This window comes from Pedobacter sp. R-06, assembly GCF_049913135.1.
In the GTDB taxonomy this organism is placed as follows: domain Bacteria; phylum Bacteroidota; class Bacteroidia; order Sphingobacteriales; family Sphingobacteriaceae; genus Pedobacter.
Genome location: NZ_CP183977.1, coordinates 4,555,847 through 4,613,517, shown reverse-complemented (window position 1 = coordinate 4,613,517; position 57,671 = coordinate 4,555,847). Strand labels below are relative to the sequence as shown.

The 57,671-nt window shown below is 38.8% G+C and carries 42 protein-coding genes (2 of these 42 running past the window's edge); 17 read left to right on the top strand and 25 right to left on the bottom strand.

What is annotated here, in order from left to right:
- The 4 genes from ACN9MR_RS18435 to ACN9MR_RS18420 all read left to right on the top strand — a co-directional run.
- Window positions 1-498, top strand: the end of a protein-coding gene (locus tag ACN9MR_RS18435; protein ID WP_426325858.1) for a 3-keto-disaccharide hydrolase. The gene continues 906 nt to the left of window position 1, outside the view; 498 of the gene's 1,404 nt are visible here — the last part of the coding sequence; its start codon lies off the left edge, out of view; it ends in the stop codon at window positions 496-498.
- An 11-nt stretch (window positions 499-509) separates the two neighbouring features.
- Window positions 510-2,471, top strand: a complete 1,962-nt coding sequence (locus ACN9MR_RS18430; protein WP_426325856.1) for a hypothetical protein — start codon at window positions 510-512, stop codon at window positions 2,469-2,471.
- Between the two features lie 597 nt (window positions 2,472-3,068).
- Entirely contained in the window at window positions 3,069-3,749 is a 681-nt protein-coding gene (gene rpiA, locus ACN9MR_RS18425) for a ribose-5-phosphate isomerase RpiA (protein WP_426325854.1), read from the top strand.
- A gap of 447 nt (window positions 3,750-4,196) precedes the next feature.
- Window positions 4,197-4,586 (top strand): LiaF transmembrane domain-containing protein, encoded by a 390-nt coding sequence (locus ACN9MR_RS18420; protein ID WP_426325852.1) that lies wholly within the window; start codon window positions 4,197-4,199, stop codon window positions 4,584-4,586.
- 530 nt (window positions 4,587-5,116) lie between these two features.
- On the opposite strand, the gene ACN9MR_RS18415 is transcribed toward ACN9MR_RS18420, so the two are convergent.
- The gene (locus ACN9MR_RS18415; protein ID WP_426330234.1) at window positions 5,117-6,103 is read right to left on the bottom strand and encodes a GlxA family transcriptional regulator; all 987 of its coding nucleotides are present in this window, start codon (window positions 6,101-6,103) and stop codon (window positions 5,117-5,119) included.
- 143 nt (window positions 6,104-6,246) lie between these two features.
- Between ACN9MR_RS18415 and ACN9MR_RS18410 the strand changes: the two genes are divergently transcribed.
- From ACN9MR_RS18410 to ACN9MR_RS18390, 5 genes are all read left to right on the top strand, one after another.
- Window positions 6,247-6,657, top strand: a complete 411-nt coding sequence (locus tag ACN9MR_RS18410) for a transcriptional regulator (protein ID WP_426325850.1) — start codon at window positions 6,247-6,249, stop codon at window positions 6,655-6,657.
- A 6-nt stretch (window positions 6,658-6,663) separates the two neighbouring features.
- The gene (locus ACN9MR_RS18405; protein ID WP_057932054.1) at window positions 6,664-7,083 is read left to right on the top strand and encodes a VOC family protein; all 420 of its coding nucleotides are present in this window, start codon (window positions 6,664-6,666) and stop codon (window positions 7,081-7,083) included.
- Window positions 7,080-7,457, top strand: coding sequence for a DoxX family protein (locus ACN9MR_RS18400; RefSeq protein ID WP_426325847.1), 378 nt, complete (start codon window positions 7,080-7,082; stop codon window positions 7,455-7,457). Before ACN9MR_RS18405 ends, ACN9MR_RS18400 begins: the two co-directional genes overlap by 4 nt.
- A 159-nt stretch (window positions 7,458-7,616) precedes the next feature.
- The gene (locus ACN9MR_RS18395; RefSeq protein ID WP_426325845.1) at window positions 7,617-8,936 is read left to right on the top strand and encodes an alpha/beta hydrolase; all 1,320 of its coding nucleotides are present in this window, start codon (window positions 7,617-7,619) and stop codon (window positions 8,934-8,936) included.
- A 160-nt stretch (window positions 8,937-9,096) separates the two neighbouring features.
- Window positions 9,097-10,065 carry a YihY/virulence factor BrkB family protein gene (locus ACN9MR_RS18390; RefSeq protein WP_426325843.1) on the top strand — a complete coding sequence of 323 codons (969 nt, stop codon included), beginning with the start codon at window positions 9,097-9,099 and terminating at the stop codon, window positions 10,063-10,065.
- 6 nt (window positions 10,066-10,071) lie between these two features.
- Here the strand turns inward: ACN9MR_RS18390 and ACN9MR_RS18385 are convergent, their stop codons facing one another.
- The 13 genes from ACN9MR_RS18385 to ACN9MR_RS18325 all read right to left on the bottom strand — a co-directional run bounded on the left by ACN9MR_RS18385 (window position 10,072) and on the right by ACN9MR_RS18325 (window position 21,051).
- A complete protein-coding gene (locus tag ACN9MR_RS18385; RefSeq protein WP_426325841.1) occupies window positions 10,072-10,494 on the bottom strand; it encodes a secondary thiamine-phosphate synthase enzyme YjbQ in 423 nt (140 codons plus the stop codon).
- 5 nt (window positions 10,495-10,499) lie between these two features.
- Window positions 10,500-10,934: a PDDEXK nuclease domain-containing protein gene (locus ACN9MR_RS18380; protein ID WP_426325839.1), complete on the bottom strand. Its 435-nt coding sequence runs from the start codon at window positions 10,932-10,934 to the stop codon at window positions 10,500-10,502.
- 11 nt (window positions 10,935-10,945) lie between these two features.
- Window positions 10,946-11,584 carry a DUF1016 N-terminal domain-containing protein gene (locus tag ACN9MR_RS18375; RefSeq protein ID WP_426325837.1) on the bottom strand — a complete coding sequence of 213 codons (639 nt, stop codon included), beginning with the start codon at window positions 11,582-11,584 and terminating at the stop codon, window positions 10,946-10,948.
- Window positions 11,585-11,653: 69 nt separating this feature from the next.
- Window positions 11,654-12,688, bottom strand: coding sequence for a DUF2157 domain-containing protein (locus ACN9MR_RS18370; RefSeq protein WP_426325835.1), 1,035 nt, complete (start codon window positions 12,686-12,688; stop codon window positions 11,654-11,656).
- A 103-nt stretch (window positions 12,689-12,791) separates the two neighbouring features.
- Window positions 12,792-15,005, bottom strand: a complete 2,214-nt coding sequence (locus ACN9MR_RS18365; protein WP_426325833.1) for a cation:proton antiporter — start codon at window positions 15,003-15,005, stop codon at window positions 12,792-12,794.
- Between the two features lie 691 nt (window positions 15,006-15,696).
- On the bottom strand, window positions 15,697-16,683 hold the full coding sequence (locus ACN9MR_RS18360; protein ID WP_426325831.1) for a bifunctional riboflavin kinase/FAD synthetase: 987 nt from the start codon (window positions 16,681-16,683) through the stop codon (window positions 15,697-15,699).
- A 12-nt stretch (window positions 16,684-16,695) separates the two neighbouring features.
- On the bottom strand, window positions 16,696-17,556 hold the full coding sequence (locus tag ACN9MR_RS18355) for a YitT family protein (protein WP_426325829.1): 861 nt from the start codon (window positions 17,554-17,556) through the stop codon (window positions 16,696-16,698).
- On the bottom strand, window positions 17,553-18,284 hold the full coding sequence (truB, locus tag ACN9MR_RS18350; protein WP_426325828.1) for a tRNA pseudouridine(55) synthase TruB: 732 nt from the start codon (window positions 18,282-18,284) through the stop codon (window positions 17,553-17,555). Before truB ends, ACN9MR_RS18355 begins: the two co-directional genes overlap by 4 nt.
- A 221-nt stretch (window positions 18,285-18,505) precedes the next feature.
- Window positions 18,506-19,300, bottom strand: coding sequence for an undecaprenyl-diphosphate phosphatase (locus ACN9MR_RS18345; RefSeq protein ID WP_426325826.1), 795 nt, complete (start codon window positions 19,298-19,300; stop codon window positions 18,506-18,508).
- Window positions 19,301-19,349: 49 nt separating this feature from the next.
- Entirely contained in the window at window positions 19,350-19,703 is a 354-nt protein-coding gene (locus tag ACN9MR_RS18340; RefSeq protein WP_426325824.1) for a type II toxin-antitoxin system VapC family toxin, read from the bottom strand.
- Window positions 19,703-19,906 (bottom strand): type II toxin-antitoxin system VapB family antitoxin, encoded by a 204-nt coding sequence (gene vapB / locus ACN9MR_RS18335; RefSeq protein WP_029275802.1) that lies wholly within the window; start codon window positions 19,904-19,906, stop codon window positions 19,703-19,705. The genes ACN9MR_RS18340 and vapB overlap by 1 nt, the downstream gene beginning before the upstream one ends.
- 39 nt (window positions 19,907-19,945) lie before the next feature.
- Window positions 19,946-20,173: a DUF3098 domain-containing protein gene (locus ACN9MR_RS18330; protein WP_426325822.1), complete on the bottom strand. Its 228-nt coding sequence runs from the start codon at window positions 20,171-20,173 to the stop codon at window positions 19,946-19,948.
- Window positions 20,173-21,051, bottom strand: a complete 879-nt coding sequence (locus ACN9MR_RS18325; RefSeq protein WP_057932241.1) for a cell division protein FtsX — start codon at window positions 21,049-21,051, stop codon at window positions 20,173-20,175. Before ACN9MR_RS18325 ends, ACN9MR_RS18330 begins: the two co-directional genes overlap by 1 nt.
- A gap of 199 nt (window positions 21,052-21,250) precedes the next feature.
- On the opposite strand from ACN9MR_RS18325, the gene ACN9MR_RS18320 reads away from it, so the two are divergent.
- Both ACN9MR_RS18320 and leuS read left to right on the top strand, forming a co-directional pair.
- Window positions 21,251-21,679, top strand: a complete 429-nt coding sequence (locus ACN9MR_RS18320; protein ID WP_426325819.1) for a lipocalin family protein — start codon at window positions 21,251-21,253, stop codon at window positions 21,677-21,679.
- 312 nt (window positions 21,680-21,991) lie between these two features.
- Complete coding sequence (gene leuS, locus ACN9MR_RS18315; RefSeq protein WP_426325817.1) at window positions 21,992-24,778, top strand: leucine--tRNA ligase; 2,787 nt, start codon at window positions 21,992-21,994, stop codon at window positions 24,776-24,778.
- A 227-nt stretch (window positions 24,779-25,005) separates the two neighbouring features.
- Here leuS and ACN9MR_RS18310 read toward each other — a convergent pair whose 3' ends face one another.
- Window positions 25,006-26,304, bottom strand: a complete 1,299-nt coding sequence (locus ACN9MR_RS18310; protein WP_426325815.1) for a DEAD/DEAH box helicase — start codon at window positions 26,302-26,304, stop codon at window positions 25,006-25,008.
- A gap of 577 nt (window positions 26,305-26,881) precedes the next feature.
- On the opposite strand from ACN9MR_RS18310, the gene ACN9MR_RS18305 reads away from it, so the two are divergent.
- Together ACN9MR_RS18305 and ACN9MR_RS18300 are read left to right on the top strand one after the other, a co-directional pair.
- The gene (locus ACN9MR_RS18305) at window positions 26,882-30,151 is read left to right on the top strand and encodes a SusC/RagA family TonB-linked outer membrane protein (protein ID WP_426325813.1); all 3,270 of its coding nucleotides are present in this window, start codon (window positions 26,882-26,884) and stop codon (window positions 30,149-30,151) included.
- 15 nt (window positions 30,152-30,166) lie between these two features.
- Complete coding sequence (locus ACN9MR_RS18300; protein ID WP_426325811.1) at window positions 30,167-31,879, top strand: RagB/SusD family nutrient uptake outer membrane protein; 1,713 nt, start codon at window positions 30,167-30,169, stop codon at window positions 31,877-31,879.
- A 77-nt stretch (window positions 31,880-31,956) separates the two neighbouring features.
- On the opposite strand, the gene ACN9MR_RS18295 is transcribed toward ACN9MR_RS18300, so the two are convergent.
- Window positions 31,957-33,291, bottom strand: a complete 1,335-nt coding sequence (locus tag ACN9MR_RS18295; protein ID WP_426325808.1) for an MFS transporter — start codon at window positions 33,289-33,291, stop codon at window positions 31,957-31,959.
- Between the two features lie 69 nt (window positions 33,292-33,360).
- Window positions 33,361-34,698, bottom strand: coding sequence for an APC family permease (locus ACN9MR_RS18290; RefSeq protein ID WP_426325807.1), 1,338 nt, complete (start codon window positions 34,696-34,698; stop codon window positions 33,361-33,363).
- A gap of 364 nt (window positions 34,699-35,062) precedes the next feature.
- On the opposite strand from ACN9MR_RS18290, the gene ACN9MR_RS18285 reads away from it, so the two are divergent.
- On the top strand, window positions 35,063-36,934 hold the full coding sequence (locus ACN9MR_RS18285) for a DNA topoisomerase IV subunit B (RefSeq protein ID WP_426325806.1): 1,872 nt from the start codon (window positions 35,063-35,065) through the stop codon (window positions 36,932-36,934).
- A gap of 290 nt (window positions 36,935-37,224) precedes the next feature.
- On the opposite strand, the gene ACN9MR_RS18280 is transcribed toward ACN9MR_RS18285, so the two are convergent.
- The 3 genes from ACN9MR_RS18280 to ACN9MR_RS18270 are packed head-to-tail and all read right to left on the bottom strand — an operon-like array spanning window position 37,225 to window position 45,584.
- On the bottom strand, window positions 37,225-38,247 hold the full coding sequence (locus tag ACN9MR_RS18280; protein WP_426325805.1) for a YihY/virulence factor BrkB family protein: 1,023 nt from the start codon (window positions 38,245-38,247) through the stop codon (window positions 37,225-37,227).
- A gap of 7 nt (window positions 38,248-38,254) precedes the next feature.
- Complete coding sequence (locus ACN9MR_RS18275; RefSeq protein ID WP_426325804.1) at window positions 38,255-40,570, bottom strand: BamA/TamA family outer membrane protein; 2,316 nt, start codon at window positions 40,568-40,570, stop codon at window positions 38,255-38,257.
- Window positions 40,554-45,584, bottom strand: coding sequence for a translocation/assembly module TamB domain-containing protein (locus tag ACN9MR_RS18270; protein ID WP_426325803.1), 5,031 nt, complete (start codon window positions 45,582-45,584; stop codon window positions 40,554-40,556). Before ACN9MR_RS18270 ends, ACN9MR_RS18275 begins: the two co-directional genes overlap by 17 nt.
- A gap of 109 nt (window positions 45,585-45,693) precedes the next feature.
- Here ACN9MR_RS18270 and ACN9MR_RS18265 point away from each other — a divergent pair, with 109 nt between their 5' ends.
- Complete coding sequence (locus ACN9MR_RS18265; RefSeq protein ID WP_426325801.1) at window positions 45,694-46,182, top strand: cytidine deaminase; 489 nt, start codon at window positions 45,694-45,696, stop codon at window positions 46,180-46,182.
- 193 nt (window positions 46,183-46,375) lie between these two features.
- Window positions 46,376-48,061: a PNGase F N-terminal domain-containing protein gene (locus ACN9MR_RS18260; protein ID WP_426325799.1), complete on the top strand. Its 1,686-nt coding sequence runs from the start codon at window positions 46,376-46,378 to the stop codon at window positions 48,059-48,061.
- 188 nt (window positions 48,062-48,249) lie between these two features.
- Here ACN9MR_RS18260 and ACN9MR_RS18255 read toward each other — a convergent pair whose 3' ends face one another.
- A complete protein-coding gene (locus tag ACN9MR_RS18255; RefSeq protein WP_426325144.1) occupies window positions 48,250-49,287 on the bottom strand; it encodes an IS110 family transposase in 1,038 nt (345 codons plus the stop codon).
- A gap of 568 nt (window positions 49,288-49,855) precedes the next feature.
- Here ACN9MR_RS18255 and ACN9MR_RS18250 point away from each other — a divergent pair.
- Window positions 49,856-52,747, top strand: coding sequence for a DNA gyrase/topoisomerase IV subunit A (locus tag ACN9MR_RS18250; RefSeq protein ID WP_426325797.1), 2,892 nt, complete (start codon window positions 49,856-49,858; stop codon window positions 52,745-52,747).
- A 190-nt stretch (window positions 52,748-52,937) separates the two neighbouring features.
- Here ACN9MR_RS18250 and ACN9MR_RS18245 read toward each other — a convergent pair whose 3' ends face one another.
- The 4 genes in view from ACN9MR_RS18245 to ACN9MR_RS18230 are tightly spaced (at most 40 nt apart) and all read right to left on the bottom strand, a layout consistent with a single transcriptional unit that may run on beyond the window.
- Window positions 52,938-55,958: a beta strand repeat-containing protein gene (locus tag ACN9MR_RS18245; protein WP_426325795.1), complete on the bottom strand. Its 3,021-nt coding sequence runs from the start codon at window positions 55,956-55,958 to the stop codon at window positions 52,938-52,940.
- Window positions 55,959-55,998: 40 nt separating this feature from the next.
- Window positions 55,999-56,343, bottom strand: coding sequence for a hypothetical protein (locus ACN9MR_RS18240; RefSeq protein WP_426325793.1), 345 nt, complete (start codon window positions 56,341-56,343; stop codon window positions 55,999-56,001).
- A gap of 29 nt (window positions 56,344-56,372) precedes the next feature.
- On the bottom strand, window positions 56,373-57,515 hold the full coding sequence (porV, locus tag ACN9MR_RS18235; protein ID WP_426325791.1) for a type IX secretion system outer membrane channel protein PorV: 1,143 nt from the start codon (window positions 57,513-57,515) through the stop codon (window positions 56,373-56,375).
- A 29-nt stretch (window positions 57,516-57,544) separates the two neighbouring features.
- Window positions 57,545-57,671, bottom strand: partial view of a T9SS type A sorting domain-containing protein gene (locus ACN9MR_RS18230; protein ID WP_426325789.1) — the 3' end only. It continues 365 nt past the right edge of the window; 127 of the gene's 492 nt are visible here — the last part of the coding sequence; the start codon falls outside the window, past its right edge — the gene reads right to left on this strand; it ends in the stop codon at window positions 57,545-57,547.

Below are 57,671 nucleotides of genomic sequence, written 5' to 3'. Positions count from 1 at the left end.
GGCGATTTTATCGACGCTACACCAATGTGGGATGGCCGTGGAAACGGTACCTCGCGTGCTTTGGGCAGTGTTACGCGTTTCACTAAAATGCCAATTTTGGCCATTGCAAAATTAGCGAACGATCAAGCTAAATGGATTGCTGATACTGCTGGTACTGGTTTTAGAACTAAAGGTTATGTAATGGATAAACAAGACCGTCCGGAGTTTAAGTACATCATTAATGGAACAAATGTTACCGATGCTGTTAAGGTGATGGAAAATGGACAAGGTTTAACGAGAGAGATTGCTGTTGATAAACCATCAAAAGATCTATATTTCCTATTGGCAACCGCTTCTAATATCGAAGAAGTAGCCAAAGGTTTATACCTGATTGATGATAAATCTTACTATATCCAACTTGCTGAAGGAGCTGCTAAACCAGTAATCAGGGAAGTGGATGGCAGGAAAGAAGTTATCGTAGCTATTGGAACTAAGTTAAATTATACCATTTTGTTTTAATTGGAATAACAATGAGAAATACATTTAAAAAATTAGCAATACTGGCATTAAGTTTTAGCTTAACTACAGTTTTTGCACAGGAAACACCGAAAGAAGAAGATTTTTTCAGGATAAATAAAGTACGCGTACCCGAAGGACCTATTTTAGAAGTTGGTGGTCTGATTACTTTGCCAAATGGTGATTTGGGCATTTCTACCCGTAGGGGAGAAGTGTACATTGTTGAAAACCCTACAAGTGCCAAGCCTTACTGGCGCAGATTTGCTTATGGTTTGCACGAAATTTTGGGCATTGCCTATAAAAATGGTGCATTATATGTGGCACAGCGCGGCGAGTTGACCAAATTGGTTGATAAAGACCAGGATGGCAAAGCCGATGTATACGAAACCATTTATGCATGGCCTTTAAGCGGTCATTACCACGAATATAGTTTTGGACCGAAGTTAATGCCCGATGGTACTTTTATGGTTACCGGAAACGTGGCCTTTGGCGATGAAGAATGGTGGAGAGCAGAAAGCCGTGTGCCGATGCGTGGTTGGGCCATGAACATTACCGAAGATGGTAAAATGAGTCCTTATGCTGCGGGTTTCCGTTCGCCAGCAGGTATTGGTAGTATTGATGGACAGTTTTATTATACCGAAAATCAGGGCGACTGGGTAGGTTCAGGTGGTTTATGGAAAGTAAATAAAGGCGATTTTATGGGGCATCCGGCCAGTTTAAGGTGGACCAACCTACCTAACTCTCCGGTTAAACTGCAGTCTGATTTCTTTTACTCGCAAATAGACGAACGCAGAACCAAAAACGAACAAGGAAGATACATTAAACCAGAGAATAGGGTAAACGAAACATTCAAAACCTTATTCGAAATGAAGAAAGTATTCCCTGAATTACGTTTGCCATCAGTTTGGCTGCCTTATGGTATTTTGGGGATCTCTTCTGCAGAACCTGTTAAAGTTCCTGCAAACACGTTTGGCCCGTTCGCTGGTCAGATTTTAGTTGGCGATCAGGGAATGAGTATTATTTCGAGGATTTTTATGGAGACGGTGAAAGGTGAGGAACAAGGTGCTGCTTTCCTTTTCCGTAAAGGTTTCCGTTCAGGAGTATTAAGGTTAGAATGGGGAACTGATGGGTCATTGTTTGTTGGAGAAACCAACCGTGGTTGGGGATCGGCAGGTGATGCCAACGAAGGTTTAGAAAGATTGGTGTACAACAATAAAACCCCATTTGAAATGAAAGCCGTTAGGGCAATGCCTGATGGTTTTGAAGTTGAATTTACCATGCCTGTTGATCGTAAATCGGCTGAAGATTTAGCTTCATATGATGCAGAGAGCTTTATTTACAAATATCACCCTGTATATGGTTCACCTCCCGTAAACACCGAGAAATTAAAAATCTCTGGGGTTAAAGTTTCGGCAGATGGATTAAAAGCCAGGATTATTGTACAAAACCTTCGTCAATATTATATCCATACCTTAACATTAGATGGTTTAAGATCGCAAGATGGTTTTTATTCTTTGGTTCATCCGGTAGCTTATTACACCTTGAACCAGATTCCTGATGGAAATAAACTTTCTACCAGTGAAGTAAGTACCAAAAACTCAGCGGCACCGGTTAATGTTCCTGCTAAGAAAACGGCAATGCCAAAAGGCACCACAGGAAAAGCACCTGAAGCAAAAGGAGCGTCCACTCCGGCTAAGCCTACAACTACGGCTAAAGCACCTACCTTTAAAGAAGTTGAAGGTTTATTAACTAAAAATACTTGCCTGGCCTGTCACAATCAAACCAAAAGACAAATTGGCCCGCCATTCGTAGAAATTGCAAAACGTAAGTATTCAGCAGAGAAAATATTTCAGTTGATCCACAACCCACAACCACAAAACTGGCCGGGTTATTCAACTGAAATGCCTCCAATGCCGCAAGTAACCAAAGCAGAAGCTTTAAAAATTGCAGGATGGATAAATTCTTTAAATAAATAAGTGAGTTTAAATGTTAGGAAACGGCTGGTAGAAATATCAGCCGTTTTTTTGTTGTAAAAGAAATGGGGATTCCACTATTGCAGAATCCCCATCATCTAAATTAACGCTCTCATATACATAAACGCTGTAAATAAGATTTATTGTATTGTGAATGAAATTTTTTCGCTTTGATTTGTATAGGGTAGTTACGTTGTTGCGGGTCGTCGTCATTTCGATCCGATAGCTATCGGATGAAGCGTAGCGAAATGGAGCAATCTGTTCGTTGGCTCATCATTTCGGATTCTACTCTTTCATCGTCCTCGTTTGAAACGAGGATGTAGGAGAGTGGCGATTTTATCGCCATAAAATAGGTTTTGGTCATTGTTTCCCACATTATAAATGTGATTTTCGTTAATCCTCGTTACAAACGAGGACTATATTGATCAGAATTGAAAAACTAAAAAAGAAATGGGGATTCCACTATTGCAGAATCCCCATCATCTAAATTAACGCTCTCATATACATAAACGCTATAAAAACGATTTATTGCATCAGCAGTAATTTTTTTTCGTTTTTGCGATGTTTATCATTTAAACCTATTTTTACTTTATGGCTATTATGGATAAAACGCAACAAGATGCAGAAAAACTAGCGGCAGCCCTGGCTGCAGTAAAATTTGTTAAAGATGGTGATGTAGTAGGCCTGGGTACTGGATCTACCACAACCTTTGCCATTAAAGAATTAGGTAAACGTGTAAAAGAAGGGCTTAAGATAAAAGCTGCTGCAAGTTCCATCCGAACAGAAGAACTCGCAAAATCTCTGGGCATCGAAATTCTTGATCTCGGGCGTTTGAGCAAAATTGATATCAGTATCGATGGGGCCGACGAATTTACAGAATCGCTCGATCTGATTAAAGGTGGTGGCGGGGCACTGTTTAGAGAGAAGATAATTGCCTCACTTAGTAAAAATGCCATCATCATTACCGATGCTTCTAAAAAAGTTAAAAAGCTGGGTGCTTTTACTGTCCCTGTTGAAGTAATACCATTGGCCTATCAATATGTATTCGATCAGATTAATGAACTCGGTGGAAAGGGTGTATTGAGGTCTGTAGATAACAAAACATTTATTACCGACAATGGTAACCTGATTATTGATGCCGATTTCGGTCTTATTGATGATCCTGAAAAACTATCTTCTGATCTCAATCAGATTAACGGATTATTAGCCCATGGCTTATTCATTAACATCACTTCAAAAGTAATTATGAGCGAAGGGACAGATATTATCATTTTCGAATAATAGTTGGTTCACTGGTTCATTAGCCATTGGTTTATTTGCCATTAGTTCATATCCCAATACCTCATTTCAAACTGAAGAGCTTGGTTGGATGGGCGGTGAGGAGCAATCTTTTAATGGTTCATTAGCCATGGTTTCATTTGTATCCCTCATTTTGTCATTGCTTGGGGAATGACGATGCATCCTAATAATTGAGGTTATTTCTCTTAATGGCCTTAATCTCTTAATGGTGAGCAATATTAACCTAAGGGAATTAAGTTCAATTCCGTGTTATTTGTGTTACCGTGGCAAAACTGACATTTTCACCGATAAATTATCCCTTCCTTAAATTCTCATAATTTTTTCACCGACAGTTTTATTTCACTCACCGATAAAAAATCACAGCTAAGGGAAAAGTCATTCTCCAGCATTGGTATTCATGATACATTTGAATCATAAAAACAAACAGTCATGGAAAATTTAATTAAAAAAAATCACGCCGATAAACAATTTGGTTTAGGTGTTTTAATCATAGCAATCGGTTCGGTGTTCTTGTTAAGAAACTCAGGTATAGATGTTCCACACTGGATATTGAAATGGCACACCATTATGTTAGGTATTGGTTTGTGGATGGGTTACCGTAAAAACTTCCAGGGCAGTAGCTGGTTAGCCTTAACAATAATAGGTGGTTTATTTACCCTTAAAGCGATAACCATTTTTGATTTCGACCTGTCAAGAATCAGTACAGCTTTAATATTAATCGGGTTAGGACTTTATGTAATTCTAAAACCTAAAAAAGTGCAAAACTTCGATCGGTATTTTGAAAAGAAACCAGTTGATTTTACTGATAAAGAAAGCTAAAATTCTTAACTCTATCATATATTTTAAAAAGGGACATTTTTTAACAATGCCCCTTTTTTATTTGAAACAAATGTGCCTAAAAATGCATGATAGATTATTTAGCTACTTAATCGTCATTTCGATCCGATAGCTATCGGATGAAGTGAAGCGGAACGGGGAAATCTGTTCAAAAGATCCTTCGACTACGTTACCATTGACGGACCCCAATAGAATGGTCGTCATTCCCGCGTAGGCGGGAATATTAAAGCGCAGGCTAATAGCGAGCGTTGTAAGATTGCTTCGTCGGCTGAAAAAGCCTTCACGCAATGAGGATTCCTCGCACCTTATTACCGGAAAAAGAATCTCCTGCCATTCGTACTGATTTTTATAAAATAAATTATCCCTCAGGATAACGAACAAAAAAGAAACGGGGATTCCACCCTTAGGCAGTATCCCCGTCATCTAAATTAACGCTCTCACATACATAAACGCTGTAAATAGAATATATTGTGTACAGCTTAATTTTTTTTTATTTTTTTCCGCAAATCTATTTATACCTGCAAAACAGGTACGGCTTTATGGTATTTGTTCCGGTACTCAATTGGTGTTAAACCCGTAATTTTTTTGAAAACATCCCTAAACGATTTTGTGTCTGTATAACCTACATCGAACATTACTTCAGTTATATTTTTTCTGCTCGATTCGAAACTCCGCTTGGCCGCCTCAATTTTAACCCTTTGAATGTACTCAATTACTGTATTTTTGGTTGCACTTTTAAATCTCCGCTCAAAACTTCTTCTACCTAATGCCAGCATATCGGCCAGTTGATCTACAGTAATCCGTTCCTGGTAATTGCCATCAATAAATTCCTGTGCCTTTTTAATTTTTGCATCTTCATGCCCTTTCTGCCCTTGAAACATCATAAAAGCCAGCTGACTCTCGCGATCGATATCAATAGCAAAATATTTTGCCGCTAAAATGGCGGTATCTCTATCCGTATATTTTTCAACCAGGTATAAAAGTAAGTTCCAGTAAGAGTTTGCACCACCGCTAGAGTATAAACCCTGCGCATCGGTAATAATACTACCATCTACCAACTCTACTTCAGGGAACATTTCTCTAAATTGGTTGGCAAACAGCCAATGCGTAGAACATTTCCGCCCATCTAACAAACCGGTTGCCGCCAGTAAAAAAGCACCCATACAGAGCGAAGCTACTTCTGCACCTTTAGCGTGTTGTTTTATAATCCACGGGAGTAGATCCTGGTTAGCTTCCATCGCATACCCTATATTGCCGCTAATGGCTGGTACAAATATAAGATCGGTATGCTCAACCTCATGCAGCAGTTTATCAACGTGCACAGAAAAAAGGCTGTTGTTCAATCTCACCTCTTTCGTCATCCCTACAAGCTCAACTTTAAAAAGCGGGGGTTTGCCCGATGCCTGTAAAAATTCGTTAACAGCGGTAAATAGATAGCGGGGATCTGCAATGGCTTCAATCACGGCAGTCTCTGGAATTAAGATAGATACATGTTTCATCATTCAAATATAACGAGGCTATTTGTCGGAAACAACCCCCGCAATTGTCGTTTCTACATATTTAGCTTGTTGATTTCTGCCCGTATGTTTGTGTTGTTAATCGTTTACTTTAAATCTTTAAAGCAGTAATGCCGATAATGACAATGGAAGCGTATATTTTAAATGAGGATATTAAAGTAATGTGCATTACTGCCGAATCTTTCCCAAGCGGAGTTTTAGCGGCGCACCAAAAACTTCATGCCCTGTTTCCCCTTGATAAGCAACGCAGGTATTTTGGAATAAGCAGACCCAACGAAAAGCGTGAGATTATTTATAAGGCTGCCGTTGAAGAAATAACAGATGGCGAAGCTGAGAAATTTGGTATTGAAACCTTTACCATAAGAAAAGGAACATTTATCAGTGAGTTGATCACAGATTTTATGAAGGATGTTAGCCAAATAGGAAAAACTTTCGAAAAACTGCTCAATCAACCCAACATCGATCCAAACGGCTATTGCCTTGAAATGTATATTAACGAAACAGATGTGCGCTTAATGGTAGGCATCGAAAAATAAAATCAATTGGCTAGTATAAATTCATATCTCACTTTTAACGGCAACTGCCGTGAAGCAATGACTTTTTATCAGGATTGTTTGGGAGGAGAACTGACCCTCGAAACCATTGGAGAATCGGTTATTGTTGATAAAATGCCCAATATTATGAAGCGGAGTATTATGCATGCTGTTTTGGCTAAAGATGATTTGGTGATTATGGCAACAGATATGGTAGAAGAACGCGGATTAATTAAGGGAAATTCGATTTCCATGATGCTGAACTGTAATTCGGAAGAAGAGGCTCAGTCTTTTTACCATAAACTTTCAGCAGGAGGGAAAGCGTCACATCCGTTACAGGAAACATTTTGGGGAGCACTTTTCGGAGATTTAACAGATCGCTTTGGAAATAACTGGTTAATTAATTACGATAAAAACAGATCAATATGAAGAAGTTAAAAACATGGTATTGGATTGCCACTATTATTTTTGCATTAATGATGGTTATGGATGGCGTTGGAGGAATTACTCAGCAGGAAGCAGGCAAAGAAGTACTTAAGCACCTTGGTTATCCGATGTACCTGCTCATTATCGTTGGCATTGCTAAACTGCTTGGGGCAGCATCCATCTTGCAAAATAAATTTACAACCATTAAAGAGTGGGCCTATGCAGGTTTTGCCATTAATTTTATTGGCGCCTTTGCCTCTAGGGCATTTGTTGGCGATGGTGTGTCGCTTTTAATTCCGCCACTGGTTGCACTGGTAATTATGTTTATCCCGTATATTTTATGGAAGAAACTGGCATCAAATGTTAAAATTAGTTAAAACTAAACGGCTAGTTTAGTTAGGGGCTTTTCAGAACCAAATATTGTTAACTTTGGGTATTGTAAACAACCAAACACAATACATGAAACCATCATGATTTTTAGATCCAAAAAAGGATGAATCATGAAACCTCATTACCATTAAAACAAAAACATACGGATGAAAAAGAGCCTTTTATTCATAATTGCTTTATTATTTACAACCACAGCATTTTCTCAAAATGTGATCCAGCTCTTCAATGGTGCAAACGACTTTTTTAAGCTATTGCAGGAAGAGAAATTTAAAGATGCCCACGCCTTCTTTGATGATACTTTAAAAACCAAATTAACAGAAGAGAGTTTAAAGAAACTTTGGGGAGATATTGGCGCAAAATATGGAAAAGCAGAATCGTTAGATGCTATTCAAAGTAAAGCCCAGGGCGAGTTTTTCGCTGTAACGGTAGAAGGTAAATTTGCTAACGGCGACCAGAACTTTATTTTAGGATTTAATAAACAACAGAAAATAGTCGGAATCTTCCTGGCACCATCCCGAAAGACGGCCTCTTATCTAAAACCGACTTATGTTGATACCAGTTTATACCAGGAAAAGTCGGTATACATTGGTCCGGCAGGAAAACAATTGGCGGCCATTATCACCACGCCAAAAAATGCTAAAAATTTTCCTGTAGTGGTTTTTGTACATGGCTCTGGTCCGGCCGATATGGATGAAACAGTTGGTGCGAATAAACCCTTTAAAGATTTAGCAGGAGGTTTAGCCTCCAAAGGCATTGCTTCTGTCCGTTATGTAAAACGGACCTTAATCTATCCGAACGAATTTAGCAAGGCTTTTACGGTAAAAGAAGAGGTATTAGATGATGCAACTGCAGCTATCGCACTTGCAAAAACCGTTGCTGGCGCCAATCCCAAAGCTGTTTATGTATTCGGCCATAGCTTAGGCGGGATGCTGGCACCTAAAATGGCTACCATTACACCTGATTTAGCCGGGATTATTTTGGCAGCAACACCTGCAAGAAAACTAACCGATATTATTGTTGATCAGAATAAGTATATGTTCGATCAGGCAAACGATACAACAGCTGCCTTTAAAAAACAACTGGCAGATGCTTACGTGGAAATTGATAAAAGTAGAATTTCACAGTTGGGAACTACCATAAAGCCTGATTCTTTAATTTTAGGACTGCCTGCAAAATATTGGGCAGATTTAAATAGCTACAATCAGGTTGCTGTAGCAAAAAGTCTTTCGAAACCTAAAATATATGTATTGCAGGGCGGTAATGATTTTCAGGTGGGCAAAGTAGATTTTGATTTATGGAATGCTGCCTTGAGTAAAAAGAAAAACGTGGTGCTTAAATTTTATCCAGACTTAAATCACCTGTTAAGTTCTCAAACCGAAAAGGGTACGATGGCCCAATATCAGGCTGCTGTAAGTGTGTCCGAAACTTTAGTTAACGATATTGCCTCATGGATTAAGGCCAAATAATACAAAATCATCTAATCGATAAAGAAAAAGCTCCGACAAAAAATCGGAGCTTTTTTTGTGCATTTGGTTTCTTTGCATTCTGTTTTCATTAACTAATGAACAAACAATTCAAAAAATAAGCGGTTTAAGTTTAGGGCATCTCATCTTAAATAGTTTGTTTATGGCAAAGAATAAAATCACTTTAAAAGGAATATGGGGCATTTTAAAAGCATCGTTTACAGGATTTAATGATCATAAAGTAACGAAGCTTAGCGGCTCATTAGCCTATTATACAGTATTTTCTATGGCGCCACTGCTCGTGGTTATTATTTCTTTGTGCGGTATATTTTTGGGGCGAGAAATAGCCGAAGGACAGGTTTATGCCCAGCTTGAAGGGTTTTTAGGTCGAGAATCAGCTGTTTCCTTACAACAGTTAATCAAGAATGCTTATTTAGATGGAAAAAGTACCATCGCTTTAATTATTGGGGTCATAACCCTATTAATTGGAGCAACTACCGTTTTTGGCGATATCCAGGATTCTATTAATACCATTTGGGGTCTAAAACCTAAACCTAAAAGAGGGTGGGTGAAATTATTACAAAACCGTTTCCTATCATTTTCTGTAATTATCAGCTTAGGCTTTGTACTGCTGGTTTCGTTAGCGGTTACATCTGTACTCGATGCCTTTAGTGACCGTTTACAGGCCCGCTTTGCCGAAATATCAGTTGTTGTATTTTACATCCTTAATCAAATTGTAACCTTAGCTGTTATCTCACTGATATTTGGCGTAATATTTAAGGTATTACCCGATGCAATTATAAAATGGCGTGATGTAATTGCTGGTGCAATAGTTACCGCTTTACTATTTATGATCGGTAAATTTGCCATTTCACTTTACATAGGGCAGAGCAATGTTGGTAGTACTTATGGCGCAACGGGCTCATTAGTGGTTGTGCTTTTATGGACTTATTATTCTTCTATCATCTTATATTTTGGAGCCGAATTTACCAAGGCTTATGCTGTTGCTTTTGGGTCTGAGATTTACCCTTCTCATTACGCGGTCACCACGAAAGAAATTGAGATAGAAACAGGGAGTAAATCCATTCAGGATAATCATCCCGAAATTAAAAAAAAGGTTAAGAAAGCTTAAAATTATTTATTCACCCCAAGCTGTAATAATTAATCTTCTTTGCCCGCCATGGTTGCGGTGTTCGCAAAGATAAATGCTCTGCCAGGTACCAAGTGCCAATCTGCCATTTCTAATCGGGATAGTCACAGAACTACCCAAAAGCGCAGACTTTAAATGCGCTGGCATATCATCCGATCCTTCATAGTCGTGCTCATAATCAGGATCGTTTTCCTTTACGGTTTTATTAAAGAACATTTCAAAATCAACACGAACCGTAGGATCTGCATTCTCGTTGATGGTAAGCGAAGCTGAAGTATGCTGTATAAAAACCTGACAGATACCAATGCTAATCTCTTCAATTTGAGTTAGGGCATCCTCAACCTCATCAGTAATGATATGAAAACCCCTTCTACGTTCTCTCAGTGCTAGGGCTTGCTGGTATATTTTCATTTGAATTAATTCTCAATGATTTTAATGAAATCCTTTTCGCTAGGTAAAACAGTTAAATATTTACTGGCGAAAATTTGTTCGTTATTTTCTGGAAGTGTATATCTTACTACAGATTCACTTTTGTCTTGACAAAGGATAATACCGATGGTTTTGTTTTCATCTTCAAGTTTTACTTCTCTGTCGAAATAGTTCACATACATCTGCATCTGACCAATATCTTGATGTTTTAGTTCTCCGATTTTTAAATCGATAAGTACAAAACACTTTAAAATACGGTTATAGAAGACTAAATCTATTTTGAAATGTTTTTCTTCCAAAGTTATTCTTTTTTGACGTGCTACAAAGGTAAAGCCATTGCCTAATTCTAATAAGAAATGTTCAAGTTTATCTATTAACCTTTGCTCTAAGTCATTTTCTGAATAAAAACTTTTTTCGGGCAAGCCTAAAAACTCTAATACATAAGGATCTTTATTAAGTCCTTACTTTTTTCAATAATCTGTCCCTTTTGTCCAAGTGATATTACCTCTTCTTTATTTTTACTTAGCGCTAAACGTGTATATAGTGCTGAATCGTATTGACGTTGTAGCTCCCGTAAGCTCCAATTATTTTTGATTGCTTCTATTTCGTAAAAATTACGTTCGTTTACATCGGTTATTCTCATTAACTTAAGGTAGTGAGACCATGTAAGTTTGAATTGCGCAGACAGTGTCTGCTGATTTATAGATTTACGAGATACAGTATCAGCAATTTCTTCATTTTTGAATTCGTAAGGGGCTGTCTGGTCTTTTCTCAATTCAGCAGACACTGTCTGCTGAATTGAATAGAGTAAATAAAAATTGCGTATTTGTCTCAAATTTGTTTCAGAAAAACCTTTGCCAAATTCTGCAACAAGTTTTTCCGAGAGTTCTTTTAAAACTCGTTTACCATATTCTGCTTTTTCTTTTCCTTGTTGTTCTTCTTCAACGATCATTCTGCCAATTTCGAAGTAAGCTGTAGCCATCGTATTATTAATGGTTTGGGCTACATTTTGCCTCGCTTGGTTAAGCAGTTCAATAACTTTAGTATATAAATTTTGCTTTTCAACTTGCATTTTTACAACGATGGAATATATTCAATCTTATGAAATTAAGCATTTTATCAAATGAATTAGTTTTTAAGATTACTTCAAAAACTCTACATTCCATATTTTCTCTGCTTTTCTGCCAATCAACCAAAAAGACGCAGCCAGCACCGCAAAAAACAAAGCTTTATGCCAACTGTCCCAGAAGTATTCGAAATAGCGTGTGTAGAGATTAATAAAGAGAAAAGTAATACCGAATTCGCGGGCAATATCATCACGGTATTTTAAACCAAATAACGTACTTGCCACACAAATGGCTCCTGAAATTAATGCCCAATAAAACAAGCTTAGCTGCCTAACCTTATACCATTCTTCCAAACTGGCAAAGTTGCCGAATACGGATAAAGCCCAAAGTGAAACAAACAGATAAACCATTCCTGCGATATAAGTAACCTGGAAGAAGTTTTGTGTTTTGGGGAAAGCTTTCATAATGAACGATGCTGCGGTTAATACCGCACCGAAAACCACAAAGCGCAAAGGATAATTCATGCCAAGGAAGTAATAATTCCAACGGCTTAAATAACCTGTTTCTGTGCCAAACCAGGCACCTAAAGATATCAAAGCAAAAATCCAGATCAAACGCGAATTGAAGATATAACCTAAAGCACCATAAATGAAAACGGATATCAGAATCAGAATAGAGAAATTGCCAGATCCATTGTCCAGCGCCTTCCCGAAATAAGCAATGGCATTCGCGGTAAGTAAAATGGCTGAAAAAACGATAGCTTCATTACTAAATTTTAAATGGGCCAGTTTCTTTTTTCGCTTAAAACCTAAGATATAAAGCCATGCTGCCAATCCGCCGGATACAATAGCAATTACAATGTTTGGTGTATTGTAAACCCGTTTTAGATAGTTTAAAATCGAATTATCAATTAATAAAGATCCAAGTGCAATAAAACCACAGGCTAAAGCTACCCAAAAAGCATATTGTGCTAAACGGAGCCAATCAAAATTTTTAGCCTCATAACTTTTACGGAGTTTATCGCCTGTTTCCTCATTAATTAAGCCGTCACTTTGCCATTGCTCGATCATATCATCAAGAAATTCACTCTTTTCTCTATCGACTTTCATAGGTTAGGTTATATACGAAGATAGGTTTTTTAGTCCTTAGTCAAAAGTCCTTAGTCAGGAGTCTAAATTGACTAAAGACTACCGACTAAAGACTCTGGACTGCTTATATAACCTCTTTAATTTTCTTATTGTTTCCCACAATCCAAATGATATCGCCAGTATCGAAAATGAAATCTGAAGATGGATTCAGTATCCGATCGGTACCTCTTTCTATGCCAACAATTAATGCCTGTGCCTTTTCGCGGATACCTGCATTTCTAATACTTAATCCATAAACCGGCGATTCGGCATGAACAACTACCTTTTGCAAGGTCATTTCTTTATTCGGGAAATTACTTTCTTCGGCTGTTTCTGGAGCATCAACTTCTAAAAGTGCTTTAACAGCAGCCAATTGGTCATCAGCACCAATTAATAGCAGTTTATCGTTTGGATAAAGCCGCTCATCTCTTCCTGGTGTTGGAATGTTATTTCTTCCACGCTCTATTAAGGCAATGTTAACGCCATATTTTTCCCTGATCATTAATTCGGTAAGTGTTTTTCCAACTACTTCCGATTCAGGAGAAACAGTGAGTTCAGTTAAGTGGGTATCCCAGGGTAAAATATTCGGTTTTTGGCTTTCACGGGCATTCAGGTTCAACATGAAACGTCTTTCCAGTTTATCATAAAATGACTGTAGTTTTCGGGAGAAGATGATCATACCGATGACAATTAAACCCAATGCAATTACAGCGGCAATCCAGGTATCAAAAAACTCATACATTAAAAAACCTACAAAGAAAATGCCTAAGGCAATTCTGAAAAATTCAATTGCGATTAACGGGCCCCGGGTATATTTTTTGTTCAGCCAAAGGTGGGAATAAGCTGTTCGCTGAATCCTTCGGATGGATAATGCCCATAAAAATGGCGACATTAAAATAAAGGAAACCACTACACTGATAATAATAGAAGTTAAACTATTGGAAATATTGCGCACAATAAAAGGCTGAACGTACCTGTAGGCTAAAAAGATGATCGCAATAATAATTACGGAGTGGATAATGGTATTAAAAATATAAGACCTCAATAAAACCTTCCAATCGCTTAATGTTGTAATTCCTTCAGTACTGGAGCTGTATCTTTCGATTCCATCTAACCATTTTTTAGGTAAAACACGGTTCAAATACTGATAAAAAGGTTCAGATAGCTTAATCAGGTATGGTGTGGTAAATGTAGTAATTGCTGCTGCTGCTACCGCAATTGGGTAAAGGAAATCGCTTGTTACTTTAAGGGTTAATCCTAACGAGGCAATTATGAATGAAAACTCACCAATCTGCGCCAAACTCATGCCCGATTGTACAGAAGTTTTTAACGGCTGACCAGATAATAACGCGCCTAAAATGGTAAATATAATTTTTCCTAAAATAATCACTAATGTAGCAACGATAATCGGTACAGCGTACTTAACCAGCATAGAAGGATCAATCAACATGCCAACCGAAACAAAAAATACCGCTGCGAATAAATCCTTTACTGATTTAGTTAAATGTTCGATTCTTTCTGCCTGTGTGGTTTCTGCTAAAATGGAACCCATAATAAATGCACCCAGAGCAGGAGAGAAGCCCACCTTATCGGCCAATAACACCATTACCAAACATAAGGCTAACGATACCACCAACATGGTTTCGTCATTCATTAATTTCTTGGTTGCTTTAAGAAATGAAGGAACCAGGAATATTCCGCCCAAAAACCAAAGTACCAGGAAAAAAGCCAGTTTTAAGATGGAATACAGCATTTCTGTACCTGCCGATTGCTGACTGACCGCCAGGGTAGAGAATAATACCAGTAACAAGATGGCTACCAGATCTTCAACAATTAAAACACCGAAAACCAGGCCTGCAAACTTTTTATGCTTTAAACCAAGTTCTTCGAAGGCCTTAATGGTAATCATTGTTGATGAGATGGACAAAATTCCCCCTAGAAATAAACTGTCCATGTCTTTCCAGCCCATCGCTTTACCAACTAAGTAGCCTGCCAGAATGATAAAAAGTACTTTCACAATCGCTGTGATGGAGGCAGAACCGCCAACTTTAACCAGTTTTTTAAAACTGAATTCTAAACCTAAGCTGAATAAAAGGAAAATTACGCCTATCTCGCCCCAAATATTGATGCTTTTTGTATCGGTAACTGAAGGAAAAAAATCTAAATGTGAGCCAACCAGCAAGCCAGCCAGTATATAACCTAAAACCAGGGGTTGTTTAATTCGTTTAAATATGAGGGTAGTTATCCCTGCAGCAGCAAGGATTAATCCTAAATCGGCAATTAAATCGGGTAAGTGCATCTATAAAAAATGGGTATTAATGATTAAATAATTTATTTCCAAGTATTATTACTCGGCATTTTATTGAAAGCCCCACATTTGTGGCTAAAAATGAAATTACTTACCAAAAAACATGTTTTGGGTAGAGCATCTTAAACAAACACCAATAATTATATTTTAATCTCTTGATAACAACTTTTGTATTGATGGTTTTGTTCTTGAAAAAAAGGAACAGCAAAAAAGTGATCAGTACAAACGCACTGGAAGATATTTTTATAATTGGACTGTTAATGAAATCTTTTTGCAGACTTTCACTGTCCTGATTGAAATCCGAATTGGATTTGATATTTTTTTTGCTTGAAATGAAACTTATTTTGGTGTTTTTTAATGGTACATCGTTTCTTTTTTCCTGCGATGCGAAAGCCGCAAAATTAATGGAGATAGAAAGAAAAAAGATGATGTAAAAAAGCCTCATTGCCGCTAATATAACGAAAATGAGGCTTTTTTGAAAGGAAAATTGGATTTAAATTGATCTGATCTTGCTGTTTTAACCTTAATTTCTAAATTGAACTATTATTCAATAATCTCGTCATGCTGAATTTATTCAGTATCTATTAGACCCTGAAATAAATTACCTACGGTGAGCTCACTAAGGATCGGTTCAGGGTGACGACCTCGTTTATTTACATTCTGTAATGGGAGTTAACATTTATTACCCATTAAAATAAGCTAAAGTAGCCTCCTTGTCTTTCTGTAATTGAACTGTTAAAGCTTCTAATCCGGTGAATTTCACATCATGACGCAGGAATTTCAAAAAGTTCATCTTAATATCCTGCCCATAAATTTCCTGGTTGAAATCGAAAATATTTACTTCAATATTTCTGGTCATTCCGTTAATGGTTGGACGCTGCCCAATGTAGGCCATACCCTTGTAAGGTTGGAGGTTTAAGGTTGAGGGTTTAGGGTGTAGGGCTTCGGACTCCGGACTTCTGACTTCGAACTCCATTTCTACAGTTACTGCGTAAATCCCATCGCCCGGAATCAGTTTATAAGTTTCTTCTACAAAGATATTGGCGGTAGGGAAACCAATTGTTCTGCCGATTTTGTCACCTTTAATTACCCTGCCAAAAATAGAAAATGGATAACCCAGATAATCATTGGCCAAACTTACATCGCCTGCCAACAGGGCCTGACGGATTTTAGTAGAACTTACTGCCACATCATGAATATCCTGCTCCATAATTTCCTCCACACTAAAACCATAATGTAAACCTGCCGCTTTTAAGTCGCTTAAATTTCCTGAACGGTCTTTACCAAAGCGGTGGTCGTAACCTATGATAATGTGTTTGGTGCCAATGTTATTCACCAATGTGTTTTTTATATAATCTTCAGGCAGCTGATTAGAGAAATCTCTGGTAAATGGTGTGATGATTAAATGATCTACACCTAAACCTTTTAAAATTTCGGCTTTTTCATTAATGGTATTAATCATTTTTAGCTCCTGGTTTTCAGGATCGATAATCATTCTCGGGTGCGGAAAAAAAGTTAATATTACGCTTTCTCCGTTATCGGCTTTTGCTTTTTGTACCAGTTGTTTAATAATTTTTTGATGTCCGAAATGCACACCGTCAAAAGTGCCAATGGTTACTATGGCGTTATCTAATTTTTTAAAATCCGAAAGGTTATTGTATATCTTCAATGGAATGGAAAATTAATGTAAGGCATGGCGTTTTACTACCCCGCCCTTTAAATCGGCAATTTGTTGTTGTATTACAAAGGCATCCGAATCAATCTGTCGTATAGCGGTTTGTAATTTGCTCATTTCTAGTTTGGTAACTACGGTGAAAATAATATCGATATCTTTCTTTTCTCCGTAACCACCTTCGCCTTTATAAATGGTTACACCTCGTTTCATTTCGTTAATGATGAATCCCTTTATGGCTTCCTGATGTTCTGAAATAATGGTAACACCGGTGTATTGTTCTATGCCGTTTACAATAAAATCGATCGTGCTTGATGCCGATAAATATGTTAGAATGGCATATAGCGCAGTTTCGATATTTAAGAAATAAGCTGCGAAGGCGAAAATAATGATATTTAAAATCAGGATGATATTTCCAACGGTTAAAATGCTGTTTTTACTGATGTAAAGCGCTAAAACCTCAGTTCCGTCTATTACACAGCCACCACGCATGGCCAACCCAATTCCACCGCCTAAAAATAATCCGCCGAAGAATGCAATGAGCAATTTATCGTGGGTAATGGGTTGAAAGGGAAGAAAAATTAAGGCTAACGAGAGTGCAGCAATGGCAATAGCAGTTTTAAGGGCAAAGCCTTTACCAATCTGTCTATAACCTAAAATTACAAAGGGAATGTTGATGATTACAATAAGGTATGATAAATTCCATCCTGTCAAGGTGCTTAGCAAAAGGGAAATACCCGTAACACCGCCATCAATAAAATGGCTGGGCATTAAAAAGCTTTTTAAGCCAAAACATGCCGAAGTTACACCTGCAATAATTAAAAGAATTTCTTTTATAAACCTGATGTTCTTGTTTTTGATGCGGTTCATGCCTCTGCTTCAGTTTTAGCTTCTTCTTTCTTGCTACGAATATAATTAACAAGTTCTAATACCTCAAACGCATCTTTAAGCAAAAAGTTTCCACTACGGGTACGGGTAAGTTTAGATAGATAAGCCCCGCTGTTTAAAGTTTTGCCAAAATCGGATATTAATGAACGGATGTAAGTGCCTTTACTGCATACAATCCTAAAATCGATTTCCGGTAGTTCGATCCGTGTGATTTCAAATTCTGGAACACTTACAAAACGTTTACGTAATTCAACCTCTTCACCCAATCTTGCTTTTACGTATAAACGTTCGCCATTTACCTTTACAGCAGAGTGTGCAGGCGGATATTGCGCTATATCGCCAATAAAAGGTTTGCAGGCTGCGTATATATCTTCTTCGGTAATGTTACTGATATCGAAGGTTTGATCTACCTCAGTCTCCATATCGAATGATGGGGTAGTAGCACCTAAAATCATGGTGCCTGTATATTCTTTCTCTTCAGCCTGAAAAGTGTCTATCTGCTTAGTTAATTTGCCTGTACAGATGATTAGCAAGCCTGTAGCAAGGGGATCTAAAGTGCCGGCATGACCAACCTTTAGTTTTAGCGGTTTTAAAGAATTACGGATTTTGCCCACCACATCAAATGAAGTCCATTTGTATGGTTTATTAATTAAGAGCAATTCGCCTTCAGCAAAATTGAAGTCTTTAAATTTTGAATTTTCGGTACTCACAAATCTTTTTTGCGCAAAGATACGGATTCAATGTCGGTTGCTTAAGTTTTTTTTAACCACAGATACAAAGTATAAGGTTGTGTCATAATTATAGATTTGTCATTCGGAGCTTGTTGAAGGACTTATTTAAATACCTTTTAAGGTGTTTCGACAGGCTCAACAAAGGAATTGTTTTTATGAAACAACTTCATCTGTGCATATCTGTAGTTAATATTCCTGGATTATATAATCTGTAAGTTGTGTCCGCTCAGCAATAAGATGATAATAATTAAACCAGCAGCAATTCTATACCATCCAAAAACCTTAAAACCATTTTTGTTTAAGTATCCGATAAAACTTTTTATCGCCAAAAGCGCCACTACAAAAGCAACAACATTACCAATAATTAAAAGGTTAGTCTGCTCATGGGTAATAGTGTGCCCTTCTTTATAAAAATCGTAAAGTTTTTTTGCTGTTGCGGCAAACATGGTAGGTACAGCTAAAAAGAATGAAAATTCTGCAGCAACTTTTCTGCTTAATTTCTGACTCATACCGCCAACAATAGAGGCTCCCGAACGCGATACTCCTGGTAACATGGCAATACACTGAAAGAAACCTATTTTCAGCGCCGTTAAATAAGTTACTTCTTCCTCTTCATTAATGGTTGGTTTATTAAACCACTTGTCTACAAATAATAAGATAATACCACCAACTAACAGCGAAATACCAACAGCCATTGGGCTTTCTAATAATTCGTCGATTTTTTTGCTTAATAACAGACCAAATATGGCGGCTGGGATAAATGCAACCAATAATTTAATGTAGAAATTTATCGATTTGAAAAATCTTTTGAAATAGAGTACAATCACTGAAAGTATTGCCCCCAATTGTATCACAATGGTGAAAAGTTTTACAAATGGTTCTGATGCAATGCCCATAAACGATGATGCAATAATCATGTGTCCGGTACTCGATACAGGCAAAAATTCAGTTAATCCTTCAACAATGGCAAGGACAATGGCTTCAAAAGAGTTCATATGTTTTGATTAATGGGCTAGCCCCACTGTAATTTTACTTTATAGTTTTTTAATTTTTATCTCTTGATATTAAAGTTAAATCTTCAGAGATTGCTTGTGACACAATAATTCGATCAAAAGGATCATTGTTGAGAAAATCGAGACCTAATAATGTAGTAAGATGGGTTTCATTGATCGCAATGATTTCGATCTGGTTTCTTTCTGCAAAACGAAATAATTCATCAAAACCAATTTTTAAATCGAGTTTTCCGATTTGTTTTTTGATGGCAATTTCCCAAAGAGAGGCAATGCTCAAGAAGCAAGGTAGATTAATATCAGATAATTTTTTATTTATTGAAGTTGGCAGCTGATTATCTCCTGCTACAAACCACAAGAAGGTATGAGTATCTAATAGATATGCCATTAAATATAATCAGCAAACATTTCTAACGGTTCGTCAAAATCATCAGATAATTTGATTTTACCTTTTGCATACCCGAATTCGCGGGATTTTAACTTCGGCTTATTTTTATGCTTTGTTTTTAAGAATTCAACAAAATCTGCAACTTCCTGCCTAAGGTTTAGGGGAAGTGAATTTATTTCGATTTGCAAATTTGTTGTTGTCATATTATAAAGTTAAAAAAACACTTTAGCTAATACAAGAAATTATTTTTTTAGAACAGCATAAATACCGAAAGCAAAACCCGCTAACACCACTATCGGTGCCAATAAGGTTCTTCTAAAGTCATAAATATCACCAGTGGTACCCATCATTAATATAAAGCCAACAGCTACAATTGCAATGCTGATTAATAATAACTGGTAGTTTTTTTTGGTAAAAACCAATTCGCTTTTAACGTCCTTTACAACCGGACCTGTTTTTTTTTCTGCCATTATCTATAAAGATGATAAGATTTTAAACGTAAATATCTGCTTACTGCAAACCATGTACTAATGCCTGTTATAAAAATACCCACAATTAAAAGGCCTATAAATACAAAGCCAAATTCCTGGTAGTTATTTAAAATAATAATCTCAGGTACCTCTTTGCGGGCATAAATTAATGTTGCCAATAAAATAATGATGGCAATAAATGCAGCAATTAAGCCATGTAAAGCAGCATATAATAAGAAAGGACGTCGAATAAAGTTTTTCGTTGCACCAACCAGCTGCATACTTTTAATTAAAAAGCGTTGTGAGTAGATGGCTAGTCTTATTGTGTTGTTAATCAATGCAATAGAAATGATTAATAGCAGTGCGGCAAATGCTAAAATAATTAAGCCGATGGTGCTAATATTTTTGTTCACCATATCAATTAAAGAACTTTGGTAAACCACCTCTTTAACTACAGGGTTTTTAGAAATATTTGCTTTTAAGGCATCGATGCTTTTATTGTTCGCATATTCTGCTTTTAAATACACATCGAAAGTAGAAGTTAATGGGTTGTATCCTAAAAAGTTAACAAAATCCTCTCCCAAATCCTGAGTTAAATTTCTTGCGGCAAGCTCTTTATTTACATACTGAGTTTGTTTTACTGCAGGATTTGCATTTAACTCTTTCTGGAAAGCTAAAACATCGGCTTCTTTGGCGCCTTCATCAACAATAATGTTTAAAACGATGTTTTCTTTAACGTAGTTAGACAGGTTTTTGGCATGTACAAGTACCAAACCAAGCAGCCCCAGCATTAATAAAACCAAAGCAATACTGATTATAGTAGAGATATAAACGGTTTTGGTTTTCTTAGATGCATCACTTACTTCGAATTCTTCCATGTATTTCATTTTTGTTTCTGCGAAAATATAAATTATACCTGATAAACACCAATTAATGATTGCTAAATGAATACTAACGTATTCGATTAGTTTTTAGTTTGAGGATTAAATTCTTTAATAAATTTGCTTTTTTTCGAAACACGGTACGAATTTTGTGAAAACGGCGTTAATTATGGATATCTTAAAACTAAATTTAACTATGAAAAGACAAATTACTATTCTGAGCCTATTCTTACTTATCGCCTCTACAATTATTTCTTGCAAGAAAGATGATACTTCTTTAAAAGCCCAGATGTTAGGTAGATGGACGTTAAATAAAATTGTAACTTCTGGCTATACTGCTGAAGAAACATTGAAAGATCCGAAAAAAATTAATGGAACTGTTACCTATGGTACAACAAGTGATTATGTTGACTTTAAGTCAAATAACGATGACCAGGTAGAACTGAGTTTATCAGGTAACAGAACAATCGGAACCTATGTAATCATTTATTCTGATCAGTTCAGTATGGATATTAACGATGGATTGAATTATTGCAAAATAAACAGTATTACAGCAAACAAGTTAGAGTTTACCGCTAAAATTGATAAAACAAACGTTACTAAAGTGTATTCTTTATCAAGATAAGATCTTAATCCCCCGATTATTTGCTGCGCCATTGGTTTTTAACATCAATGGCGCATTTTTTTGTGGTGGTATCGGCCGCTAATTGTGGTGTCAGTTGTTTCCAACTGACACTAAAACACATATTCTAAGTATTCTCTTATCTTAAAATAATCGATAGTCAGATGGTAACATCTGACTACACAAAAGGCACCGAGGTTTTTCCCTTAACCTCTTCTAATTCTGCATTTCTGCTGGCAAAATATTATCGTTAATCTGCTTTTTTAAGCCCCTTAATTTCCGTATTTTCGCCCCTTTAAAAATTTAAAACTTGCAATGGATTACCAATTCAAAGAAATAGAACAAAAGTGGCAGAAATTTTGGGCAGATCATCAAACGTTTAAAGCCGAAAGCAATTCTGAAAAACCAAAATATTATGTGTTAGATATGTTTCCTTATCCATCAGGAGCAGGCTTGCACGTTGGTCACCCACTGGGTTACATTGCGTCAGATATTTTTTCGAGATACAAACGCCTTAAAGGCTTTAACGTATTGCATCCTATGGGATATGATTCTTTCGGATTACCAGCAGAGCAATATGCCATACAAACCGGACAGCACCCTGCTATTACCACCGAGGCAAACATCGCAACTTACCGTAGGCAGTTAGATCAGATTGGTTTTTCTTTCGATTGGAGCAGAGAAGTACGCACCAGTGAGCCATCTTATTATAAGTGGACACAGTGGATTTTTATGCAGCTGTTTAACTCGTGGTACAATATCGAAAACGATAGGGCAGAAGATATTACCACATTGATCGAAAAATTCAATGCTTCTGGTACAGCTGATGTTAAGGCAGTTTGTGATGAAGATACCAAAGAATTTATGCCAAGCGATTGGGCAACCTTTACCGATGAAGAGAAACAAGTCGAATTGTTAAAATACCGCTTAACTTATCTGCGCGAGAGTACTGTAAACTGGTGCCCGGCTTTAGGAACCGTTCTGGCGAATGATGAAGTTAAAGATGGTTTTTCTGAGCGTGGCGGTTTCCCTGTTGAGCAAAAGAAAATGATGCAGTGGAGCATGCGGATTACCGCTTATTCTGACAGGCTTTTGCAAGGTTTAGATACCATCGATTGGCCAGAGCCGATTAAAGAAATGCAACGTAACTGGATCGGTAAAAGCGTTGGTGCATCCGTAAAGTTTCAGGTAGAAGGAAACGATAAACAGATTGAAGTTTTTACTACACGGGTAGATACCATTTTTGGTGTTTCTTACCTGGTTTTAGCTCCGGAGCATGAGTGGGTTGCAGAATTGACTACTCCTGAACAAAAACAGGATATTGCAAATTATATCGCTTTAACTAAAAAGAAATCAGAATTAGACCGTATGGCCGATACCAAAACGGTGTCTGGTGCTTTTACAGGTACATATGTAATTAACCCTGTAAGTGGCGAACGCGTACAGTTATGGATTGCTGATTATGTGTTGGCAGGTTACGGAACTGGTGCGGTGATGGGTGTTCCGAGCGGGGATCAACGCGATTGGTTATTCGCTACACATTTTAATTTACCAATTATCCAGATTTTGGACGGACAAAAAGATATAGATGTTCAGGCAGATCCAACTAAAGAAGGGAAATACATCAACTCTGGTTTCATAAACGGAATGACTTATAAAGAAGCTGTTTCGTTCTTAAATAACTGGTTGGAAGAAGAGAAAGTAGGGAAAGCAAAAGTAAATTTCCGTCAGCGTGATGCGATTTTTGGTCGCCAGCGGTATTGGGGCGAGCCGATTCCGGTTTACTTTAAAGATGGATTGCCTTATTTGGTAAAAGAAGAGGAACTACCATTGTTGCTTCCTGAAATTGATAAATATTTACCGACTGAAACTGGTGAACCACCTTTAGCCAGGGCTGAAGACTGGGTTCCTAAAGATGGTGGTCATTACGAATTGAGCACCATGCCAGGTTGGGCTGGAAGCAGCTGGTACTGGTACCGTTACATGGATGCGAATAACAATAACGATTTTGCTTCAAAAGAAGCTGTTGAATATTGGAAAGACGTCGATTTGTACATCGGTGGCTCAGAGCATGCAACCGGTCACTTATTGTACAGCCGTTTCTGGAATAAATTTTTGAAAGATTTGGGTTATACCAAAGAAGAAGAACCTTTCAAAAAACTGATCAACCAAGGGATGATTCAGGGTAGAAGTAATTTTGTTTATCGCATTAACGATGAGAACGGAAAGCCTACTAATACCTACGTATCAGCTGGATTAAGGAAAGAATACAAAACTTCAGCATTGCACGTTGATGTGAACATTGTTGAAAACGATACTTTAGATATCGCTAAGTTCAAAGCATGGAGAGAAGAATATGCTACCGCAGAATTTATTCTTGAAGGCGGGAAATACATCTGTGGTGTCGAAGTAGAAAAAATGTCGAAATCAAAATTCAACGTGGTTAATCCCGATGATTTGATTGAGCGTTACGGTGCTGATACATTGCGGATGTACGAAATGTTCTTAGGTCCGTTAGAGCAGAGTAAACCCTGGAATACGAACGGTATCGAAGGTGTATTTAAGTTCTTGCGTAAATTTTGGCGTTTATTTCACAACGAAGACTGGACTTTCCACGTAAACGATGCAGTACCTACAAAAGCAGAGTTAAAATCGTTGCATAAAATCATTAAAAAGGTGCAGGACGATATTGAGCGTTTCTCATTCAATACTTCCGTATCTAGTTTCATGATTGCCGTAAACGAGTTAACCGATCTGAAATGCAAAAACCGTCAGATTTTGGAAGATATGGTGATTATCCTTTCGCCTTATGCGCCACATATCTGCGAAGAGCTTTGGGTGTTGTTGGGTAATGAAGCCGGAACTTTATCGTATACGGCTTTTCCAACATTTAAGCCCGAGTATCTGGTAGAAGATGAGTTTGCTTATCCAGTTTCAATCAACGGTAAAATGAAAATGAACCTGAACTTGAGCTTAACTTTAGCTCAGCCAGAGGTAGAAAACATTTTATTGGCTGATGAGCAATTCCAGAAATTTTTAGATGGGAAACCAACTAAAAAAATCATTTTCGTTAAAGGAAAGATTATTAATGTAGTTGTTTAAGGTAGAAGGCGGAAAGTATGGGGCGGAGGGTTTTCCTTGCGCTTTCCTAAGCTAGAAATATAAAACCCGGGTTACATTTCGTAATCCGGGTTTTTTGTGTTTCTGGGACAGATCCAATAGGACGGTCGTCATCTCGACTGAAACGCAGTGAAATGGAGAGATCTACTTTGCAGATTTAGCTTCGCTGGGCCTTCGGGTTCTCGGCTGCGCTCGAAATGACGATTTGTCTAGTCTCTTTTTCTTCTATTCCCGCCAAATCTTCTGTTGTTGCTGGCATTGCGTGGTTTGCCGCTCATATTGCCATCACCACCTTTTTTAGCGCCGCCACCACCTTTAGATTGGGCTTGTGGTTTACGTTTAACCTGGTTTTTAGCAAGCATACTTTCCCAGCTTAATGGATAAGGATGATCATCTACAACCGGAAGCGTAATTTTAATCAGTTTCTGGATATCCAATAAGTATTCGTTTTCTTCCGCATCGCAGAAAGAAATGGCAATCCCGTTTGCACCAGCACGGCCTGTACGGCCAATTCTGTGTACATAAGATTCAGGGATATTCGGCAATTCGAAATTGAAAACGTGCGATAACTGATCGATATCAATACCACGCGCAGCAATATCGGTAGCTACTAAAACGCGGATTTTCCTGTCTTTAAAATCTGTTAATGCCCTTTGTCTGGCATTTTGCGATTTATTGCCATGAATGGCGGCAGCTTTAATACCAGCATGGGCCAAATCCTTAACAATACGGTCTGCACCATGTTTGGTACGGGTAAAAACCAAAGCAGTTTCGATCTTTTTATCCTCAAGAAGGTGGATCAATAATTTCTTTTTATCGGGCTTATCAACAAAATAAACCGACTGAACAATTGTTTCTGCTGTAGAAGAAACCGGGGTAACCTCTACTTTTGTCGGACTAGATAAAATCGTATTTGCCAACTTCTGGATTTCATCAGGCATGGTGGCCGAGAAAAATAAAGTCTGGCGTTTTGCTGGCAATTTAGCCACTACTCTTTTCACATCGTGAATAAAGCCCATATCGAGCATACGGTCGGCTTCATCCAATACGAACAATTCGATGGTATTTAAGCTGATGAAACCCTGGTTCATTAAATCTAATAAACGGCCGGGTGTTGCAACTAAAATATCAACGCCTTTCCTTAAGGCTTCTACCTGCGAGTGTTGGTTTACACCACCAAAAATTACTAAATGGCGTAAATTTAAATGACGGCCATAAGCCTTAAAACTCTCTTCAATCTGAATGGCAAGCTCACGTGTTGGCGTTAAAATTAAAGCCTTTATGTTTTTGGTTGCTTTGGTATTGATGTGTTTTTCGTGCAATAACTGCAACATCGGGATGGCAAAGGCAGCGGTTTTTCCGGTACCGGTTTGCGCGCAGCCTAATAAATCTTTGCCTTTTAATATCGTTGGGATGGATTGCTCCTGTATTGGTGTCGGTTGTGTATAACCTTCGGTCTCAAGGGCCTTTAAAATTGGCTCAATGAGGTTTAATTCTTTGAATAACATGTATGTTTCTGTGTAATATTTATCGAAGAAGCTAGAACAATCAATTGTTGAAGGACTAACTTGCGGAGAGAATATGCCATTCAGAATGGCAAGCCCTTATTCCTGCTTCGGCGGCAAAGATACAAAAAATGTATGAGAATTTACTATTTGATAAATGTAACCTCAAATCGTTATTTATTACACGTATCGGTTATTGATCTAATACATTAATCCTTTTAGTTAGTATTTTATAGTCTATTTATAAATGTATTTTTTGTATTATAATTATTTTTTTATATGTATATTTATTTTTAATGAAGTGTACATTATACACTAATGCATTGTTTACTAAAAAATATCACTATGTAAATCATTAAACAAAATAATACCTAACAAACCTATCTAACCACCTACTTATGAGAAAAAATCTACCTATTAACAGGAGAAATCCATTCTTCCTGTATGCCGTAATCCGGCAAACTAAGCCACTTAAATATGTCGTTGTAACCGATGGCAATAAACTGATGATGTAAGCTTATTATCCAGAAGCACATCAGCTGTACGAGTACGCATTATTTCACCTAATCAATATAAACCTATGAAACAAAATCTATCTTGTATCAAGAGGAGTTTTCTTCTCTTGTGTTTGGGGATGTTATTTGCCCTTGGCGCAATGGCCCAATCAAAAATCACTGGTAAAGTTATTGCCAGTGATGACAAATTACCTGTTATTGGCGCTACAATTAAAATTAAAGATGGTGCCGGCGGCACTACTACAGATGCTAACGGAACATTCTCTTTAAGTGTAAAACCTACCGATGTTTTGGTTATTTCTTTTGTTGGTTACGGGAATAAAGAAGTTGCTGTAGGCAAACAAACCAATATCACCGTTATATTACAGGCCGAGAATAACAATTTAACCGATGTGATTGTAACGGGTTATTCTTCTCAACGGAAAAAAGATTTAACCGGTGCCGTTGCAGTAGTGAACATGGAACTGTTAAAAGCCCAGCCGGCCGCGAGTGCTGTAGAAGCTTTACAGGGGAAAGCCACGGGGGTACAGATTATAAATGATGGTGCGCCAGGCTCGACACCGCAGATCAGAATCAGGGGAATTAGTACCATTAATAATAACGAACCACTTTATGTTATTGATGGAGTTCCGTTTGAGGGTAAACTATCATGGCTTAACCAAAATGATATCGAAAATATGCAGGTATTGAAAGATGCTTCTTCGGCTTCTATTTATGGCTCGAGGGCGAATAATGGTGTCGTGATTATTACCACAAAAAAAGGGATAGCCGGAACACCCAAAATCACACTCGATTCTTATTATGGTACACAGGTTCCCAGAAAAAATAGTTTTCCTGAAATGATGAATCCTCAACAATATGCACAGTATATATTTGATGGTTATACCAATGCCGGAAAGCCAATTGAAGCAGGGAAAAACTATGGATCTGGTTCAACACCTGTATTACCTGAATATTTAGTGGCAGGTTTAAAACTTGGGCAGGATGTTACTGCTGCAGATGCAGATCCATCTAAATATAACTATAGCCGTGATCCTGATCTTTTTTATCAGATTACAAAAGCAAATAAAGCAGGTACCAACTGGTTTGATGAAATTACGGAAGTTGCACCTGTTCAAAATTATCAGCTCAGTGCTACCGGGGGTGGAGAAAATGCAACATACACTTTCTCGGGCGGTTACCTGGACCAGAAGGGAACTATTAAATACACGGGATTTAAACGGTTTAATTTTAGGTCGAATACTAATATTTCGGCATTTAATAAAAGGGTCCGTTTTGGCGAGAATGCACAATACAGTTATTCTGAAGGCTTTGGTTTAGGTGTAAACCCGAATGTTTCGGGTGATTATCAGGACCAGGGAAGTGCCTTGGGCTGGGCATACCGGATCCCTACCATTATTCCGGTTTACGATATTGCCGGGAATTTTGCCGGTAGCCGGGGAAGCCAGCTGGGAAATGCAGAAAACCCGGTAGCTTTTCTTTACCGTGCAAAAGACAATAAAAATAAGAGTAATTTCTTCTTTGGAAATGTTTACGCAGAGGGTGATATCATTCCAGGATTGGTATTAAAAACCAATTTCGGTCTGCGTTACGAAAATTTTAATGGTTTATCAATGCGTTATCCAAACCTGGAGTTTTCTGAAGGTAACAATTCGAATAACCTGAACGAATATCAAGGATATAATACCGAATGGACCTGGACCAACACCTTAAATTACAGCAAAGTATTTAATGAAAAGCACAGGGTAAATGTGTTGGTGGGTACTGAGGCCATTAGGTCGCGATCAAGACAGTTAAATGCCGGAAGAAATGGCTTTTTTATTTTAGGCAGTCAGGATTATTATTACCTGAATACAGGTTCATCAAACATCAGCAATTCAAGTTATGGATCGATAGGCTCCCTTTTCTCGTTGTTTGCTAAAGCAGATTATTCTTATCATGATCGTTATCTGGCCAGCGTTACCATCCGCCGCGACGGTTCTTCCAACTTCGGCCCGGCAAACAAGTATGGTTATTATCCGGCGGCAAGTGCAGCATGGAGGTTATCTGAGGAAGAATTTATGAAAAGCGTTAAATGGATAAGCGATTTAAAACTGCGTGTTGGATATGGACAAACCGGTAACCAGCGGATCCCCCCATACCAATACATCAACAGGTACCAAAGTTCTATTGTTAATTCTGCTTATGCCGTTGGCGGTGGTAATGGCCTTACTACTGGTGTATGGCAAAATGCTTATCAAAATCCTGATGTAAAATGGGAATCATTAAAAGCTTTAAACATAGGTCTCGATTTTACTTTGTTAGGGGGAGCCATTGATGGATCATTAGACTGGTACAACAAAAAAACCTCCGATATGCTTTATAATTTGCCTTTACCTTCGAGTGTAGTTGGTTTAGGTAGCTCACCTTATGTTAATATAGGCGATATGAGCAATAAAGGAGTAGAGTTTAATGTTGCTTATCACTATGGAAGAGAAGCAGAGCGTCCTTTTAAATTTGATGTTGGTTTAAATTTCTCAAAAAACAACAACAAAATCGTAAGGTTAGCGCCTGGCATTTTTAACCAGATTTATGGTAATTACAGAAGTCTGCAAACCAGTGTGTTACAGGAGGGCGCACCCTTCGGCTCTTTCTTTGGTTACAAAACTGCGGGGATTTATCAAAGTACAGCAGATATTCAAAACAATCCGTCGTATGCAGGTGCAAGGGTTGGTGGTTTGCGTTACCAGGATATTAATGGCGATGGCATAATAGATCCTAAAGACCGTACCATTATCGGCAATCCAAATCCTGATTTTACTTATGGCGTAAACTTAAATGCATCGTATAAAAACTTTGATATTTCTGCTTTCTTATACGGTGTTCAAGGCAATGATTTATTTGAAGCTACCCGTTATTTTACAGATTTTCCATCTTTTGCAGGTGCTAAAAGTACAAGATTGTTAAATGCCTGGAGTCCGAGCAATTCTTCAAGCCTTACCCCATCTGCTTATGTGGGTGCATCAGATGTTGAACTGGCTTCTTCAAGTTATTATGTTCAGGATGGTAGCTTTTTAAGGTTGAAGAATATACAAATCGGTTATTCAATTCCAACGGCTAAAGCATTTGGACCAAAATCGGGTATTACCAGAATAAGAGTTTATGTAAGTGCGACCAACCTTTTCACCATTACCAATTATACTGGTCTTGATCCTGAGGTTAGTCAAACCAGGGATGCTGCTTCTTCTGTAGGAAGTGCAGGTCCGCCCGCTGATACTTTTTCGGCTCTTGGAGTTGATAAGGGTGTTTATCCTTCGCCACGTCAGTTTTTAATCGGTATTAATGTTGGATTTTAATTAAAAGATATCAAAATGAAACATATAAAATATATCCTTCTTTCCTTATTGATTTGCAGTACGTTTTCCTGCAAAAAGGAGTTTTTAACGCTTCAGCCACAAGGCGAATTAACAGAAGACCAGCTTACTACACAAGATGGTGTTGAAGGTTTACTGGTAGGGGCCTATGGTTTGCTCAATGGCAATGTAAATGGAACATATGGCAATTATGGCGCAGCACCCAGCCAATGGTTATTTGGTGAGGTAGCTTCTGATAATGCACATAAAGGGAGTGAGATTGGCGATCAGCCACCAATGAATGCGATAGAACAGCATGCGCCAACGAGTACAAACGACAATTTATCGAATATCTGGGACAGGTGTTTTGAAGGGATACAGCGTTGTAATAATACCCTTAAAATTTTGGCGAACCTGCAGGCCGGAAAAGGTACCGCAAAATTTAGCGATGCCCGTGCAAAGGAAATTCAGGGTGAAACCAGGTTGCTCCGTGCACACTATTATTTCTTTTTAGTGCGGATATTTAAAGTTGTGCCATACATTACAGAGGCCACAAGCGGCACTTTTGTTCCGAATGATAAAGATATTTATCCAAATATTGTAGAAGATCTTCAGTTTGCCGTTGCCAATTTAAGCACAACCAAACCAAAAAATCAAAAAGGGAGGGTAGATAAATATGCTGCTCAGGCTTATCTTGGTAAGGTATTTTTATATCAAAAGAAATATCCTGAAGCCTACGATCTGTTAAATGCCGTAATTTTGGCAAAACCGTCTCTCATTGATATGCCGTATTCAGATAACTTTGATATCACCAAAGAAGACGGACCTGAAACCATTATGTCTGTTCAGCATTCTGTTGGAACAGATGGCACGGGAGGTGATAATGGCAATGTAGGCGATATGCTTAACTTTCCATATGGTAATGCGCCGATTAACTGTTGCGGTTTCTTCCAGCCAACTATAGATTTGGCCAATTCATTTAAGGTAAGTGCTACAGGTTTACCGCTATTGGATGGCAGCTACCGTACCAATCCATATAAATCTGATTATGGATTAACCGGAACGGATAAAACAAATTATGCAGTAGACAAGACCTTGCCTTTAGATCCAAGAATTGAATCGACAATAGGAAGACGCGGTGTTCCATATCGCGATTGGGGTTTAATGCCAGGCGATACATGGATTCGTGATGCCAGTAACGGTGGTCCTTTTTTAGCGGTTAAGAATACCGTTGATGTTGCTCAGATTTCAAGCGGAACTGCTCCTGGTAATACCAACGTAACCGGATTAAATGTAAACCTGATCCGCTTGGGTGACGTTTATCTAATGGCGGCAGAATGTGCGGTAGAAAAAGGCGATTTAGCCAGGGCCTTAACCTTGGTGAATGCCGTTAGGGCCCGGGCAGCTAAAATAACGCCCCGGTCTATAAATGGTGTGCCGGCTGCAGCTTATAAGGTTAGTGAGTATGTGTCCTTTCCAAATGATACCTATGCCAGAAATGCAGTGCGTTTCGAACGCAGATTGGAATTGGCAATGGAAGGCCACCGCTTTTTCGACCTGGTGCGTTGGGGCATAGCCAAACAAACCCTTGAGAGCTATTTTTCTTTTGAAGGTGGGTACTTTAACTATCTAAAAGGTATTACCATTGAAGCCAGGGATGATTATTTCCCTTTACCTCAGGATCAGATTGATAGAAGTAAAGGGGCATTAAAACAAAGCCCGGGATATTAATCCTGATTAGCTTAAATGAAAACGCATGGACGGGCATCAGCCATCCATGCGTTTTTTATAGTTATTTTAGGTACAGATTATTTCTCCTCCTTAAACCTGCTAAAAAATAATAGGGCAATTAAACAAAGCCCGAAACCTACAATTCCGTTCAATCGTAATCCGAAATCGTTTCCTGGATCTTTGCCGTAGATGGTAAGCATGGCGAAAATGGCTATGCCTAAGGTTTGCCCGAGTTTTACAAAAAGATATTTTACTGCGAAGAACATGCCTTCATGGTTTTCTCCGGTTTCTAGGGTATCTCTCTGGGCAATATCGGCTAAAATCGCTGTAGGTAAAATACCAAGAGCTGCTAAGGGAAACGAAGCGGATAATACCAAAATGTAAATCTGTGTATGTGGACCAAATGGTAATTTGCCTAAAAAGAAAATGGTGACGAAGATTAAGCACAACACGCCAAAGGCCAGTAATACAAAAGGTTTTTTGCCTATTTTGGCCGAACCAAAATTAACCAGTGGATAAAATAACAAGGAAGCAAAAACCATGGCACCCATAAATTTTCCACCTTCCGATTCTGGCAGGCCTAATAAAACGGTACAGAAAAACAATAAGCCACTTGAAATAATACTCAGGGCCGTATAAAAAGCGAAATCAGATATCAGGTAATATTTAAAATTGCTGTTTTTAAAGGTGCTCTTAATTGCTGGCCATAAAGGCACATGAGTAGGCTTAGCCACCGAGAATTCCTTTTCATTGATGAAAAAAATCGGCAATAACATCACCAGTCCGGATAAGATACACAAACCCCAAATGGCAATCTGAATGGCCTCACTGCGGTTGGCTACATGAAAATGAGCCTCAACCAGATCGGCAAAGTTGTTAGTACAGGCCGATAAAATAATTCCGATTACGAAACCGACCTGCTGATAACTCGATAATTTAACTTTTTGCCTTGGTGTGTTGGTTACTTCTGCCAGCAGCGCGTTATACGGAATAATATAGGTAGTAACCGATACAAAAAATAAACAAAGTGTGATGGTTAGCCACCAGGCATTGTGCAGGCTCTCTGTTTTTTGGATCGGGTAGAAAACCAGTCCGCAAAAAAGCATGGCAGGAATAATAGCCCATTTCATAAAGGGCATCCTACGACCGTTTTTACTGGTGCATGCATCGCTTTTAGACGCAATAAACGGATCGTAAATGGCATCCACCAACCTTCCCGAAGCTGCAATAATAGAAAGTATATTAAACGCACCCAATAAAACCAGTTGTGGTACCAAAGGAGGTAAACCAGCGTTGCTTGGGGGCAAATAGAAAAAGGGAAGCATTACGATGATAATATTTGTCATCGTGCTCCAACCAATCATACCAGCAGCGTAAGCAATTTCTTGTTTTAAGGAGAGTGTTTTGTTCATTAATTATTTTAAAGTTGTTTCTAAACCTCACAGGTTTCAAAAACCTGTGAGGTTTGAATACCCAGTTTGCTATTTTTTCTTAAACCACCTGCTCACAAAATAGATTACCAGAAAGCCTATAAAAATATATAATCCGTTCAATGCCGCGTTCGGGTCATCGGCATAAATGCTAAAGGCCACGAAAGTATAAGCGGCAATAAATATGATAGGCAATATAGGATATAAAGGAACAGTATAGATGGTTTTTTTATCAAGATGTGCTGTTCTTTTTCTAAGGATGAAAATCGTTGCTGCCGAACTGGCCATGCTAATGCTTTCTAAGAAAATAGTATAGTTTAAAATCTTGTCGAAGGTTTTGGCATAGAAAATAATTACCACAGCAATTAATGTAAAAACCGTTAAGCTAATGGTAATTACTTCTGTTTTTTTGTTCATCCTGCTAAATATTTTTGGCAGGGCTCCTTCTTCACCCATGGCAAACATGGCTCTGGGGTTGCTCAGCAGGTTTACATTTACATAACCCATTACCGAGAAAAAGATAATTACGGAAAGTGCGTTAAATCCGGCAGGGCCAAATATCTTCGAAGCCAATATCGCGGCTATGCTTTCTGCTGATTTTAATTCTTCAAAACCGATGACCTTTACATACACATAGTTGATGGCCAGATAAAGAGTTACAATAATGGTTAAACCGATAATAATTGAACGTGGAATTACTTTTTTGGCTTCTTTAACTTCGCCGCCAAAGTTGATGGTTTGTGCATAACCCGCGTACGAGAAAGAAACAGCAATTAAACATAAACCTAGTGCTTTTCCATAATCAGACCAGGTTGGTAAAACACCAGTTGCTGTTTTAAAAATTGGGGTAACGGTTTGTGTTTGTCCGCCGAAAAATACAGCGCAGATGAGTGTTAAAATCATTCCGATTTTAATTACCGTTAATACATTTTGTGTTTTAGAACTCGCTTTTAAACCTAACAGATTAATGAAATAAAATACCAAAATGGTGGTAATGGCTATGGCTACCCGATAGGTTTCATTCTGTTTATCAATAGGTAAAATAATTTTGCTCAGGTATTCTGCCCCTATAATTGAAATCGCTGCTACAGATGCTGCACTCGAAATGATCACAATACAATTAATGGCAAAAGCAATAGAAGGGTGATAAGCTGCTGAAAATATTTTATAGTATCCTCCTGTTACCGGAAAGCGGGAACCAATTTCGGCATAAGTTAACGCACCGCAAAAAGCCACAAAACCACCAATAAACCAGGCCAGGTAAAACAGTTCGGGAATTTGTGCCTTAGCTGCTACGTTTACAGGCGTACGGAAAACGCCCATGCCAATAACCAAACTCACCACAATCATGGATAAATCGAATAGTGAAAGTTGTTTCTTTTGTTGCATTAAATAGAATTATGAATATTGGGTTGAAGATAGGAAATTTGAATGATTGAGTGAGAGGATGATGTAAGATGGAAAAGAGAGGATGGACATAATCAGTTGGCAACTGCCGATTAGCAGTTCTCAAAGGCAATTAAATCGGTAAGCAATTGAACCAATGACTAATGAACCACTCGCCATTCATTGTTTACATGTGGAAATTTTCTTTTGCGAGCCTCACAGAATAAATCTATTATTGTATAATAATTCTGAAGAACATATTTGAAAATATTTTTATTTCAATCATCAGGGTTATTTCTACAAATTCTTCATCGCTTTGCAAGCCAAAAAATGCAGGGTTTTTCATTGAAGAACAAATAAAAACAGTATGGCAGAAGTAGTTTATAACGACGACAGTATTCGTTCATTAGATTGGAAAGAGCACATCAGGCTTCGTCCGGGGATGTACATTGGTAAACTTGGTGATGGTTCTGCTCAGGACGACGGTATTTACGTTTTGCTAAAAGAAATTGTAGATAACTCTATCGATGAGTTTGTAATGGGCACCGGAAAGACCATCGAAATTACCCTTTCGGAGCAAAAAGTGAATGTGCGCGATTACGGCCGTGGTATTCCATTGGGTAAGGTAATCGATTGTGTAAGCAAAATTAATACTGGTGGTAAGTACGATAGTAATGCCTTCCAAAAATCGGTAGGTTTAAATGGGGTAGGTACCAAGGCTGTAAATGCACTTTCTACTAGTTTTATGGTGCAGTCGTACCGTGATGGAAAAACGAAAAAGGTAGAATTCTCTAAAGGTGAAATTGTAAACGAACAACCTGTTATTGATACCACTCAGCGTAATGGTACGGCAATTACTTTTTATCCGGATGAAACCATTTTCAGGAACTACCACTACATTCCTGATTTTGTAGAGAGTATGGTTTGGAACTACGTGTTCTTAAATACCGGTTTAACTATAAATTTTAATAATCAGAAATATTTTTCAGAAAGAGGGCTTTACGATCTGCTTTCTAAATTTAATAAGCCAGAAGAAATCCGTTACCCAATTATCCATATGATTGGGCCAGATATCGAAATTGCAATGACCCACGGGCAGCAATATGGCGAAGATTACCATTCGTTTGTAAACGGACAGCACACCACACAAGGTGGAACACATCAGGCCGCTTTTAGAGCAGCAGTGGTGAAAACTGTCAGGGAGTTCTTCAAAAAAGAGTTTGATGCGGCCGATGTTCGTTCATCCATTATAGCAGCAATTTCCGTGCGTGTACAGGAACCCGTTTTCGAATCGCAGACCAAAACAAAACTGGGTTCGCAGAACATGGGACCAGAAGGGCCATCGGTAGCCACTTTTATTAACGATTTTGTTAAAAAAGAGCTTGATGATTACCTGCACAAACATCCAGACGTTGCCGATGCACTTTTAAAACGTATTATTCAATCGGAGCGCGAGCGTAAAGATATTGCAGGCATCAAGAAACTGGCAAACGACAGGGCTAAAAAAGCCTCATTGCACAATAAGAAACTACGCGATTGTAAGGTGCATTTTAACACTACGCATGAGAAACGTTATGAAACCACCTTGTTTATTACCGAGGGAGATTCGGCATCAGGTTCGATCACAAAATCACGCGATGTAGATTGTCAGGCGGTGTTTAGTTTGAAGGGTAAGCCGCTTAACTGTTACGAGCTTACCAAGAAAGTGGTTTACGAAAATGAAGAATTTAACCTGCTGCAACATGCTCTAAATATCGAAGATGGTTTAGAAGGGCTTCATTATAACAATATTGTAATTGCAACAGATGCCGATGTGGATGGTATGCACATCCGTTTGTTGATGATGACTTTCTTCCTTCAGTTTTTTCCCGACCTGGTGAAGGCAGGTCATGTTTACATTTTACAAACGCCGCTTTTCAGGGTTAGGAATAAAAAGGAAACCATTTATTGCTATAGCGACGAAGAACGTAAAAATGCAATCGAAAAACTGGGTAATAAACCAGAAATTACCCGATTTAAAGGTTTGGGGGAAATTTCTCCGGATGAATTTGGTTTGTTTATCGGGAAAGACATCAGGTTAGACCCTGTTATTTTGAAAGATCAAACAATTAAAAGTTTGCTGGAATATTACATGGGTAAAAATACACCTGATAGGCAACAACACATTATCCGTAACCTACGGATTGAGAAGGATGAGGTAACAGAAGAGCCTAAAGTGATTACTGAAGAAGTAGCATAACAAAGAAGTCAAGTTGAAAAGATCCTTCGACTCCGCTCAGGATGACAATCGCGCTTGGAAGCTTGGGGTTAGATCACTCTTGGCCTCCTGCTGAACCTGTTTCAGCATCTATCTTGTTATGCTTTGGTTTATGTCTCCAGGAACCAGCTTTATCTATAAAAAGGAAGTCAAGCTTTTAAAGCGTGACTTCCTTGGTTATAAGCGTTTTATAACTTTAAGATTCCCACATGTGCGGGAATGACGATCACGTTTTGGAAAGATCCTGAAACAAGTTCAGGATGACAACCGCATTATTCCTTAGGTACATTCACCGTATCTTCCGGGTGCTGAGGCGGCAATACATCTACCTTTTTCTCTACGATGGTAATTTTTGTAAATACGGCATACTTACTAGGTGAAATGCCATTATCATATTTTTCGGCATAGGCTTGTGTAAATTCAGCGCCAAAGTAGAGTATTATTGAGGTATAATAAATCCACAATAAAATAACGATGATCGAACTGGCTGCGCCAAAGGCCGAACCTGGATTGCCTTTTTCGATATAAATCCCAATCAGGTATTTACCCAAGCTGAAAAGAACTGCTGTAAATAAAGCGCCAATTATTGCAGATTTCCAACGGATGATAACATCGGGTAATACCTTAAATATAACAGCAAATACCGCTGTAACGGCAGCAAGAGTTATTACATTGTTTAAAATATAAATTAGAATGGCCATTGTATCGTTTGCAACGGGGATTACTTCATCTATATTACTTTGTGAAAGCAGGTTGGCCAATTTAGAACCCAATCCCACTACCACACTATTTACCACCAGCGATACCAGTAATAAAAAGCCCATCGACACAATTAAAGAAAAAGACAATAATCTGTTTGTAAGCATTTTTATCCAGCCCTTTTTGGGTACAGCCTTTACTTTCCAGATCATGTTAATGCTATCTTGTATCTCAATAAAAATAGCCGTCGACCCGATAATAAGTGCAACAATCCCCACAACCAGACTAAAGGTCGACTGACCTGTTCTGTTTGCATGTTCTACAAAACCCTGGATCTGGCCTGCGGCATCTTTCCCCACCAACTCGGTCACCTGTCCAAAAAATTTCCCCCGCGTTTCTTCGTTTTTTTTATCACCCAAGAATAAGGTGGCTGCAGAGAGGAGAATAATAATCAGCGGCGTAAGTGAAAAAATAGTGTAGTAAGCAAGCGAAGCACTTAATTTAGTAACCCTGTCTTCTACAAAACCTTTTCCGGCTGCAACGAAAAGATGATAAAGCGCAATGAAAAAATATTTGATCTTATGAATTACTCTCATCGAAAACTTAAAACGGATATCCTATCCCAATGTTAAAAATTAAATTCTGTTTACGCCAGTCTTTATTACCGAAGGCGATATCATCGAATACCCATCTCTGTCCTTCCGGCAGGTAAGGTTTACGTACGGGGAAGGCCACATCTAAGCGGACTACGAAGATGCTTACATCTACCCGTAAGCCTGCACCAGTACCCACCGCCAGTTCGTTAAAAGCATTTTTTAGCTTAAAACCAGATCCAAGTCTTGCCGTCTCAGGTTTGCCAGGTTCTCCAAGATCTTCTTTTCTTAGCCAGATATTTCCGGCGTCTACAAACAATGCGCCATAAAGAACGCTCACTATTTTAAAACGCAGTTCGGAGTTCAACATTAATTTAATATCACCACCCTGATCGGCAAAGATAGCATCATCACGAACTTTAAAAGTGCCCGGGCCTAAAGTTCTGGCCGGGAAAGCCCTGATATCATTACTGCCACCAGCAAAGAACTGTTTAACAAATGGGAGAGAAGTAGAGTTACCATAGGCATAACCATAACCCAGGTTTAGCCTGTTTGCCCAGATTAAGTTTCTCGTAATTTTATAATAATCCCTTAAATCAGCCTCTACCCTGATAAACTGTGTTAGTGGTATGTTAAAAAGTGTACGTTTCCCTTCTTCATCTTTTGGTACAAAAGCCCCCCAAACATTACCCCCCGTTTCTAATCCACCAAAGAAATAAGTGTTATTTCTCCGGCTATCTTCCATCTGGTTGGTGTATGTAAAGTTGTAGTTGCTACCAATGATAAACTGACTTTCTAGTGTAGTTCTTAATAGGGGATTAACTTTATATAAACTATCCCGGGTATCATCATTAGGGAAACTTGTAGAAATATAGCTAACTGATATTGGATTGAAATTATGTTCTTTGTATAAATTCTCTTTAAAGTTGTAACCATATTGCCCTTTAAATGCATGTAAAGTATATTCAGAACCACGGTTTAACATCTGGTAAGAAAGCGAGGCAATGGTTTCCGGGATGAAAGCATTTGTGCTGTTCGGTTTGTAAAAAGGAACAATAAACCTAGGGAAAGTCAGTTTTCCTTCGGCAGTTAACGACAAGGAGTTTTTGCCTAAAGAAGTTCCTTTAGTTTGCGTTTCGAAACCACCACTAACACTCAAATCTAATTGTTCTGCATTTCTAAACAAGTTTCTGGTGGTTTGTGTGACTTTCACTTCCGAACCAACGAAATTATTGGATTTACTTGTTCCTACAACCGAAAAGGTAAGTGAGTTTTTCTTTAAAGGCGTTAAATAAATATTCAGGTCGAGCTGATTGTTTTTGAAACTATCAACCGGTAAAAATTCGGCCCTTACATCTTGAAAGGCACCCACATTTACCATTCGGTTTAACGATTGGTTATGATCTTTACGGTTATAAGGTTCTCCTTTTTGAAAGAATACCAAACGATCAAAAAGTCGCGGTTTAAAGGTGTTCCGATCATCGTAAATGTTGAAATCGTTATACTGCAACGGTTTCAGTTTTCTCAATGTGCTATCTCTTCTTAACGAATAATTAGGGTATATATTTATGTTTTTAATGGTATAGGGTTTTAATGCCGCATCGGGCGCAATATCTTTTACCTTAACCGAAACATTAACCAGGTTTTTACCTATTGTACTATCTACCTGCATAATTAAATAATCAGGACTGAAATAGAAATAGCCATTTTCTTTTAAGTCGTTATCAATCCTGATCCGTTCGTTTTTGTAGGTGTCGATGTCATAATAATCGCCAACTTTTAGCAAGGTTTTATCTTTGTTGGTATTAATGATCTTGGTAAGCACCCCGGTATCCGGAGGAAAATTAATCTTGTTGATTTTATAAGGCTGGCCAGTAACTGCGGTATAAATGGCCTTACCCTTTTTTTCTTTAATAACGGTATCGCCGGTAACATTTGCCTGTAAATAGCCTTCGCTAATAAGGTAACTGGACAATACGTCATTGTTGTATTTCAGCTTTACATCGTTCAATAACACAGGCGGCTCACCCTGTCTGCGTAGCCAGTTTCTAAAACCTTTTGGCTTTTTAGGTTCGCCGGCAAGATTGTAAATGCCCAGTTTAAACTTTATGCCCAAAATCGATTTGTTAGGGCGTGGTCTTGTTTTAGCTTCAAGATCGGTTTTAACCTGTTTTTCATTGTCAATTTTTCCAGATGAGTCAGGATTGATTTTTACTTCAGCACCGGTATACAAAATCTGTCCTGGTTTTAACGATTTGGTACTGCTGCAAGCCGCCCAAACTAAACAGGCCAATAAAAATAAAAGCGGTCTAATTAGTTTTCTCATCTTGTGCTTTCTGTTCAATGTTTCTTATTCTTCTTATTCTTTTCTTTTGAAAAATCTCTCTAAACTTATTATAATCTACTACCAGGGTAAAGCCTAAGCCTGTTTCAACAATCTGTCCCTGTACAATCATATCGTTCTGGTTTCGGCGGTAAGCCCTTAAACGGTACCGTCCATCTGCAGAGAGTGCATATTCTACGTTTACGTTTCCGGCAATATTGGTCGATTTTTCTCCTGGTGCCTGTGGTCCTTCCAAAGCAAAAGAGCTTCCTACGCTAACGGTTAATCTATCGTTCAGCAGTTTTTTAGATAGGCCAACCTCCAAATCCGTTTTTTGCTGCATCGAACCCGTTGAATAATCTTCAGATGAATTTACACCGAAATTAAGATCAACACCCTGAATTAAATCGGAGGTTAAATTATTCAACTGCTCGGTTAATAGTTTACTAACACTCGAACGGGCAAGTGTAGAAACACCACCACCGCCACCGGCCAGACTTTGGAAAGGGTTATTGGCAATGAACCGGTTTAGGGCAAGTAAAGAAAGAACTTGTTTGTTCAACTCACTTTCATCGCGGTTTACATTAATCAATTTGGTATAAACCTGACCACTTAGAGCACCACGCTCATTTTCAGGTAAATCGAGTTTAAATGAAATAGTTGGCTTTAATAATTCGCCTTTTATCATCAGATAAACCTGGAAAGGCAATTTTGTTCTGGCTTCGTAAAGATCTGGCTGGTTTAACAGATCGATAGGAGCTGCATTAACTTCGTATAGTGCCGTAATGTTTGCAGTAGCAGAAGTAGGCTCGCCTGTCCAGATAATGGTACTGCCTTTAACCAGTTTAAATTCTTTTTTTACAACAGCCAGCGTTAAATTGTATGAACCATCAACTATCTCATAGCGACCAGTCATGCTGATTTTCCCGCTAGGGTCCATCGTTACGTTTAAGTCTGCATCACCTCTAACTTTTAAATTATCGCCAGTAGATGGATCCACAACAACATTCAATTCTGCTTCTGGGTCTACTTTAACGGTTGCCACCAGGTTTAATCCCTTAATTGGCGATTTACTGATGCTATCAACTTTAAGTGCTTTTTGTCCGTTAAAAGGCGGTGCATCGGCATCAATAAACTGTACTATGCCCTCCTGATCAATAATCGATGGATCACTTGAAGGCAAAGCGAAGAAGAATTTTGTGCCCTTATTCACATTGATATTCATGTTTACATCAGGTTGGTTTAAATCTCCGCGTACTTTAATATTGCTGGTTAAGAATACCGTCCCGTAAATCATATCATTATCAACTGCGGTCGAATTAATTGCCCTGAAATTGTTCGTTCGGATATCTAAACCGAAACGGTAATTTTTAAAATCGGTGGTGTAAACTTTTCCGTTGATGGTTGCTTTTTGATTTAAGGAATCAAGGAGTGTAAAATTGTTAAAACTGATGCCTTCGTTTGTGAATGAAATCTTTTCGTTAGGCATGCGGAAATATGAATTTACATAAGCCACATTAAAGCCTGCATTATTGAAAGTCAAATCGCCCAGTATTTTTGGAGCTGTTAGTGCACCTTTAACTGTTAACGCACCTGTTAAGGTACCAGTACCACGTTTAAGCTGACCGGCAGATAAGCTTTCGATGTTTTTCATTTCAATCTTATCGATGTTTACCGTAAGGTCTAAAGCGCTTTCTGGCGCAGTATAATAAAATCCGTTAACCCTTAACTCGTGCACGCCGGTTAAGGCAACATTTACCTCGAAAGCATTTTCGGTATTGTTGTTTACAGCCAGCCGTAAAGTGCCCAACTGATCTTTTAGATAACGCAGCTGATCGATGGTTAAATTTGCCTCGAATTTTGGTGTACTGGCTAAATCTTTAACGTTTGCAGTTCCATTTAAACGGCCGCCAACCAAAGTGGTATCGGTTTCTGCAAATTTGGTTAAGGTTTCTAACTGGAAATCTTTAAATTCTACTGACAAGGGCGCATTAGGTTCGGTAGGATTACTATTGATGGAAAGTGATTGACCGCTGTTACTGATCTGGAACTGGTTAACCAAGATGCCTGATGCACCAAACTGGATGTAATTATCTTGCGAAACCATCCATTTTTGATAATCGAGCAGTAGTTTTTGTGGATCTAAAGTGAATTTGAAATCCTTATTGATCGATTGGAAGATACCACCAATTACATATTTGTTTTTAAGCTGCCTATCGCGAAGGAAGATGTTAACGCCTAAATTGTTATTCGAAGCATCGCCACTTACTTCTGTATTAAAGAGTGCAATAGCCGGGCTTTGGAGACTTTTAACGGTTAAACTATAAGCCAGTTTATTGTTGTCATTATTGATGTTTAAAACGGTGGTGTCTACCTTAAAATCGCCATATACTACCTGTGGGAAATTGCCTTTAATCTGAAGGCTATCTTTTTGCGTGTCGATCAATCCATAAAACTGGGATTGCTTGAATACCGTTAATTCGGGTACAAATTCCTTTAATAATTTAGAATCGTAAACCTGTACAAAAAACCTTAAGCGTTGATCGGGAACTTTAGCAACCGTGCCAAAAGCATAATATTTATTGATTTCGTTGATGATGGCATCACTAACTTTTGTCAACTGGTATTTACCATCAATTTTTGCGGATAAAATTTCAGATTTTAAGGTCAGTTCATTTTCTGTAGCAGTGGATTTTGCACGGATGGAAATCGTATCGACATTAATTCTTTGTTTATCTTTTACCAATTGTAAGCCTGTAACGTCAACCGAACCGTTTAAATAATCTGCATCGGCTGTGGCGAGGTTTACTTTAACTATACCTGCTGCACTTAATACCGTTGGACTAAAGTTTAATGCCTGTAGGTTTACCTGTTTTAAGTTTAAATCGGCTTTTACCGCTGGATATTTTCCCGCCAGATTCAATTTAGCATCTAAATTAAAGTTGGCATTGCTATCGGGCATGCTACTCTTGATGCTGATATTCTGATTGCTGTAATTCCCGGCAAGGCTTAAATTACGGTAAGTGTATTTGTTATAATAAGCACTAATCACTTTTGCATTAAACTTTGCGTTAATCTTTTTAGGATCGAGTCCTGTGCCCGACACATTTGCCTTAACTGAAACCTTACCCAGTTTAGGTTGCATTTTTAATAACCTGCCAACATTAAAGTTGTTTAAGCTAATATCGGCTTTATAACTTTCCTTACCTTTTGGTCCTTTCATGCCTGCTGCCAAAACGGCTCCACCCATATCCGTCTGGATATTCATATTGGTGTTAAAGTCGGTCATTGAGCCCTTAAATGTGCCTTTTGCATCAACTACATTTGGCAATTCGATTGTAGGCGGCAGCGATTTTTTAGGTACTACCACCAAAATATCCCCTTTGGTTAGATGAAACTTTTTGATATTTAAATCGAGATAGGTTTTTTTGATATCAGGTAGACCTTTCGCTTTTCCACTGATATCTATCTGCGTATTTTTTAACCCACTGATCTGCAGCTTTGGGATATTCAGGTTATTCAGGTAGCCATTAACATCAGCAGTTAGTTTTATTTTTTCGTTGCGGTAATTTGCAGGAACGGCATCGCTGAAAAAGCCAGCATCTTTTAATCCGATGGTGGTGTTCTTAAAAGCTAAATTCAATTTTACACGCTCGGGATGTTTGGTTAAATCATCCATTGAAGTAAAATTTAATTCTGTAGCATTTTCAATTGAGGTGTTGGGTGTTTTTAGAATAAAATTGCTCAGTTTGATCTGTTTGTCGTTATAAACCGCATCGCCTCTCAATTGATCCAATACAAAACCGCTTTTTTCCTTTAACGATCCATTTTTAACATTGGCCTTTATACCGGCAGCGCTATAACTTACATCACTCGCACCTAAATTGAGCTGGTTAATTTTAAGGTGATTAAAGTCCATGCCTTTAGGGACAGGTTTTGCCCCAAGATTATCGAACTGTACATTGTTATCCGCTAAACTGATGTTTTTAATAATTAGACCCAAAGGCGATTTTTCGGGAACTACGGTATCTTTAACTTTCTTTAAATCGTTGCTTGGTGCGGGTTTAAAAGCAAAAAGGATATTCGATTTATTTAAATGTGCATCATCAACAGCATATTTACTGTTAGTTAAATCTACTTTCAGGTTTACCAGACCAAGGTCATTTACATCAGCAACAGCTTTGGTGGTCGATAGCTGATCGTCGTAATTTACCTTTACCTTACTAAAAATAAAGTTCTGCACTTCTATTAATGGCAGTTTGCCCTCTTCTTTCTCGCTGCTATCTACACTGTTTGTAATGTGCTGCACCAGGTGGACAAGTGGTTTTTGCTGCAAGTAATGTAAAGAAGTATTCACTAAACTTAATTCTTTAATTACATAGTGCTGATTGGCTAAATCGAAATCTTTAATTTTGGTTTTAAACGCACCCAAATATAATTTCACATCGTTACCTGCCACGTCATCACGATAGTTGATACCTATATCTTCAAATGAAACTTTATCGACAGAGAATTTAAGGGTAGAGGTGGTATCTTTTTTTACTTTTTCTTCTGGTTTTTTCTGATCGCTTGCAAAGGCATCAACCAGAAATGAAAAATTAAATGTTGTATCGGGAGTGATGCGCCTTACATTGGCGCGTACATTTTTTAGTTCAATATTATTGATTTCGACGGTATTTTTTAACAGTTTGAATAAACTGATATCAACTGCAAGTTTTTCGGCATATAATAGGGTATCGCCTTTACGGTCTTCGATATAAAATTTATTTAAAACCACATCTTTTGGCAAGGCAATTTTAATGCTTTCCAAACTCACTTCGGTTTTGGTCTTGTTTTTAAGGTAGTTTATGGCTTTGTTTTTAACAAAATTCTGAACCGCAGGAATATTTAGAGACAGTGCCAAACCAACAACCAGAATGATGATGGAAGCAATTACCCACAATAAAATTTTTAGACTTTTGCGTACGTATTTATTCAAAGCTAAGTGTGTTTGGTGTTTGATAAATGCCAAAAGCATGCCATTAAAATTAATTTTAAGGCATGTTTTACTAAATAATACAAAAAATAACTTAAATTGTTCGCCCGCTATAAAAATTTAATATTGGCGGTTTCCTAATTAGTTACAAATGAATTCAATAAATCTAAATATAACTTTTGAACAATACGAAAGTATTACAGAATTAACATTGGCAGATAGAACGCTCTGCGAACTTGCAGCACAGGCTTTAAATACTTCATATTCTCCTTATTCTAAATTTAGGGTTGGTACAGCAATCCGTTTGGCCTCTGGCGAAACGATATTAGGAAGCAACCAGGAAAATTTAGCCTACCCATCAGGACTTTGTGCAGAGCGTGTTGCGCTCTTTACCATTGGCGCTACCTATCCAAATGCAGTTATAGAAAGTATGGCTATTACAGCGCAAACTGATAATTTTGAAATTTTAAAGCCCATTACTTCTTGCGGAGGCTGTTTGCAGGTGATGGCAGAGTTTGAGCGCAAGCAAAATACACCGATTGAGGTGATTTTTTACTGCTTAAACGGAGAAGTATTAAAAGTGCCCAGTGTAAAGAGTTTACTGCCTTTTGCTTTTGTAGAAGATAGGTTGGAAAGATAGAGTCGACCGTCATTTCGAGCGGAGTGCAACGCAGTCGAGAACCACGAAGTGCTCAGCGAAGCTAAATCTATCGAGTAGATCTCTCTCCCGAACGTTCGGGACTATGTTTCAGTCGAGATGACGGCTTTCTGTTTAAATGAGATTAAAATAATATTCTTATCTTATTCTCTATATTTGCTTTTTTCTCAACAATATGAAGCATCTCTACATCCTTATTTTCTCTGTTTTTCTTTCTTTTAACCTGCAAGCTCAAGGCTTACTCAAAAGTAATACGACTTATAAAATAGTGTATTTCCGTTCAGCCGACGGAAAGCCTAAGGAAGACCGCAACCCAACTGTATTAATGGCTTCAGCAAATCAGAATTTAATCAGCAATGCCGCTATTCTCGATCATAAAGCAAAGTATCCTTACGAACAAAGCATTGTTACCAAACCAGCACAGATTTTGTTTCAGGTTGCCGATTTAGGTGCGGATAAGCAGATTGCAACTGCCGATAGTCTTGCAATTGGCAAGCAAACTTTTGAGTTGAGCAACGAAACCAAGGTAATTTTGGGTTATACCTGCAAAAAAGCGACAACGGTTGTTAACTCCAATAGAATAGATTTATGGTACACCACGGAAGCAGGTATTAAAGCGGCGCCAACCAATTTGGGCCAAACTCTCGGATTGGTATTGGAGCAGGTGCGTAATGGCAATAACTTTGTAACTGCTACAAAAATCGAAGAAATTAAAAATTCGAAACCGATCGATCTGCAAAAAATAAGTGCTGAGCTTACCGATGGATTAACATATAAAGATTTGCTTTGGAAAAGCAGGTTTACCACGCTAAGTGTTTTTAATAACGAAACGATTAATTTTATAGATAAACCACAATCGAACGATTCTGTATTCCGCTTTGCGGGTGGGACCGTGATTGCAAGGAAAGTTAAATTTCCTGAGTTTCAGTCCAGTCCCAATGTTTTTGTCGATTTAACTGAGCAATCGAACGGAGATGCCTACGACAGAACAGGATCGGTATTTATCATCCCAACCGATAAGCAGATTAGTTTAATGGATGCACTTAAAAATTCCGTTAAAGATCTACCTGTTTACGACAATGGTAATGGAAAGAAATACCAGGGGGTTGTTGCCACTGCAGATTATAATCCGGTAATAGAACTGATGCGGTTTTTCACTCCTTTTGGTGTGGGCAAATACAATACCTTAAAATTGAAGGATAAAAATTGGGCGGAGAAAGTTTATTACAGGCAGGATGTTTCAGAATTGTTTCCGCTAGTAAATGGCAAAGAAGCTTGGGTAGCTGTTTTTATTGGCAACTATGATAAAGGTGGTCATAAAGTTTCTTTAAACATTACACTGCATAATGGCGGAAGGGAAAAAGAGCGCAAAGAGGTGATTTTGCCTTTGTTTAACTCAACCAATGTAATGGAAATGGCTGGACAAGAATATGCAACCATGTTTAGCAGCGATAAGGGGTTGGAAGTTTCTTTTACCTTGGCAAAAGACCTAAAAGATGCTAAGTTACGCTATATCACCACAGGTCACGGCGGCTGGGGAAATGGCGATGAGTTTGTACCAAGGAAAAACACCATCTGGCTGGATGAAAAAGAAACATTCGCTTTTACGCCATGGCGCCAGGACTGCGGTTCGTACCGATTATCGAACCCTGCTTCAGGTAATTTTGAAAGTGGTCTTTCCTCGTCAGATTTAAGCCGTTCTAACTGGTGTCCAGGCACAGTTACCAATCCTGAATGGATCAGTTTGGGCGATTTAAAAGCCGGACTGCATACCATAAAAGTAACCATCCCGATGGGTAAGCCAGAAGGTTCGAGTTCGAGCGCATGGAATGTTTCGGGTGTGTTGTTGGGGGTTGAATAGTGCAATATTTTTCGGGAGATGAGTACCCTCATGCGAATCGTCATTTCGAGCGGACCCGATAGCTATCGGGTGCAACGCAGTCGAGAACCCGAAGATTCTGTGTTTATACGCAAATAATTTTTAACTTTATTTATTAAAGGCAGCTCTAAGCTAGCTTCATTAGGGCAGTTCATTTTTTAATGGCTGCTCTAACCATTTATTACCTCTTCTATCGCGATCTTATTATAGTCAATATCAAAGCGTTTATTGGTTTTGTATATGGTATATATAAGTCCGAGTATTTTTTTTTGTACGGCCACCACTGCCTTCATTTTGATCCCGTGTTTGGACACAAGGCGTACAAATATCGCTTTATGGTTTGCATTGTGCCTTATGGCTGTTATTGCCGGCATATGCATCGCTTTCCTTAAATGCCTGTTACCTCTTTTGGATATCTTTGGTTTTCCTTTTACAGAGGTTCCAGATTCCTTTAGCCTTACATCAAGCCCGCTATAACTTATCAGTTGCTTTTTGTTTTTTATCAGTTCAAATCCATTTGTTTCTGCAAGGGCAATTATGGCCGTTAATTTACCTACCCCAGGTATTGATGTGATAAGGTCTATCTTCTTAACCAGTTCTGCATCCTCTTTTACGGTTTTGGAAAGCTCGGTTTTGATCTCCAGTTCCTGTTTATTGATGAGCTGGATACGCTTGGATATTCTTTTTATACTGCCCTGGTTTGGGAATTTCTCCGACATCTCGGCATGTAGCTGATTTTTCAGTACTGTTCTATCGGCGATTAGCTGGTCTCTTTCACGGGTAAGTTGCTTAAGGTTTCTGAATATTTTTTTTGGTTGTAACCAGTCTTCCAGTTTCCGTTCCAGTCCAAACTGACATATCGCCTGCGAGGCGGTCCTGTCTGTAATTGTCCTTACATCCAATGTTCTAAAATAATTGCTGATCTTGTTTGGAAGTACAATACTGATCTGTTTTTCCTGATCTGAAAGATAATAAGCCAAATGTTCATGATAAACCCCGGTTGCCTCCATTACATATCGTACCTTAACATCTTTCACCGTCTTTTTCTCAACCCATGAGGTAAGGCTGCCAAAACCGGCTACAGTATTTGCAAATATTTTATAGGCATATATATCAACGCCTGTGTCGTGGTTCATCCTGCCGAGCGAGACCACTAATTCATTTTGTGCTACATCAATGCCTACAACCTGTTTTACAATTTCTGCCATAAATTTTAATTAAATTAGCAAAAGTGAGTTGTCTCCCTTCATCTTCTCTCCTGATTGGGTATCCTGGCTATACATCAACATATGTACGCCTTACATTCTGTTCAGACTCTAAAAGACAAGAAAGAGTGAGGTGCTATCTTCGGGAGAACATGCTATATAAAAGCTGTTTAGGCTCAGATCCACTCTCACTCTTTTTCACTTAAGTATTCTAATTTATCTCTTTTTCGATTTGAGAACAAACATAGGAGGCTCAGCGAAGCTAAATCTGTCTATATAGATCTCTCCATTTCTCTGCGCTACAGTCGAGATGACGACTTTTCTATTAAATCTTTCGTCCTGAACGCAGTGAAGGACCTTTTTCTTGCCTCTTTTTTACCATATAAGACATTTAAGGGAATATAAGCTTGGCTAACCCTATAATTGTTTTTTATTTTTACTTATTCAAATAGCGTCTAGGGGTCGTTCTATACACCCTGCAACAAATTTCCCATCTCGAAATGTGAATAACCTCTCTTCATTCTATGAAATCATTTTTATTATATTTACGGCTGCCAATTTTTGTAAATAAATGAGTGAAGAATTAAATCAAAACGTAAACGAAGAGCACAAACATACCATAACCCCAATCAACGGTTTATACGAAAACTGGTTTCTCGATTATGCGTCTTATGTAATTCTCGATAGGGCAGTACCACATATTAATGATGGACTAAAGCCTGTTCAACGGCGCATTATGCACTCACTTAAGGAGATGGATGATGGACGTTTTAATAAGGCGGCCAACGTAATCGGTAATACCATGAAATATCACCCGCATGGTGATGCATCTATTGGCGATGCGATGGTGCAGATCGGTCAAAAAGATTTATTGATTGATATGCAGGGTAACTGGGGCGATCCGGTTACTGGCGATAGTGCTGCGGCACCACGTTATATCGAGGCACGTTTATCAAAATTTGCCAATGAGGTAGTTTTTAATCCTGATACTACGGAGTGGCAGTTAAGTTATGACGGGCGTAATAACGAGCCAATAACTTTACCTGTTAAATTCCCTTTGTTATTGGCGCAAGGGGCTGAAGGTATCGCTGTAGGTTTGGCTACCAAGGTAATGCCACACAATTTTATCGAATTGCTGGATGCATCTATAGAAGCGTTGAAAGGTGTACGCCCAAATATATTGCCCGATTTCTTTACGGGCGGTATGGCCGATTTCTCGAATTATAATGAGGGACAGCGTGGAGGTAAAATCCGCGTGCGTGCGAAAATAACCGAGAAGGATAAAAAGACTTTGGTGATTAGCGAAGTTCCATTCAGTACCACAACGGGTTCTGTTATCGATAGTATTTTATCGGCCAATGATAAAGGCAAAATCAAGATAAAAAAGATTGAGGATAACACGGCGGCCAATGTAGAAATTGTGGTGCACCTGGCACCGGGTATTTCGCCTGATGTAACCATTGACGCATTGTATGCCTTTACGGCCTGTGAGGTGTCTATTTCGCCAAATACCTGTATTATTCAAGGGGATAAGCCACTTTTTTTGAGTGTAAACGATATCCTGATTGAAAATACAAAACACACTAAAAATTTATTAAAGAGAGAATTGGAAATCCGCTTGCACGAGTTGCAGGAGAAGATTTTCTTTAGCTCTTTACTTAAAATATTTATTCAGGAGGGGATGTACAAAAATCCTGAATATGAAAACTCAACCAATTTTGAAACCGTAGTTGAGGTATTACACATTTTATTTGATCCGTTTAAGCCATCGCTTTACCGCGAAATTTTACCTGAGGATTTTAAGAAGCTGATTGATAAACCAATGAGTAGCATCACCCGTTTTGATGTGAAAAAGGCCGATGAGCAGATGAAAAATCTGGAAGATGAGATTAAAGTGGTTAAAAATCATTTAAAACACCTTACCGATTATGCCATTGCCTGGTACCAGAAACTGAAAGATAAATACGGAAAAGGAAGAGAACGTAAAACCGAAATCCGTTTGTTCGATCGGGTAGAAGCATCGAAAGTGGCACTAGCCAATGTGAAGCTGTACATGAACAAGGAAGATGGTTTTATTGGAACAGGGTTAAAGAAAGATATCCATGTTGCCGATTGTTCGGATATAGACGAAGTAATCGTTTTCCGTGAAGATGGTAAATGTATCATTACTAAAGTTGCCGATAAAACTTTTGTAGGTAAGAATATTATACACGCACAGGTATTTAAGAAAAACGACGAGCGTACTATTTACAACATGATCTATAAAGATGGTGCAAGTGGTACTTCGTATATTAAAAGGTTTGCTGTAGTTGGCGTAACACGCGATAAGGAATACGATTTAACCAAAGGCTCGAAAGGCTCAAAGGTTTTATATTTTACCGCGAACCCTAACGGTGAGGCTGAAGTAGTAAATGTTGCACTGAAACCGCATTCTAAATTACGTAAGCTTCAGTTCGATCAGGATTTTGCAGAAGTGGCCATTAAGGGGCGTGGTTCGCAGGGGAATATCATTTCGAAATATCCGGTTAAAAAGATCGTTCTGAAGAGTAAGGGCGTTTCTACCTTATCTGGGCTGAAAATCTGGTACGATGATTTATTAAAACGCTTAAATGTTGATGGCCGTGGAAAATACCTGGGCGAATTTGATGGCGATGACCGCATTTTACAGGTACATAAAGATGGCTTCTATGAGTTAAGTTCTTTTGAACTGAGTAACCACTTTGATGATGGATTGATTTTGATCCAGAAGTTTGATCCAGAGAAGATTTTTGCTGCAGTCCATTTTGAAGGCAAAGCACAGAATTATTTTATTAAACGTTTTGCATTCGAACTGCAAGCTAATGGTAGGAAAACCATTTTCATTAGTGAGGAGCAGAAATCGAAGTTGTTGTTCCTTACCTCGAATCCGGCAGCAAAAATTATTGTTGATGTTTTGAAGGGTAAAACCCAAATTCCGGAAACATTGGATTTAACCTTGTCAGAACTGATTGATGTTAAAGGACTAAAAGCAAATGGCAATAGGCTGTCACCGCACGATGTTCAAAAAGTAGTATTAGAAGAGCCTGAGATAGAAATTGAAGAGGCTGAGGTAACAATTGACGAGGCAGAGGATGGTGAAGAAATACCAGATGAAGTGGTTACAAGCGGAGAGGCGATTGCGAACGAGGAAACAGTAACAGGACCAGAAGTGCCTGAAGAGGTAATAGACAAACCTGTTGTAGCGCAGCCCAAACCAAAGTTCGAACGAAAAGAAGAACCTAAAGAAGTGCCTGTGGTTAAGCCAGAAAAACCAGAGGTAAAGGAAAAGCCAGAGGCTGAAAAACCAAAGCCTGTTAAACAGGAAGAAACTAAAGCAGAAGATAAAGCCGATACAGAAGAAAAACCGGTTAAAAAGATAGATTTCGAAATCACCAATCCGGATGATATCGATATTGATGATAAAGGGCAATTGGGGTTATTTTAAAGTAGTCAAATCCGTTTCGACCGGAGTGGGGAGATCTATAGCAGGTCTTTTTTGAACTTGTTTTAGGATCTTCCGGCAATAAAGACCCTGAATGAATCCATGGTGACGATTGTTCTGTTCGTATCTAAAAGAAAAGTAAAGGCACTTCAGAATATGGAAGTGCCTTCTTGCTTAAAAAGAATAAAGAACGTTATTTTATACTAACCAGTACTTTAATTTTTTCAACCGTTGGTTGGTTAAAATCTTGCAGGGCTTTACCCAAAACCTGGCCAACCTTAACTTTATTTAAGTCTGCTTTCATGGCAACCCCGCGTTGTGAGGAGGTTACCAGCATATCACCCCTTTTAATTGCGCCACCTTCTAAACAAACTTTGGTTGGAATTACGCCGATTACACCCATTGGTACTTTATCTACAAGTTCCGAATCGATATTTTCTTCCGTTAATAAAACCCCGGGTTTTGTAGCATAAACTCCAGCTACTAAATTGGAATAGGCGCCATTTGATTTTTCAACAGCTCTATCCTTATCAACAGAGATGATTAAAATATCACCTGGTTCGAAATCCTTTACTTCTCCGCTTACACCAAATGCTTCGGCTACATCGGCGCCGCTGTTTACTGTGCCTCCATTAAAGAAACCCCGGCCTGCTTTGTTAATCCTGGCCATGTTAGCGCTTCCACTCTGGCCTATAAAAATATCTCCTGATGCACCGGTATGGTTGGCTAATATGGTTGTTCCGGTACCCGCGTTAGAAATTTGTACAGTAGGTTGACTATTATTGACATTAAAATTCGCAAAACGACCTGCTTTTCCAGTACCAAAATTAGGAGTCCAGCCATAGATCGAACTTCCTGTACCATCTGTAGAAGCTTCGACGCCATTCCCATTTTTACCTGCATTTGCAGTAATCGCATTTCCACTACCTTCAGTAAGCGAAATAAGACCTGGCCCGTTTCCAGCCGCGTTAGATTGGTAGAACAATCCTGCATAGCCTCCTGTGCCAGAGGATAAACCATATACGCCAGCGGTACCAAAATTGGCAAAAATAGAGTTTACTTCACCTTTGACAGCCGGAGAGATACCGGTAGTACGATCAACTTTAAAATTACCGGCTATTCCATTCCCCACAGTTTTTACCGTTAAAACTTCAGATTCATTATCGGTGTTAAAATTTTCAAAACGGCCTGCACGTCCTAAACTAAATGTAGGCACCCAACCATATACGGCCGTACCTGTCCCATCAACATTGGCTTCTACAGCATTACCGTTTTTGCCGGCATTCGCCGTAAAAGCATTACCATTACCATCAGTTAAGGCAAGTAGCGCCGCACCATTACCAGCAGGGTTAGAAGCATAGAATAGACCTGCCCTGCCGCCGGTTCCTGATGATACACCAAAAATACCAGCTGCGCCAAAGTTGCTAAATATGGTATTCACTTCTCCACGAACTGCAGAACCAACACCATTTGTGTTATTTAGGTTGAATGAAGCTGCGTTACCAAGCGTGTTATCTGGTATATTTCCTCTGGTGTTAGATATTACTTCAAAAGAATTTACTTCTGTATTATCTTCATTAATATTGATAAAGCGGCCCGCTCTTCCAGTGCTACCGTTGCTCCCAACTTCACCCTGTACGCCTGCGGCTGTATTATCTTTATTTGTAGAAATAAAACCACGTACACCATAGCCACCCCCATCGTTCCGGCCAACAACTGCACCGGCAATATTACTTATGGTAAGGCCTACAACAGCTTCTCCACCACCTGTATTCTGACCCAGAACACCAGCTGAAGTTTGTGCGCTTGTAATCCCGTTTATGGCTAAACCGGCACCAGTTACACTTTTTACGCCAATACCGTTTCCTGTTGTTGAAGCATTAATTACAGTTCCATTACCTACCGTATTAACATTTAATACATTGCTTGCGTTTGAATTGTTAGCTATGGAAATATTTGCAGCAATTCCACTGTTAGAGGTAGCACTGAAGCCTATACCAGTATTGCTATTGGCATATACGCCATAGCCCGCACCACTCGAATTACCATAAACGCCAATGCCATTTGGGGTTACACCATAAACGCCCCAACCGCTTCCGTTCTGACTCCCCCACATGCCAATACCCAGACCACCAGTACCATTGTTGATACCGCGAACAGCTGAAGCAAAGCCTCCTGGTGCCGTTGAACTTACAGTACCGCTCACAGCTGCAATACTGGGGGTTGTGGTATTATTTATGCCCGCAATTGATGTCCCTTCACCATTGTTAGTGATCGAAAATAAGGTTGGTGCCGAGTTTTCTGTGGCCGCAAAAGGGAGCGTTAATGCACCACCTGCATCAGTTCCTGGAGCCCAGTTTGTTCCATTGTATTTTAAAACCTGGCCATTAACAGGTGCGGTAGCCGCAACTGCAATGTTTTGGATACCTTTTACCAATGGGTTTGGATAATTTCCACTCAAATCTCCACCAGCTACACCAGTAAGTTCGCCCGCAGGCCCGGTTGGGCCGGTGGGTCCTATTGGTCCCGCTGGGCCGGTTGCACCTACAGGGCCCTGGCTGCCAGGAGCTCCCGCAGGGCCTATTGGTCCAACTGGTCCTGTTGCACCTGCTGGCCCTGTTAATCCGATAGGTCCTGCTGGCCCTGTTGCACCTACAGGGCCCTGACTGCCAGGAGCTCCCACGGGACCCGCTGGGCCTATAGGTCCAACCGCTCCGGTCGCACCTGGAGGACCAACTAATCCCTGAGGGCCCATTGGTCCAGGCGCGCCAGTTGGGCCAGCGGGTCCTGTTGCTCCCGCAGGACCTGGATTACCTGTTGCAGCATATAGTGCAAATGGCACACTCATTAATTGTGTTGCTCCTAAATCAGTAAAGGCTCCACTGCCAATGGCCAGTTCAACTTTTAAATATTGGTTTGCATTTTGCCATGGAACACCTGCCAGTGTTCCTGTTGAAGGCGACCCTTTACCTATTTGTAATGTAAAAAGGCCCAAAGTGTTTGTCGTGAGGTCGTGGTTTTCCTGATACTGAACAGGACCGGTGGCGCTTGTTCCAAGTATCGAAATCCTAACCCTTATATTTTGTTTGGCAAGTACAGTACCATCGTTATTGCGGGCCACCGCCTGATAGTTGATTCCTGTAAGGCCGCTTTGAGCCGATACTTTTCCGAAAAAGGTAAGGATAACCGCAATGATGAGCGTAAACTTTTTCATGTTAAATAATTTTAAAGTGTAGAGGTATTAGATGAATATTTTACTGTTTGGTTGTACTTTCCTGTTGCATTGGTGGTAGTTTAACCTCTGTTTTGGGCTCGCTTTTATCTGGTTTGTTTTCTGATTCGGAGGCTGTTTTTAAATTTCCTGCTGCTTTTCTGTTTGCTGCAGGGAAAGCGCTTTTTGCACTAACTTGTTTATAATTCTGAAATAACCTTTGCTTTGTAGGTGTAGAAACATCCTTTTTTAGCGTCTCTTCTTTATCCTTTAATTTTTCAATCTCAGTTGATTTATTCGGGAATAAGGTGTTGATGGTTGATCTCTGAGCTTTTGCATTTGCGATGCCAATCACAGTCAGCATTAACAAGAAGAATAACTTTTTCATTTTTTATAGCTTGTTTTTGAGGTTAATATTTAATCAATGGCATAACTTACAGTAAATTTGATTCCGTTCCGAAGCACATAACGCCTTGCTGTGGGCGCTACATAACTCATGTCGAACTGAAAAGCTTTTACTTTTAAACCAAGGCCAACTGAAACATGCTGCCTGTTCCCTTTGTCAGGGTCTTCGTAAAAATATCCGGTACGAAGAAAAAGCTGGTTCATGTAAGCAAATTCCATCCCGCCGGCAATGGTAAATTCTGATATCTCTTCTCTAAAACCGCCTGGAGCATCAAAAAGAGAAGTAAACAGCGCACTTGGTACACTTCTGGCCGGATCCTTTCCCTTTTCAATTTCATTTGTTGCTATTCCATTGGCATCCACTTTATATCTTGGTGGAGAAGGAACCATTAATTTATTTACATCTAAAAGAAAGGTAAGGCTGTTTGATTTATTTTTTAACAGCGTGTAACCTCCTCCAATGCGTAAATTCATAGGTAGAAATGATTCAGCCGTAGCGCCTGAAGAATACTTTAATTTAGTACCAATGTTGGTTAAACTCACTCCCCAGGCATAACGCGAGTTGTTTAGCGTTTTTTCTGAATAGACGCTAATATCAGCAGCATAGGCATTAACGGGGTTTACCTGTAAGCCATTAAATGTTCCATTGCCGAGGTCGCTCCTGATAAAACGACCAGTTAGTGCGATGGCAAGGTTATCTCCGAATTTTCTGGAGTATGTCCCATCAATAGCGAACTCGTTGGCATTGTATTGCTGCAGAAGTCCACCGTTTTCATCACGGAAATTAATGTTTCCCTGATCAAAATATTTTAGTGAAACGCCGATGACTTCTTTGTCATTTAACCGATGGTAGGCATTTAAATTACCTAGGTGTAGGTTTTTGTCAATTTCCATCATCCAGGGTACATATGAGACACTTACGCCTGTTTTATTTGCGAACGAAAGTTTTGCTCCGTTAATAAAATTAGAATTTGCATCGCTGGTTAATCCGGTTCCTGCCTCGCCAACAGCTGAATTCCGTGCATCGGGACTAATTAATAAAAATGCAGCACCGGTTGTTACCGTACTATATTGATTTTGAAGCTGAGCCTTTGCATAATTGACCAAACCAAGCAAAATCAGTACAGCGAATGCGGTTTTGATAAGCGTTTTCATGGAGGTATTTTAGATGGTTAGCACTAAATTTATTGGATGACGAGTTTTTCAGAGAATATCCGGTAATTGACATAAAGTACAACATGGTAAGTTCCCGAGGCCAGTCCGTTTAATGGCATGATATATTCGATTTTCCCCGCCAAACTTTTTACTGAA

Excerpts from the sequence above, each read along its gene's own strand:
- ACN9MR_RS18240 (WP_426325793.1), bottom strand. The coding sequence starts at position 56,343 with ATGAAAAAGTTATTCTTCTTGTTAATGCTGACTGTGATTGGCATCGCA.
- vapB (WP_029275802.1), bottom strand. The coding sequence starts at position 19,906 with ATGACAACAACAAATTTGCAAATCGAAATAAATTCACTTCCCCTAAAC.
- leuS (WP_426325817.1), top strand. The coding sequence starts at position 21,992 with ATGGATTACCAATTCAAAGAAATAGAACAAAAGTGGCAGAAATTTTGG.
- ACN9MR_RS18395 (WP_426325845.1), top strand. The coding sequence starts at position 7,617 with ATGAAAAAGAGCCTTTTATTCATAATTGCTTTATTATTTACAACCACA.
- ACN9MR_RS18255 (WP_426325144.1), bottom strand. The coding sequence starts at position 49,287 with ATGGCAGAAATTGTAAAACAGGTTGTAGGCATTGATGTAGCACAAAAT.
- ACN9MR_RS18355 (WP_426325829.1), bottom strand. The coding sequence starts at position 17,556 with ATGAACCGCATCAAAAACAAGAACATCAGGTTTATAAAAGAAATTCTT.
- ACN9MR_RS18340 (WP_426325824.1), bottom strand. The coding sequence starts at position 19,703 with ATGGCATATCTATTAGATACTCATACCTTCTTGTGGTTTGTAGCAGGA.
- ACN9MR_RS18275 (WP_426325804.1), bottom strand. The coding sequence starts at position 40,570 with ATGAGAAAACTAATTAGACCGCTTTTATTTTTATTGGCCTGTTTAGTT.
- ACN9MR_RS18245 (WP_426325795.1), bottom strand. The coding sequence starts at position 55,958 with ATGAAAAAGTTTACGCTCATCATTGCGGTTATCCTTACCTTTTTCGGA.
- ACN9MR_RS18375 (WP_426325837.1), bottom strand. The coding sequence starts at position 11,584 with ATGCAAGTTGAAAAGCAAAATTTATATACTAAAGTTATTGAACTGCTT.
- ACN9MR_RS18325 (WP_057932241.1), bottom strand. The coding sequence starts at position 21,051 with ATGGAAGAATTCGAAGTAAGTGATGCATCTAAGAAAACCAAAACCGTT.
- ACN9MR_RS18295 (WP_426325808.1), bottom strand. The coding sequence starts at position 33,291 with ATGAACAAAACACTCTCCTTAAAACAAGAAATTGCTTACGCTGCTGGT.
- ACN9MR_RS18290 (WP_426325807.1), bottom strand. The coding sequence starts at position 34,698 with ATGCAACAAAAGAAACAACTTTCACTATTCGATTTATCCATGATTGTG.
- ACN9MR_RS18400 (WP_426325847.1), top strand. The coding sequence starts at position 7,080 with ATGAAGAAGTTAAAAACATGGTATTGGATTGCCACTATTATTTTTGCA.
- ACN9MR_RS18280 (WP_426325805.1), bottom strand. The coding sequence starts at position 38,247 with ATGAGAGTAATTCATAAGATCAAATATTTTTTCATTGCGCTTTATCAT.
- ACN9MR_RS18385 (WP_426325841.1), bottom strand. The coding sequence starts at position 10,494 with ATGAAAATATACCAGCAAGCCCTAGCACTGAGAGAACGTAGAAGGGGT.
- ACN9MR_RS18270 (WP_426325803.1), bottom strand. The coding sequence starts at position 45,584 with ATGCTTTTGGCATTTATCAAACACCAAACACACTTAGCTTTGAATAAA.
- ACN9MR_RS18300 (WP_426325811.1), top strand. The coding sequence starts at position 30,167 with ATGAAACATATAAAATATATCCTTCTTTCCTTATTGATTTGCAGTACG.
- ACN9MR_RS18330 (WP_426325822.1), bottom strand. The coding sequence starts at position 20,173 with ATGGCAGAAAAAAAAACAGGTCCGGTTGTAAAGGACGTTAAAAGCGAA.
- ACN9MR_RS18390 (WP_426325843.1), top strand. The coding sequence starts at position 9,097 with ATGGCAAAGAATAAAATCACTTTAAAAGGAATATGGGGCATTTTAAAA.
- ACN9MR_RS18285 (WP_426325806.1), top strand. The coding sequence starts at position 35,063 with ATGGCAGAAGTAGTTTATAACGACGACAGTATTCGTTCATTAGATTGG.
- ACN9MR_RS18265 (WP_426325801.1), top strand. The coding sequence starts at position 45,694 with ATGAATTCAATAAATCTAAATATAACTTTTGAACAATACGAAAGTATT.
- ACN9MR_RS18415 (WP_426330234.1), bottom strand. The coding sequence starts at position 6,103 with ATGAAACATGTATCTATCTTAATTCCAGAGACTGCCGTGATTGAAGCC.
- ACN9MR_RS18420 (WP_426325852.1), top strand. The coding sequence starts at position 4,197 with ATGGAAAATTTAATTAAAAAAAATCACGCCGATAAACAATTTGGTTTA.
- ACN9MR_RS18370 (WP_426325835.1), bottom strand. The coding sequence starts at position 12,688 with ATGAAAGTCGATAGAGAAAAGAGTGAATTTCTTGATGATATGATCGAG.
- ACN9MR_RS18365 (WP_426325833.1), bottom strand. The coding sequence starts at position 15,005 with ATGCACTTACCCGATTTAATTGCCGATTTAGGATTAATCCTTGCTGCT.
- porV (WP_426325791.1), bottom strand. The coding sequence starts at position 57,515 with ATGAAAACGCTTATCAAAACCGCATTCGCTGTACTGATTTTGCTTGGT.
- ACN9MR_RS18410 (WP_426325850.1), top strand. The coding sequence starts at position 6,247 with ATGGAAGCGTATATTTTAAATGAGGATATTAAAGTAATGTGCATTACT.
- ACN9MR_RS18320 (WP_426325819.1), top strand. The coding sequence starts at position 21,251 with ATGAAAAGACAAATTACTATTCTGAGCCTATTCTTACTTATCGCCTCT.
- ACN9MR_RS18310 (WP_426325815.1), bottom strand. The coding sequence starts at position 26,304 with ATGTTATTCAAAGAATTAAACCTCATTGAGCCAATTTTAAAGGCCCTT.
- ACN9MR_RS18345 (WP_426325826.1), bottom strand. The coding sequence starts at position 19,300 with ATGAACTCTTTTGAAGCCATTGTCCTTGCCATTGTTGAAGGATTAACT.
- ACN9MR_RS18250 (WP_426325797.1), top strand. The coding sequence starts at position 49,856 with ATGAGTGAAGAATTAAATCAAAACGTAAACGAAGAGCACAAACATACC.
- ACN9MR_RS18430 (WP_426325856.1), top strand. The coding sequence starts at position 510 with ATGAGAAATACATTTAAAAAATTAGCAATACTGGCATTAAGTTTTAGC.
- ACN9MR_RS18305 (WP_426325813.1), top strand. The coding sequence starts at position 26,882 with ATGAAACAAAATCTATCTTGTATCAAGAGGAGTTTTCTTCTCTTGTGT.
- rpiA (WP_426325854.1), top strand. The coding sequence starts at position 3,069 with ATGGATAAAACGCAACAAGATGCAGAAAAACTAGCGGCAGCCCTGGCT.
- ACN9MR_RS18260 (WP_426325799.1), top strand. The coding sequence starts at position 46,376 with ATGAAGCATCTCTACATCCTTATTTTCTCTGTTTTTCTTTCTTTTAAC.